Origin of the sequence: Streptomyces sp. NPDC001480, from assembly GCF_042894725.1 — a bacterium.
GTDB lineage: Bacteria > Actinomycetota > Actinomycetes > Streptomycetales > Streptomycetaceae > Streptomyces.
This window is the reverse complement of record NZ_JBIAVX010000017.1, coordinates 1-56,275: the sequence shown is the minus strand read 5'-3', so window position 1 is coordinate 56,275 and position 56,275 is coordinate 1. Positions and strand designations below refer to the sequence as shown.

At 71.2% G+C, this 56,275-nt stretch carries 52 protein-coding genes (1 of these 52 cut by a window edge); 30 read left to right on the top strand and 22 right to left on the bottom strand.

The window, feature by feature from the left end:
* Positions 1-1,203: the 5' portion of an oligopeptide:H+ symporter gene (locus ACFY01_RS35095; RefSeq protein WP_390739797.1), read on the bottom strand. The gene continues 294 nt to the left of window position 1, outside the view; 1,203 of the gene's 1,497 nt are visible here — the first part of the coding sequence; it begins with the start codon at positions 1,201-1,203; the stop codon falls past the left edge of the window.
* A gap of 494 nt (positions 1,204-1,697) precedes the next feature.
* Between ACFY01_RS35095 and ACFY01_RS35090 the strand changes: the two genes are divergently transcribed.
* Both ACFY01_RS35090 and ACFY01_RS35085 read left to right on the top strand, forming a co-directional pair.
* Positions 1,698-2,375, top strand: a complete 678-nt coding sequence (locus ACFY01_RS35090; RefSeq protein WP_361443697.1) for a response regulator transcription factor — start codon at positions 1,698-1,700, stop codon at positions 2,373-2,375.
* A 36-nt stretch (positions 2,376-2,411) separates the two neighbouring features.
* The gene (locus tag ACFY01_RS35085) at positions 2,412-3,683 is read left to right on the top strand and encodes an ATP-binding protein (RefSeq protein ID WP_390739796.1); all 1,272 of its coding nucleotides are present in this window, start codon (positions 2,412-2,414) and stop codon (positions 3,681-3,683) included.
* A gap of 543 nt (positions 3,684-4,226) precedes the next feature.
* Here the strand turns inward: ACFY01_RS35085 and ACFY01_RS35080 are convergent.
* Positions 4,227-4,730 (bottom strand): GtrA family protein, encoded by a 504-nt coding sequence (locus ACFY01_RS35080; RefSeq protein WP_390739795.1) that lies wholly within the window; start codon positions 4,728-4,730, stop codon positions 4,227-4,229.
* Positions 4,731-4,914: 184 nt separating this feature from the next.
* On the opposite strand from ACFY01_RS35080, the gene ACFY01_RS35075 reads away from it, so the two are divergent.
* Genes ACFY01_RS35075 through ACFY01_RS35065 form a run of 3 tightly spaced genes read left to right on the top strand, consistent with a single transcriptional unit; the run spans position 4,915 to position 7,762 of the window.
* The gene (locus ACFY01_RS35075) at positions 4,915-6,054 is read left to right on the top strand and encodes a 5-(carboxyamino)imidazole ribonucleotide synthase (protein ID WP_390739794.1); all 1,140 of its coding nucleotides are present in this window, start codon (positions 4,915-4,917) and stop codon (positions 6,052-6,054) included.
* Positions 6,051-6,578: a 5-(carboxyamino)imidazole ribonucleotide mutase gene (gene purE, locus ACFY01_RS35070; RefSeq protein ID WP_390739793.1), complete on the top strand. Its 528-nt coding sequence runs from the start codon at positions 6,051-6,053 to the stop codon at positions 6,576-6,578. Before ACFY01_RS35075 ends, purE begins: the two co-directional genes overlap by 4 nt.
* 5 nt (positions 6,579-6,583) lie before the next feature.
* Positions 6,584-7,762 (top strand): dipeptidase, encoded by a 1,179-nt coding sequence (locus ACFY01_RS35065; RefSeq protein ID WP_390739953.1) that lies wholly within the window; start codon positions 6,584-6,586, stop codon positions 7,760-7,762.
* Positions 7,763-7,775: 13 nt separating this feature from the next.
* On the opposite strand, the gene ACFY01_RS35060 is transcribed toward ACFY01_RS35065, so the two are convergent.
* Positions 7,776-8,180: a VOC family protein gene (locus tag ACFY01_RS35060; RefSeq protein ID WP_390739792.1), complete on the bottom strand. Its 405-nt coding sequence runs from the start codon at positions 8,178-8,180 to the stop codon at positions 7,776-7,778.
* 14 nt (positions 8,181-8,194) lie between these two features.
* Positions 8,195-8,554 carry a VOC family protein gene (locus ACFY01_RS35055; protein WP_390739791.1) on the bottom strand — a complete coding sequence of 120 codons (360 nt, stop codon included), beginning with the start codon at positions 8,552-8,554 and terminating at the stop codon, positions 8,195-8,197.
* 94 nt (positions 8,555-8,648) lie between these two features.
* Between ACFY01_RS35055 and ACFY01_RS35050 the strand changes: the two genes are divergently transcribed.
* Positions 8,649-9,149, top strand: coding sequence for a CGNR zinc finger domain-containing protein (locus ACFY01_RS35050; protein ID WP_390739790.1), 501 nt, complete (start codon positions 8,649-8,651; stop codon positions 9,147-9,149).
* A 95-nt stretch (positions 9,150-9,244) separates the two neighbouring features.
* Here ACFY01_RS35050 and ACFY01_RS35045 read toward each other — a convergent pair whose 3' ends face one another.
* The gene (locus ACFY01_RS35045) at positions 9,245-10,588 is read right to left on the bottom strand and encodes a UDP-glucose dehydrogenase family protein (protein ID WP_390739789.1); all 1,344 of its coding nucleotides are present in this window, start codon (positions 10,586-10,588) and stop codon (positions 9,245-9,247) included.
* Positions 10,589-10,770: 182 nt separating this feature from the next.
* Here ACFY01_RS35045 and ACFY01_RS35040 point away from each other — a divergent pair, with 182 nt between their 5' ends.
* Entirely contained in the window at positions 10,771-11,928 is a 1,158-nt protein-coding gene (locus ACFY01_RS35040) for an acyl-CoA dehydrogenase (protein ID WP_390739788.1), read from the top strand.
* Between the two features lie 111 nt (positions 11,929-12,039).
* Here ACFY01_RS35040 and ACFY01_RS35035 read toward each other — a convergent pair whose 3' ends face one another.
* Together ACFY01_RS35035 and ACFY01_RS35030 are read right to left on the bottom strand one after the other, a co-directional pair.
* Positions 12,040-12,579: a TlpA family protein disulfide reductase gene (locus ACFY01_RS35035; protein ID WP_390739787.1), complete on the bottom strand. Its 540-nt coding sequence runs from the start codon at positions 12,577-12,579 to the stop codon at positions 12,040-12,042.
* Between the two features lie 128 nt (positions 12,580-12,707).
* Positions 12,708-13,268: a MauE/DoxX family redox-associated membrane protein gene (locus ACFY01_RS35030; RefSeq protein ID WP_390739786.1), complete on the bottom strand. Its 561-nt coding sequence runs from the start codon at positions 13,266-13,268 to the stop codon at positions 12,708-12,710.
* A gap of 221 nt (positions 13,269-13,489) precedes the next feature.
* Here ACFY01_RS35030 and ACFY01_RS35025 point away from each other — a divergent pair, with 221 nt between their 5' ends.
* The 6 genes from ACFY01_RS35025 to ACFY01_RS35000 all read left to right on the top strand — a co-directional run bounded on the left by ACFY01_RS35025 (position 13,490) and on the right by ACFY01_RS35000 (position 17,570).
* Positions 13,490-13,657, top strand: a complete 168-nt coding sequence (locus tag ACFY01_RS35025; RefSeq protein WP_390739785.1) for a hypothetical protein — start codon at positions 13,490-13,492, stop codon at positions 13,655-13,657.
* Between the two features lie 42 nt (positions 13,658-13,699).
* Positions 13,700-13,870, top strand: a complete 171-nt coding sequence (locus tag ACFY01_RS35020; protein WP_390739784.1) for a hypothetical protein — start codon at positions 13,700-13,702, stop codon at positions 13,868-13,870.
* Positions 13,870-15,756 carry an ABC transporter ATP-binding protein gene (locus tag ACFY01_RS35015; RefSeq protein WP_390739783.1) on the top strand — a complete coding sequence of 629 codons (1,887 nt, stop codon included), beginning with the start codon at positions 13,870-13,872 and terminating at the stop codon, positions 15,754-15,756. Before ACFY01_RS35020 ends, ACFY01_RS35015 begins: the two co-directional genes overlap by 1 nt.
* A gap of 25 nt (positions 15,757-15,781) precedes the next feature.
* Positions 15,782-16,231, top strand: a complete 450-nt coding sequence (locus ACFY01_RS35010; protein ID WP_390739782.1) for a S26 family signal peptidase — start codon at positions 15,782-15,784, stop codon at positions 16,229-16,231.
* A 101-nt stretch (positions 16,232-16,332) separates the two neighbouring features.
* A complete protein-coding gene (locus ACFY01_RS35005) occupies positions 16,333-17,112 on the top strand; it encodes an SAM-dependent methyltransferase (RefSeq protein ID WP_390739952.1) in 780 nt (259 codons plus the stop codon).
* An 86-nt stretch (positions 17,113-17,198) separates the two neighbouring features.
* The gene (locus tag ACFY01_RS35000; RefSeq protein ID WP_390739781.1) at positions 17,199-17,570 is read left to right on the top strand and encodes a four-helix bundle copper-binding protein; all 372 of its coding nucleotides are present in this window, start codon (positions 17,199-17,201) and stop codon (positions 17,568-17,570) included.
* Positions 17,571-17,638: 68 nt separating this feature from the next.
* Here ACFY01_RS35000 and ACFY01_RS34995 read toward each other — a convergent pair whose 3' ends face one another.
* On the bottom strand, positions 17,639-18,004 hold the full coding sequence (locus tag ACFY01_RS34995) for a hypothetical protein (RefSeq protein ID WP_390739780.1): 366 nt from the start codon (positions 18,002-18,004) through the stop codon (positions 17,639-17,641).
* A 170-nt stretch (positions 18,005-18,174) separates the two neighbouring features.
* A complete protein-coding gene (locus ACFY01_RS34990) occupies positions 18,175-19,482 on the bottom strand; it encodes an LCP family protein (RefSeq protein WP_390739779.1) in 1,308 nt (435 codons plus the stop codon).
* A 119-nt stretch (positions 19,483-19,601) separates the two neighbouring features.
* On the opposite strand from ACFY01_RS34990, the gene ACFY01_RS34985 reads away from it, so the two are divergent.
* Positions 19,602-20,159, top strand: coding sequence for an acyl-CoA thioesterase (locus ACFY01_RS34985; RefSeq protein ID WP_390739778.1), 558 nt, complete (start codon positions 19,602-19,604; stop codon positions 20,157-20,159).
* A gap of 59 nt (positions 20,160-20,218) precedes the next feature.
* Here ACFY01_RS34985 and ACFY01_RS34980 read toward each other — a convergent pair whose 3' ends face one another.
* Positions 20,219-21,586: an LCP family protein gene (locus ACFY01_RS34980; RefSeq protein WP_390739777.1), complete on the bottom strand. Its 1,368-nt coding sequence runs from the start codon at positions 21,584-21,586 to the stop codon at positions 20,219-20,221.
* 294 nt (positions 21,587-21,880) lie between these two features.
* On the opposite strand from ACFY01_RS34980, the gene ACFY01_RS34975 reads away from it, so the two are divergent.
* Positions 21,881-22,909 carry a glycosyltransferase family 2 protein gene (locus ACFY01_RS34975; RefSeq protein WP_390739776.1) on the top strand — a complete coding sequence of 343 codons (1,029 nt, stop codon included), beginning with the start codon at positions 21,881-21,883 and terminating at the stop codon, positions 22,907-22,909.
* Between the two features lie 30 nt (positions 22,910-22,939).
* On the opposite strand, the gene ACFY01_RS34970 is transcribed toward ACFY01_RS34975, so the two are convergent.
* From ACFY01_RS34970 to ACFY01_RS34950, 5 genes are all read right to left on the bottom strand, one after another.
* Positions 22,940-24,586 carry an LCP family protein gene (locus ACFY01_RS34970; RefSeq protein WP_390739775.1) on the bottom strand — a complete coding sequence of 549 codons (1,647 nt, stop codon included), beginning with the start codon at positions 24,584-24,586 and terminating at the stop codon, positions 22,940-22,942.
* A gap of 237 nt (positions 24,587-24,823) precedes the next feature.
* Positions 24,824-26,410 carry an LCP family protein gene (locus ACFY01_RS34965; protein WP_390739774.1) on the bottom strand — a complete coding sequence of 529 codons (1,587 nt, stop codon included), beginning with the start codon at positions 26,408-26,410 and terminating at the stop codon, positions 24,824-24,826.
* A gap of 114 nt (positions 26,411-26,524) precedes the next feature.
* Positions 26,525-28,288: an LCP family protein gene (locus ACFY01_RS34960; protein ID WP_390739773.1), complete on the bottom strand. Its 1,764-nt coding sequence runs from the start codon at positions 28,286-28,288 to the stop codon at positions 26,525-26,527.
* A gap of 230 nt (positions 28,289-28,518) precedes the next feature.
* Entirely contained in the window at positions 28,519-29,703 is a 1,185-nt protein-coding gene (locus tag ACFY01_RS34955; protein WP_390739772.1) for an LCP family protein, read from the bottom strand.
* 119 nt (positions 29,704-29,822) lie between these two features.
* On the bottom strand, positions 29,823-30,578 hold the full coding sequence (locus ACFY01_RS34950; RefSeq protein ID WP_390739771.1) for a TIGR03089 family protein: 756 nt from the start codon (positions 30,576-30,578) through the stop codon (positions 29,823-29,825).
* 111 nt (positions 30,579-30,689) lie between these two features.
* Between ACFY01_RS34950 and ACFY01_RS34945 the strand changes: the two genes are divergently transcribed.
* The 3 genes from ACFY01_RS34945 (at position 30,690) to ACFY01_RS34935 (ending at position 33,929) form a co-directional block, all read left to right on the top strand.
* A complete protein-coding gene (locus ACFY01_RS34945) occupies positions 30,690-32,111 on the top strand; it encodes a peptidoglycan recognition protein (RefSeq protein ID WP_390739951.1) in 1,422 nt (473 codons plus the stop codon).
* Positions 32,112-32,227: 116 nt separating this feature from the next.
* Positions 32,228-33,310 carry a sugar phosphate nucleotidyltransferase gene (locus tag ACFY01_RS34940; RefSeq protein ID WP_390739770.1) on the top strand — a complete coding sequence of 361 codons (1,083 nt, stop codon included), beginning with the start codon at positions 32,228-32,230 and terminating at the stop codon, positions 33,308-33,310.
* Between the two features lie 67 nt (positions 33,311-33,377).
* Positions 33,378-33,929 (top strand): cupin domain-containing protein, encoded by a 552-nt coding sequence (locus ACFY01_RS34935; RefSeq protein ID WP_390739769.1) that lies wholly within the window; start codon positions 33,378-33,380, stop codon positions 33,927-33,929.
* 47 nt (positions 33,930-33,976) lie between these two features.
* Here ACFY01_RS34935 and ACFY01_RS34930 read toward each other — a convergent pair whose 3' ends face one another.
* From ACFY01_RS34930 to ACFY01_RS34915, 4 genes are all read right to left on the bottom strand, one after another.
* Positions 33,977-34,984, bottom strand: coding sequence for a DNA-3-methyladenine glycosylase family protein (locus tag ACFY01_RS34930; protein ID WP_390739768.1), 1,008 nt, complete (start codon positions 34,982-34,984; stop codon positions 33,977-33,979).
* Between the two features lie 80 nt (positions 34,985-35,064).
* The gene (locus tag ACFY01_RS34925) at positions 35,065-36,399 is read right to left on the bottom strand and encodes a coenzyme F420-0:L-glutamate ligase (protein ID WP_390739767.1); all 1,335 of its coding nucleotides are present in this window, start codon (positions 36,397-36,399) and stop codon (positions 35,065-35,067) included.
* Complete coding sequence (gene cofD, locus ACFY01_RS34920) at positions 36,396-37,355, bottom strand: 2-phospho-L-lactate transferase (RefSeq protein WP_390739766.1); 960 nt, start codon at positions 37,353-37,355, stop codon at positions 36,396-36,398. The genes ACFY01_RS34925 and cofD overlap by 4 nt, the downstream gene beginning before the upstream one ends.
* A gap of 33 nt (positions 37,356-37,388) precedes the next feature.
* Positions 37,389-37,895: a cysteine dioxygenase gene (locus tag ACFY01_RS34915; protein ID WP_390739765.1), complete on the bottom strand. Its 507-nt coding sequence runs from the start codon at positions 37,893-37,895 to the stop codon at positions 37,389-37,391.
* A 617-nt stretch (positions 37,896-38,512) separates the two neighbouring features.
* Between ACFY01_RS34915 and ACFY01_RS34910 the strand changes: the two genes are divergently transcribed.
* The 3 genes from ACFY01_RS34910 (at position 38,513) to ACFY01_RS34900 (ending at position 44,189) form a co-directional block, all read left to right on the top strand.
* Positions 38,513-38,776 carry a WhiB family transcriptional regulator gene (locus ACFY01_RS34910; protein ID WP_132852983.1) on the top strand — a complete coding sequence of 88 codons (264 nt, stop codon included), beginning with the start codon at positions 38,513-38,515 and terminating at the stop codon, positions 38,774-38,776.
* A gap of 215 nt (positions 38,777-38,991) precedes the next feature.
* Positions 38,992-42,666, top strand: coding sequence for a glycosyltransferase (locus ACFY01_RS34905; RefSeq protein WP_390739950.1), 3,675 nt, complete (start codon positions 38,992-38,994; stop codon positions 42,664-42,666).
* On the top strand, positions 42,663-44,189 hold the full coding sequence (locus ACFY01_RS34900; protein ID WP_390739764.1) for a DUF5719 family protein: 1,527 nt from the start codon (positions 42,663-42,665) through the stop codon (positions 44,187-44,189). Before ACFY01_RS34905 ends, ACFY01_RS34900 begins: the two co-directional genes overlap by 4 nt.
* Before the next feature lie 195 nt (positions 44,190-44,384).
* Here the strand turns inward: ACFY01_RS34900 and ACFY01_RS34895 are convergent, their stop codons facing one another.
* On the bottom strand, positions 44,385-44,837 hold the full coding sequence (locus ACFY01_RS34895; RefSeq protein WP_390739949.1) for a metallopeptidase family protein: 453 nt from the start codon (positions 44,835-44,837) through the stop codon (positions 44,385-44,387).
* 333 nt (positions 44,838-45,170) lie between these two features.
* Here ACFY01_RS34895 and ACFY01_RS34890 point away from each other — a divergent pair, with 333 nt between their 5' ends.
* The 6 genes from ACFY01_RS34890 (at position 45,171) to ACFY01_RS34865 (ending at position 50,864) form a co-directional block, all read left to right on the top strand.
* Positions 45,171-45,548 carry a DUF3499 domain-containing protein gene (locus tag ACFY01_RS34890; protein ID WP_390739763.1) on the top strand — a complete coding sequence of 126 codons (378 nt, stop codon included), beginning with the start codon at positions 45,171-45,173 and terminating at the stop codon, positions 45,546-45,548.
* A gap of 119 nt (positions 45,549-45,667) precedes the next feature.
* Positions 45,668-47,032, top strand: a complete 1,365-nt coding sequence (locus ACFY01_RS34885; RefSeq protein WP_390739762.1) for a phosphomannomutase/phosphoglucomutase — start codon at positions 45,668-45,670, stop codon at positions 47,030-47,032.
* A gap of 131 nt (positions 47,033-47,163) precedes the next feature.
* Entirely contained in the window at positions 47,164-47,334 is a 171-nt protein-coding gene (locus ACFY01_RS34880) for a Trm112 family protein (protein ID WP_390739761.1), read from the top strand.
* A gap of 54 nt (positions 47,335-47,388) precedes the next feature.
* Positions 47,389-48,516 carry an SIS domain-containing protein gene (locus ACFY01_RS34875; protein WP_390739760.1) on the top strand — a complete coding sequence of 376 codons (1,128 nt, stop codon included), beginning with the start codon at positions 47,389-47,391 and terminating at the stop codon, positions 48,514-48,516.
* Positions 48,517-48,597: 81 nt separating this feature from the next.
* Positions 48,598-49,749 carry a mannose-6-phosphate isomerase, class I gene (manA, locus tag ACFY01_RS34870; protein WP_390739759.1) on the top strand — a complete coding sequence of 384 codons (1,152 nt, stop codon included), beginning with the start codon at positions 48,598-48,600 and terminating at the stop codon, positions 49,747-49,749.
* Between the two features lie 134 nt (positions 49,750-49,883).
* Positions 49,884-50,864, top strand: coding sequence for a cation diffusion facilitator family transporter (locus tag ACFY01_RS34865; protein WP_390739758.1), 981 nt, complete (start codon positions 49,884-49,886; stop codon positions 50,862-50,864).
* Here the strand turns inward: ACFY01_RS34865 and ACFY01_RS34860 are convergent.
* Positions 50,861-51,058 carry a S26 family signal peptidase gene (locus ACFY01_RS34860; protein WP_390739757.1) on the bottom strand — a complete coding sequence of 66 codons (198 nt, stop codon included), beginning with the start codon at positions 51,056-51,058 and terminating at the stop codon, positions 50,861-50,863. The two genes, ACFY01_RS34865 and ACFY01_RS34860, sit on opposite strands and share 4 nt — an antisense overlap.
* 514 nt (positions 51,059-51,572) lie before the next feature.
* On the opposite strand from ACFY01_RS34860, the gene ahcY reads away from it, so the two are divergent.
* Entirely contained in the window at positions 51,573-53,030 is a 1,458-nt protein-coding gene (ahcY, locus tag ACFY01_RS34855) for an adenosylhomocysteinase (RefSeq protein WP_390739756.1), read from the top strand.
* Between the two features lie 130 nt (positions 53,031-53,160).
* Positions 53,161-53,775 carry a hypothetical protein gene (locus ACFY01_RS34850; RefSeq protein WP_390739755.1) on the top strand — a complete coding sequence of 205 codons (615 nt, stop codon included), beginning with the start codon at positions 53,161-53,163 and terminating at the stop codon, positions 53,773-53,775.
* A 16-nt stretch (positions 53,776-53,791) separates the two neighbouring features.
* Here ACFY01_RS34850 and ACFY01_RS34845 read toward each other — a convergent pair whose 3' ends face one another.
* Positions 53,792-54,796, bottom strand: coding sequence for an RDD family protein (locus ACFY01_RS34845; RefSeq protein ID WP_390739754.1), 1,005 nt, complete (start codon positions 54,794-54,796; stop codon positions 53,792-53,794).
* Between the two features lie 152 nt (positions 54,797-54,948).
* Here ACFY01_RS34845 and ACFY01_RS34840 point away from each other — a divergent pair, with 152 nt between their 5' ends.
* Positions 54,949-55,956, top strand: coding sequence for a stage II sporulation protein M (locus ACFY01_RS34840; RefSeq protein WP_390739753.1), 1,008 nt, complete (start codon positions 54,949-54,951; stop codon positions 55,954-55,956).
* Positions 55,957-56,275: the final 319 nt, after the last annotated feature.

The following is a 56,275-nucleotide window of genomic DNA, read 5'->3' as shown; positions in this document are numbered from 1 at the left end:
CGCGGCCGCCTTGTGACCGCCGTCGGCGATCCCCAGCGGGGCGAGGAACAGGAAGAAGGACGCGCCGATCAGGACCAGGCCCATCGCGAACTTCACCGCGGTGCTCGGCTCCTTGCCGCGGCGGGCGAGCGCCAGCCAGGCCCAGGCGAACACCGGCGCGAACGCCATGATCATGACCGGGTTGACCGACTGGTACCAGGAGACCGGGAACTTCCAGCCGAAGACGGTGTTCTTCGCGGAGGCGTCGGCGAACAGGGACACCGTCGAGCCACCCTGGTCGTAGATCATCCAGAACACGGCGGCGGCGACGAAGAACCAGATGTACGCGGTCATCTTCGACTGCTCGGAGCGGTCGAGCTCCTTGTCCCGCTTGATGCGGGCGATGACCAGCACCGGGATGACCAGACCGGCGATCGTGATCGGGACCAGCAGCCAGTTCAGCGTGTACACGCCGGAGAAGCCGACGATCGCGTAGAAGACGACCGCGATGCCCGCCCACACGGCGGACTTGGTCAGGGTGGCCTTCTTCTCCTCGGCCGACAGCGGGGTCGGCACGATGTCCGAGCGCGAGCTCAGGTGGCGGGTGCCCAGCAGGAACTGGGCGAGGCCGAGCGCCATGCCGAGCGCGGCCAGCGCGAAGCCCAGGTGCCAGTTGTAGCTCTCACCGACGGTGCCGATGGCCAGCGGCGCGGCGAACGCGCCCAGGTTGATGCCGATGTAGAAGAGCGTGAAGCCACCGTCGCGGCGCGGGTCGTCCGGGCCGTCGTACAGGTGGCCGACCATGGTGGAGATGTTGGCCTTCAGCAGGCCGGAGCCGATGGCGACCAGGCCCAGACCGGCGAAGAAGGTGCCGGCGCTCGGCAGGGCCAGCGTGAGGTGACCCAGCATGATGACCACACCGGCCACGGCGACGGTCTTGCGGGGACCGAGGACACGGTCGGCGAACCAGCCGCCCGGCAGGGCGAGCAGGTACACCAGGGACAGGTACACCGAGTAGATCGCGGTCGCGGTGGCCGCGTTCATGTGCAGGCCGCCCGGTGCCACCAGGTACAGCGGGAGCAGGGCCTTCATGCCGTAGTAGGAGAAACGCTCCCACATCTCGGTCATGAAGAGGGTGGCCAGTCCGCGGGGGTGGCCGAAGAAGGTCTTCTCGGAACCGGGGGTGCCCGGGCGGACCGAGTCCTTCGTCAGGCTGGACGCCATGGTCGTTCCTTGCTGGTCGGGACGCGCTCGCAGGAGCGTGGCGCGCCCGGTGGGGGAGTCGGCCGGCACCGGCGGGGTCGGTCGTCCGCCCCCACGCCCGAGGGGAGTCCGCCCCGGATCACGGAGCGGGGGACGGCGACCACCGGGATCCACGCCCCCGACGCGACGACGCGTCCGGAGCCCGGCCAGAGGTCATTCCTTTCAAGGCCGGTGGGGGACCGGCCCGCACGCAAAAGAGACCTTCAGCGTCAAGTGCTCGCGAAGGTCCCCTGTGTGCTACAGGCGTTCCAGGTCACTGTACGTCACGACACCGCCTGATATGGAAGGACTTGAGACACGGATCACAGGTGTCGGCGGAACCAGGGCAGCGATTTCGAAGGTCTCTCCTACGATCGCACCTTTCGGCCATAGGTTCGTACCACTGTGCCCGAAGGTAAGAATCCCTGCCCGCGATCACACCCCAGCGGAACGCGCAACCGGACTACCATCAGCTCATGACCCGTGTACTGCTCGCCGAGGACGACGCGTCCATTTCGGAACCGCTGGCCCGCGCCCTACGCCGGGAAGGTTACGAGGTCGAGGTGCGCGAGGACGGACCCACCGCGCTCGACGCCGGATTGCAGGGCGGCATCGACCTGCTCGTGCTCGACCTGGGCCTGCCCGGCATGGACGGCCTGGAGGTCGCCCGTCGGCTGCGTGCCGAGGGGCACACCGTGCCGGTCCTCATCCTGACCGCGCGTGCCGACGAGGTGGACACCGTCGTCGGCCTCGACGCGGGCGCCGACGACTACGTCACCAAGCCCTTCCGGCTCGCCGAACTGCTGGCCCGGGTCCGGGCCCTGCTCCGGCGCGGCGCCGCCGAGCCGCAGCAGCCGCCCGCGACGCACGGGGTGCGCATCGACGTCGAGTCGCACCGGGCGTGGATGGGTGACGAGGAGCTCCAGCTCACCGCGAAGGAGTTCGACCTGCTGCGGGTGCTCGTGCGGGACGCGGGCCGGGTCGTCACCCGGGACCAGCTGATGCGCGAGGTGTGGGACACGACGTGGTGGTCGTCGACCAAGACGCTGGACATGCACATCTCGTGGCTGCGGAAGAAACTCGGCGACGACGCCGCGAACCCCCGGTACATCGCCACCGTGCGGGGCGTCGGCTTCCGGTTCGAGAAGAGCTGAGCGGGGCTGTTCTAGAGCCACCGCCCGGAGGGCCCTGTGCGTCGTCGTCTCATTCAGTCCACCCTTGCCGTCGTCCTGGTCGTGATCGCCGTCTTCGGTGTGTCGCTCGTCATCGTCGAGACCCGGACGATCAGCAACAGCGCTCAGGAACGGGTGGACTCGGAGGCGGTCCGGCTGGCCAGCATCGTGGACAGCCGGATCCTCGGCGCGCAGGACGTCACCACCGACGTCCTGCGCAAGCAGGTCACCAAGGACCAGTACGCGGTCATCCGCATGCCCGGCCATCCGCCGATCGAGGTCGGCACCAGGCCGCAGGGCGACGTGATCCACTCGACCGAGGACGGTGAGGAGGGCGAGACGGTCACCGTCCAGGAGCCCCGCTCGACCGTGACCCGGGAGGTCGGCCGGACGCTGCTGATCATCGGGCTGGTGGCGCTGCTCGCGGTGGTCGCCGCGGTGCTGCTCGCCGTGCGTCAGGCCAACAGGCTCGCGTCCCCGCTGACCGACCTGGCGGAGACCGCCGAACGCCTCGGCTCCGGCGACCCGCGCCCCCGGCACAAGCGGTACGGGGTCCCCGAGCTGGACCGGGTCGCCGATGTACTGGACTCCTCCGCCGAGCGCATCGCCCGGATGCTCACCGCCGAACGCCGGCTCGCCGCCGACGCCTCCCACCAGCTGCGCACGCCGCTGACCGCGCTGTCGATGCGGCTGGAGGAGATCACCCTCACCGACGACCCGGACACGGTGAAGGAAGAGGCGAACGTCGCGCTGACCCAGGTGGAACGCCTGACGGACGTCGTGCAGCGGCTGCTGACGAACTCCCGCGACCCGCGCACCGGCTCCGCCGTGACGTTCGACCTCGACGAGGTCATCCAGCAGCAGCTCGCCGAGTGGCGCCCCGCCTACCGCAGCGTGGGGCGGGCGATCGTCAGCTCGGGCAAGCGGCACCTCCAGGCGGTCGGCACCCCGGGGGCGGTGGCGCAGATGCTGGCGGCGCTGATCGAGAACTCCCTCATGCACGGCGGCGGCACGGTCGCCCTGCGCACCCGCGTCACCGGCAACCAGGCCGTCGTGGAGGTCACCGACGAGGGACCCGGCGTCCCCGCCGACCTCGGGGCCCGCATCTTCGAGCGCACCATCAGCGGGCGGAACTCGACGGGGATCGGCCTGGCCGTCGCCCGTGACCTCGCGGAGGCCGACGGCGGCCGCCTCGAACTGCTCCAGGCCCAGCCCCCGGTCTTCGGCCTGTTCCTGTCCCGCACGCCGCCGTCCCGGAAACCGGCGGACGACAGCCCGACGGTCAGGTAGGGCGGGGCTGGGCAGGGAATCCGCCCGGTCAGGACGGAACTCGACGGGAACGGGCCCGGCCGTGGCCCGCGATTTGGCGGAGGCGGACGGTCGGCGGCCCTGAGGGTTTCGCCCCCGCCGCCCCTACCCTTCCCGTCCCCAGGGGCTCCGCCCCTTCGACCCCGGCGGGGCTGCGCCCCTGCACCCCGTCAGTGGCTCCGCCCCGGGACCCCGGGCTGTGCCGATGGGCCCCGGCGGGACTGTGCCTATGGGCCCCGACGGGGCTGCGCCCCTGCACTCCGGCGGGGCTGCGCCCCTGCACCCCGCAGTGGCTTCGCCCCAGGACCTCGCCGGGGCTGCGCCCCTGCACCCCGCAGTGGCTCCGCCCCAGGACCTCGCCGGGGCTGCGCCCCTGCACCCCGCAGTGGCTTCGCCCCTGCGACCCCGGCGGGGCTGCGCCCCCGTTCCCAGGGCGGCCCCATGGGGCTGTGGCCGTCTGGAGTTGCTGCGGGCCCAGCCGTTGGCGGAGGGCAGCCCGACGGTCCGGTCAGGGGAAGCGGCGGGCTACGGGACGCGCTGAGTGGGGCGGGGTTTCTTCGACTCCGCGACGAGGATCGATTCCGCGCCGGTCACGGCCTCGCGGGCCGGGAGGGCCTTGAAGACCCAGCTGCGGTAGGACCAGAAGCGGAAGAGGGTCGCGACCCCGATGCCGACGAACTTGAAGACGTTGCTCTGGAGCGGGCTGTCCCAGCCGAAGCCGTACGTGGCCAGGTACAGAAGGCCGTTCTCGATCACCAGGCCCACCGCGCTGAACAGCAGGAACAGCGTGAGTTCCCTGGTGCGGCCGCTCTTGTCGCGGTCGCGGTAGGCGAAGTAGCGGAAGCCGACGTAGTTGAAGGCGATCGCCACCACCGTGGCGATCACGCTCGCCCGGACGACCTGGAGGTCGGTGACGTGCCGTACGAGGTTGAAGACGCCGAGATTGACAAGGATGCCCGCGCCGCCGACGGCGCCGAATTTGGCGACCTCGCGTACGAGCCGGTGCAGCCCCGAGGAACCACGTTCCATGGTCGTGCAGGCTCCCGTCCGTAGGTTTGACCAACCCCGCCATGCTATCCGGCCCCCCGCGAGGTTTCCTGTGGACGGGCTCAGAGGTCGGAAAGAACCCGGAAAGTGCCGGGTAAGAGGCCCGGAATCGGCGTCCGGCAGGCGCGGAATCCGGCCGACCTGGCGCGCCCGATACCCTGGGGGCGTGACATTCCCGGTAGTCGGCATGGTCGGCGGGGGCCAGCTCGCGCGTATGACACACGAAGCGGGCATCCCGTTGGGCATCAGGTTCAAGCTCCTCAGTGACACCCCTCAGGATTCCGCGGCACAGGTCGTGAACGATGTCGTCGTCGGCGACTATCGCGACCTGGAGACGCTGCGCGCCTTCGCACGGGGCTGCGACGTGATCACCTTCGATCACGAACACGTACCCACCGAGCACCTCAGGGCCCTGGAGGCGGACGGCATCCCCGTGCGCCCCGGCCCCGACGCGCTCGTGCACGCCCAGGACAAGGGTGTGATGCGCGCGAAGCTCACCGAGATCGGCGTCGCGTGCCCGCGGCACCGCATCGTGGCCGACCCGCACGACGTGGTCGCCTTCGCCGCGGAGGGCGACGGCTTCCCGGTCGTCCTCAAGACCGTCCGCGGCGGCTACGACGGCAAGGGCGTGTGGGTGGTCGAGTCCGCCGAGGAGGCGGCCGAGCCCTTCCGCGCCGGCGTACCGGTCCTCGCCGAGGAGAAGGTCGACTACGTCCGCGAGCTGGCCGCCAACGTCGTACGCTCCCCGCACGGCCAGGCCGTCGCCTACCCGGTGGTGGAGTCGCAGCAGGTGAAGGGGGTCTGCGACACCGTGATCGCGCCCGCCCCCGGCCTCGACGAGGACCTCGCGCTGAACGCCGAGCGGATGGCCCTGACCATCGCCAAGGAACTCGGCGTCGTCGGCCACCTCGCCGTCGAGCTGTTCCAGACCCGCGACGGCCGCATACTCGTCAACGAGCTGGCGATGCGCCCGCACAACTCGGGCCACTGGACCCAGGACGGCGCGATCACCAGCCAGTTCGCCAACCACGTACGGGCCGTACTGGACCTCCCGCTCGGCGACCCGCGCCCGCGCGCGAAGTGGACGGTCATGGTCAACGTCCTCGGCGGGGACTACCCGGACATGTACTCCGCGTACCTGCACTGCATGGCCCGCGACCCCAAGCTGAAGATCCACATGTATGGCAAGGACGTGAAGCCCGGCCGCAAGGTGGGCCATGTCAACACCTACGGCGACGACCTGGACGACGTCCTCGAGCGCGCACGTCACGCTGCCGGTTACCTGAGAGGCACGATCACCGAATGAGCCCCGTTGTAGGCATCGTCATGGGGTCGGACTCCGACTGGCCCGTCATGGAGGCCGCCGCCAAGGCGCTCGACGAGTTCGAGATCGCCTACGAGGTCGACGTCGTCTCCGCGCACCGCATGCCCCGCGAGATGATCACGTACGGCGAGCAGGCCGCCGACCGCGGGCTGAAGGTGATCATCGCGGGCGCGGGCGGCGCCGCCCACCTGCCCGGCATGCTGGCCTCGGTCACCCCGCTGCCGGTCATCGGCGTGCCCGTGCCGCTGAAGTACCTCGACGGCATGGACTCCCTGCTGTCCATCGTGCAGATGCCGGCCGGTGTCCCGGTCGCCACCGTCTCCGTCGCCGGCGCCCGCAACGCCGGCCTGCTCGCCGCCCGCATCCTCGCCTCGCACGACGAGGACCTGCTGGCGCGGATGCGCGACTTCCAGCAAGACCTGAACGACCAGGCCACCGAGAAGGGCAAGCGCCTGCGTTCGAAGGTCGAGGGACCCGGCGGCAGCGGCTTCGGCTTCGGGAAGTGACCGCGGTGAGCTCCGTGGAGGCAGCCCGGGAGCTCCTCGGCGAGTTCCCGGTCGTCGACGGGCACAACGACCTGCCCTGGGCGCTGCGCGAGCAGGTCCGCTACGACCTCGGCGCCCGTGACATCGGCCGGCCCCAGAACGCCCACCTGCACACAGACATCCCGCGACTGCGCGAGGGCGGCGTCGGCGCGCAGTACTGGTCGGTGTACGTCCGCTCCGACCTGCCCGACCCGGTCCCGGCGACGCTGGAGCAGATCGACTGCGTACGGCAGCTGCTGGCCCACTACCCGGCCGACCTGGCCCCCGCGCTGACCGCCGCCGACATGGATACGGCCCGCCGGGACGGCCGTATCGCCTCCCTCATGGGCGCGGAGGGCGGCCACTCGATCGGCGGCTCCCTGGGCACCCTGCGCGGCCTGTACGCGCTCGGGGTCCGGTACATGACCCTCACCCACAACGACAACGTGGAGTGGGCCGACTCCGCGACGGACGAGCCGAACGTCGGCGGTCTGTCGGCCTTCGGCCGCGAGGTCGTGCGGGAGATGAACCGGCTCGGCATGCTGGTCGACCTCTCGCACGTCGCGGCGACGACGATGCGGGACGCGCTGGACACCTCGTCCGCGCCGGTGATCTTCTCGCACTCCTCCTCCCGGGCCGTGTGCGACCACCCGCGCAACATCCCGGACGACGTCCTGGAGCGGCTGCCCGCGAACGGCGGAATGGCGATGGTGACGTTCGTGCCCAAGTTCGTGCTCCAGGCGGCCGTGGACTGGACGGCGGCGGCCGACGACAACATGCGCGCCCACGGCTTCCACCACCTCGACACCACCGCCGAGGCGATGAAGGTGCACCGCGCCTTCGAGGAGCGCAACCCGCGCCCGGTCGCCACGGCGGCCACGGTGGCCGACCACCTCGACCACATGCGCGAGGTCGCCGGCGTCGACCACCTGGGCATCGGCGGCGACTACGACGGCACCGCCTTCACCCCGGACGGCCTGAACGACGTCTCCGGCTACCCGAACCTCATCGCCGAGCTCCTGGACCGCGGCTGGTCGAGGTCCGACCTGGCCAAGCTGACCTGGAAGAACGCGGTACGGGTACTGGACGCGGCGGAGGACGTGGCCCGCGGTCAGCAGGCCGCGCGGGGACCGTCCAACGCGACCATCGCGGAACTCGACGGGTAGGTCCCCGCAGGCCTCAGGTGTGCTCGATCCGGCACAGGCAGAACGGGTGCCCGGCCGGATCGGCGTACACCTGGAAGTCCTTCTTCTCCCGGTCCTCCAGGTCCAGCGGGCGCGCGCCCAGCGCCAGCACTTTCTCGTGGGCCGCGTCGATCTCCTCCCAGGTGGATCCGGCGTCGAGGTCGATGTGGAACTGCTGGGAGTTCCGGTCGGCCCGGGGCCACTCCGGCGGCGCGTAGTCCTCCGCCCGCTGGAAGGCGAGCCGGAGGCCGCCCGGGACATCCAGGACGAGCCAGTCGGCCTCGTCGTCCCCCTCGTCGGTGTGCACGGTGCCGCCCACGAGCTTCGCGTAGAAGGCGGCGAGCGCCTGCGGGTCGGGACAGTCGATCACGACAGAACGGAAACGCGCGACGCCAGGCATGAGCCCTCCCTGTTTCAGCAGGCGCAGAGGCAGAACGGGTGCCCGGCCGGGTCCGCGTAAACCCGGAAGGTGCGCGAGCGGTCACCGGCGTCCAGCGGCTTCGCGCCGAGCGCCAGCACGGTGTCCTCGGCCGCGTCCAGGTCGTCGACGGTCAGGTCCAGGTGGAACTGCTGCGAGTGATCGGGCGCGGGCCACGCGGGCGGTACGAAGCCGGGCGCGGCCTGAAAGGCCAGCGACTGCCCGCCCGGCACCTTCAGGTCCACCCAGTCACCCTCCCCTTCGACGGCGCCACCCAGCACCTCGGCGTAGAAACCTGCCAGCGCGCGCGGGTCGGGACAGTCCAGAACGACGGCACCCAGCTCGGCGAGAGCCATGACTTCCTCCTGTTGACACCTCTGCGTTACCCCCGGATGGGTTCAACCGGTAACGGTTACTGCATGCTCCCGCATTGGGGGTAACCTCGCAAGCGTGAGTGAGAGATCGGCCGCGCCGGGCGGCCTGGCTCTGGTCGAGTCCCTGGTCAACACCCTGGACATCGAGTCCGGCGCCGACACGCTCGACACCGCGGACGGCCGTGCCCGCTTCGGACTCGCCGAGGACGACGTCCCCGGGGCCCGCGAGCTGCGCGAGTCACTGCGCGCGGCGCTCCTCGCCCACGCCGGCCACCCCCCGCACACCCGGGTCACCCCCCTGGACGACCTGCTCGCCTCGGCCCCCCTGCGCGTGACCGTAGACCCGGCGGACGGCGCGGCGGCCCTCACCCCCGCCGACGCACGCCCGCTGCACTCCCGTATCGCCGTCGCCGTGGCCGAGGCCCTCGTCGCCGGCACCTGGCTGCGCCTGAAGGCCTGCGAGGCCGACACCTGCCTCTGGGCGTACTACGACCGCAGCCCCGCCGGACGCGGCCGCTGGTGCTCGATGCAGGTGTGCGGGGCGCGCGCGAAGATGCGGCGGTACCGGGCGAAGTAGTTCGGCGGTCGGGACACAGGTTGGTGGTGCAGAATGCGTGAAGACGCCGGTTCGGCCGACTGAGCCTCGGCCGAACCGGCGTCACCCGTGGTCCGTCAGGCGGTGGGGCGCCCCATCGCGCGGTAGGTCCAGCCGGCCCGCCGCCACAGCTCCGGGTCGAGGGTGTTGCGGCCGTCGAGGATGACCCGGGCCGTCGCGGCCTCGCCCAGCGCGGCCGGGTCCAGCTCCCGGAACTCCCGCCACTCGGTGAGGTGCAGGACGACGTCGGCGCCCCGGACCGCCTCCAGCGCGGAGTCGGCGTAGCCGAGCGTCGGGAAGACCCGGCGGGCGTTGTCCATGCCCTTCGGGTCGTACACGGTGACCTGGCCGCCCTGGAGGTGGATCTGGCCCGCCACGTTCAACGCGGGGGAGTCCCGGACGTCGTCCGAGTCGGGCTTGAAGGTCGCGCCGAGCACCGCGACCCGGCGGCCCAGGAACGAGCCGCCGCCGAGGATCTCGCGGGTCAGCTCGACCATCTGGCCGCGGCGGCGCATGTTGATGGAGTCGATCTCGCGCAGGAAGGTCAGTGCCTGGTCGACGCCCAGCTCACCGGCGCGCGCCATGAAGGCCCTGATGTCCTTCGGGAGGCAGCCGCCGCCGAAGCCGATGCCGGCGCGCAGGAACTTCTTCCCGATCCGGTCGTCGTACCCGATGGCCTCCGCCAGCCTGGCGACGTCACCGCCCGCGGCCTCGCACACCTCGGCCATGGCGTTGATGAAGGAGATCTTGGTCGCCAGGAAGGAGTTCGCGGCGGTCTTCACCAGCTCCGCCGTCGGGAAGTCGGTGACGACGAACGGCGTGCCCTGGGCGACGGGGGTGGAGTACACCTCGCGCAGCAGCTTCTCCGCCCGCTCGCTGCGCACACCGACCACGATCCGGTCGGGGCGCAGCGTGTCCTCGACGGCGAAGCCCTCCCGCAGGAACTCCGGGTTCCAGGCCAGCTCCGCGTCGGCGCCGGCCGGCGAGTGCTCGGCCAGGTAGGCGGCGAGGCGGTCGGCGGAGCCGACGGGCACGGTGGACTTGCCGACGACGAGCGCGGGACCGGTCAGGTGCGGGGCGAGGGAGGCGAGGGCCGCGTCCACGTACGACATGTCGGCCGCGTACTCCCCGTGCCGCTGCGGGGTGTTCACGCACAGGAAGTGGACGTCGCCGAACGCGCCGACCTCCGCCCAGTCCTGGGTGAACCGCAGCCGGCCCGAGGAACCCTCGATTCCCGCGACATGCTTCCTCAGCAACTCCTCGAGCCCCGGCTCGAACATCGGGGTCTCGCCGCGCTCCAGCTTGGCGATCTTCTCCGGTACGACGTCCAGGCCCAGCACCTCGAAACCGAGCTCGGCCATGGCCGCGGCGTGCGTGGCGCCGAGATAGCCGGTGCCGATCACGGTGATCTTGAGGCTCATGGGTGCTCCAGGGGGTACGCGTCAGGTGCGGGCCCGAGCATAGCCAAGGCATGCCCCGTGGCTTCGGTGGGCGCTTGAGTGGGCAACTTCCCTGCTGTCGCCAAGCTCACGTATGCGGGCCGCTGGTGGACCCCTAAACTTTGTGTTACTTAACGGTAATTAGCGTTGGAGCGTGAGACACCTTGGCCGGATCGGCTGACTTCGACCTGTACCGCCCGTCCGAGGAGCACGACATGCTCCGTGACGCCGTCCGCTCGCTGGTCGAGGCGAAGATCGCGCCGTACGCCGCGGCGGTGGACGAGGAGGCCCGCTTCCCGCAGGAGGCGCTCGACGCCCTCGTGGCGAACGACCTGCACGCCGTGCACGTCCCCGAGGAGTACGGCGGCTCGGGCGCCGACGCCCTCGCCACGGTGATCGTGATCGAGGAGGTGGCGCGGGCCTGCGTGTCCTCCTCCCTGATCCCGGCCGTGAACAAGCTGGGCTCCCTCCCCGTGATCCTCTCCGGCTCCGAGGACCTGAAGAAGAGGTACCTCTCGCCGCTGGCCAAGGGCGACGGGATGTTCTCGTACTGCCTCTCCGAGCCGGAGGCGGGCTCCGACGCGGCCGGCATGAAGACCAAGGCGGTCCGCGACGGCGACCACTGGGTCCTCGACGGCGTGAAGCGCTGGATCACCAACGCGGGCGTGTCGGAGTACTACACGGTGATGGCCGTGACCGACCCCACGAAGCGCTCGAAGGGCATCTCGGCCTTCGTCGTCGAGAAGTCCGACGAGGGCGTCTCCTTCGGCGCCCCGGAGAAGAAGCTCGGCATCAAGGGCTCCCCGACCCGCGAGGTCTACTTCGACAACGTACGCATCCCCGCCGACCGCATGATCGGCGAGGAGGGTACCGGCTTCGCCACCGCCATGAAGACCCTGGACCACACCCGCATCACCATCGCCGCCCAGGCGCTCGGTGTCGCCCAGGGCGCCCTCGACTACGCCAAGGGCTACGTCCAGGAGCGCAAGCAGTTCGGCAAGCCGATCGCCGACTTCCAGGGCATCCAGTTCATGCTCGCCGACATGGCCATGAAGATCGCCGCCGCCCGCGCCCTCACCTACCAGGCCGCGGCCGCCTCCGAACGCGGCGACAGCGACCTCACCTTCCAGGGCGCCGCGGCGAAGTGCTTCGCCTCCGACGTCGCGATGGAGGTCACCACGGACGCGGTCCAGCTGCTGGGCGGTTACGGCTACACCCGTGACTACCCGGTGGAGCGGATGATGCGCGACGCGAAGATCACGCAGATATACGAGGGCACGAACCAGGTCCAGCGGATCGTGATGGCAAGGAACCTTCCCTGACCCGGTTCTGAACCGGTCGGTCCTACAGGGGCGGACGCGGCGTCTGTGCGCGGTGCGCACGGCCGGTCCGCCCCTTGTCGGTGTACCACCGCCAAGGGGCGGGGCCCGGTGTCAGACCGCGGCCTTCGAGGGCGCCGGCAGGCGGGCGGGATCGAAGGTGGTGGCGCCGAGGGTGCCGTCGGCGGTGATCAGGCCGAAGACCGGGTAGCCGGTGATGTCGAAGGCCTCGCCGAGCGGGCCGTCGCCCGGCTCGACCACGACGTGTGCGACATCGGCCAGGGCCGCCACCTGCTCGCGGGCCTCCTCCTCGGTGCCGTGCACGACGGCGAGGACGCTGCGGCCGGACCCACGGGTGACGGCGCGGGCCTGCTCCACGAAGAGCGGCAGCCGCTCCTTGCAGGCCCGGCAGTCGGGTGAGAAGAAGCCGAGCATGGTCTCCCCGAGGCTTTCGCGGGTGATCCGCTCGCCGGCGGTGGTGACCGCGGAGAAGGCGGGGGCGGCGGAACCGGCCGGGATGATCAGTCCGTCCACCGCCTTGTCGGCCTTCTCCTCGCCCTGGGCGCGGAGTTTGCGTATGACGCCGAAGGTGAGCAGCAGGTTCAGCAGACAGAGCAGGGCGATGAGGACGACGGCGGTGACCAGAAAGGGCATGGGTGACTCCGGGGTCTCGTGTCATCGTGGGGCGGGGTGTCCGCCCGTCGGACTCGGGATGCGGGCGCGCTGTGGCCGCCCGGTGATCCAGGGACAGCAGCCGTCCGGGACGTCGGGACGGGTGTCGCCTACGGGGCGGATCTGCGGACCCGTCCCGTGGTGTGCGGGGCGCTGTCGCCGAACAGGGTGCCCAGCTCGTCCGTGAAGATCACGAGCAGGGCGCCCACCAGTGCGCCGAACGCCGCGATCAGCACTCCCGCAGCCTGGGTCGGCGCTGGTGCCCCCGAGAGTCCGGCGGCCAGGCCGAACGCCGCGAGAGTGAACAGCGCGGCGTTCCGGACCACGTGGCGGCGGCCGATCGGCGCGGTCGAGGCGCCGAAGCACGCGCAGGACGTCTTGGTCCCGCTGCGGAGCGTACGGATGATCCCGACGGTGAACGCGGCGAGCAGCAGCAGGGTCAGGACGAAGCCGGGCGCGCCGCCGGGGCTCAGGGCGAGCAGCACCACCGCGCCGCACTCCGCGACGACCACGGCCACCGCCACGAGGCGGCTCAGACGGGCCGGTACGCCCATGGCCCGGGCTGAGTCCTGGAAGTCCCGGAAGGACGCGGCGCCTCGCAGCTTTCCGGTCGCGGATGCGGCGAACACGATGCCGACGAGGAGTCGGACGGCAAGCAGGGCGTATGCCACGGGCAGCTCTCATCCCCCATGAGACGACTGGGCCTGAGAAATGTACCCCCGAGTCAACAAGAGCAACAGTGGTCATTTTCCGACTCAGCTTTCCATCCAGCAACTGGAGCCGATGCCTCAACTTCATTGCCCTTGCGCCCAGTTGGTGTCGCCACGTAACTTCTGCCCCTGCCGGGCCTCACCCATGGTCCGGTCTTTCGCTCCCACAACGGAGGTTCGCGATGACGCGTCTGATCGGCACGATGGGCGACAAGCTGCTGGGCATGCTGCTGAAGGAGGACCGGGCCGGCGCCTGCGTCCCCGAGCACGGCAGCTTCTGCAAGTGCCAGAACCACCACCGGTACGTCTTCAGCTGCGCCGGCCCCTGTGTCCGGGACGGCAGCTGCTGAGTCACGCCCATCCCCTGCTCACGTCCTGACCAGGAGGTAGTCATGAAGCGAATGATCGGCGCGATGGGTGACCGGCTGCTACAGCTGGCGCTCGGCGAGCAGCGCGCGGGTGCCTGCGTCCCCGAGGTGGGACAGCTCTGCTATTGCAGGAGTGGGCACCAGTACCGGTATTCGTGTAACGGCGTGTGCACCAAGCGCGTCGAAACCTGCTGATGACGCACCCCGACCCAGCGGCCGGTTCCCCGGAGGCGGTCTCGCCTTCGGGGAACCGGCTGCGGGCCCGCGCCGCATGGGCGGCCGTGGCCCTCCAGTTCCGTGCCACGCCCGTCGGCGCCTCCTCGCTGTTCGCGGTGACCGTGGGAGTCGGAGTGACACCGGCTGTCACCGCCTGGCTCGCCAAGCTGCTCTTCGACGAACTCGGGCGCGGCGCGCAGGCCGACACGCGGCATGCCGTGAGCCTCGGCATCGCCACTGCCGCGCTGGGCGCGCTCTCCGCTGTTCTCCTCCAACTAACCGCCTATCTGGACGAGTTGGTGCGCAGACGTCTGGTCGTCGAAGTCGAACGCACCCTGTTCGCCAAGGTGGACGAGTTCCACGGACTGCGGCGGTTCGAGGATCCCGCGTTCCACGACCGACTGCGGCTCGCCCAGCGGGCCTCGGAGGACGCACCGCACAACGTCACCATGTTCACCCAGGAGGCCGTGCGATCGGTGGCCGCCGTCAGCGGCTTCGCCGGCGCCCTCCTCGCTGTCTGGCCCCCGATGGTGGGCCTGCTGTTCCTCGTCGGTGCCGCCGCGCTGCTGGCCAGGCTCTCGCTGGCCCGCCGTCAGGTGGTGGTCTGGGAGCTGACCTCGGCCAGGCTGCGCCGGCATCTGTTCTACCGCTCGCTGCTGATCGATCCCCGAGCCGCCAAGGAGATACGGCTGTTCGGCCTCGGCGGCTTCCTGCACGGCCGGCTGGTCCGCGCGCTGAGCGACGCCACCGAGGCCGAGCTCGCGGTGACCAGGCGCGGAACCCTGGTGCAGTCGGGCTTTACCGCTCTCAACGCCCTGGTGGCCGGACTCGGCACGGTCGTCGTGGTCGCGGGCGCGGCCCGCGGCAGGTTCACGGTCGGCGACGTGACGCTGTTCATCGCCGCCGCCGCGGGGGTACAGGGCGCGTTCACCGGCATCGTGTTGCAGGCCGGAGCGGCCGCGGAAGGCGTACGGCTCTTCGGCCACTATCTCGACCTGCTCGACACCCCCGACGACCTGTCCCGGGGCACGACGCCCGCACCGGAACTCACCGGACGCATAGAACTGCGCGACGTCTGGTTCCGCTACGACCCGTCGGGCCCCTGGGTGCTGCGCGGGGTGGACCTCACCATTCCGGCCGGCAGCGCCATGGGTCTGGTGGGCCGCAACGGCGCCGGCAAGAGCACCCTCATCAAGCTGCTCTGCCGGTTCTACGACCCCGAGCGCGGTTCGATCCTCTGGGACGGCACCGACATCCGGACCATGGACGTGGCCGACCTGCGCCGCCGGATCGGCGTCACGTTCCAGGACTACATGACGTACGACCTCTCGGCGGCCGAGAACATCGGCATCGGTGATCTGGCCCACCGGGAGGACCTGGGGCGGATCCGCGACAGCGCGACGCTCGTCGGCATCGACGAGACCCTGCGGAACCTGCCCGACGGGTACGAGACCCAGCTCAGCCGGACCCACCTCAACGAGGAGGACGGCGCCCCCGGGGTCACCCTCTCCGGCGGTCAGTGGCAACGGGTCGCGCTGGCCCGCTCGTTGATGCGCGGCGAGGCCGATCTGCTGATCCTGGACGAACCCAGCTCGGGCCTGGACCCGGAGGCCGAGCACGAGGTGCACCGCACGCTCGGTCTGCACCGCCGGGGACGAACCGCGCTGCTGGTCTCGCACCGGCTCGGCGCCCTGCGCGAGGCGGACACCATTGCCGTGCTGGTGGACGGCAGGATCGCCGAACTCGGCTCCCACGACGAGCTGATGGCCCTCGACGGCGGGCACTACGCCCGGCTGTTCGCCCTGCAGGCGGCGGGTTACGCCGAGCGCGGCGATCGGGCCATGACCACGGAGGCGGCCCCATGAGCCGTCCGGAACGGAAGGCGTTCGGATGACGGGTGCGGGGCGGGCGACGGTGGGACTGGCCGTGGGCGCGGGCGCGCTGCTGCTCTCCGTCCGCGTACTGCGTTCACGCATCGCCCTCATCAGGGTCACCGGGTCGAGCATGGCCCCGGCGTTCGCGGACGGCGACCGGCTGCTCGTCCGCCGCACCACTCGCGTGCGGCGCGGCGACGCGGTGGTCTTCCGCAACCCCTTGCCGTCGGCCGAGGGTGACGAACCTCTGCCCTGGCTGGTCAAACGGGTCTGCGCCCTGCCCGGCGATCCGGTGCCGCCCGATGTACGCCATGCCGTCGGCGCCCCGGACGGCGGGACCGTGCCGGCCGGTTCCCTGGTCGTGCGTGGTGACGCCGCTCGCACCCAGGATTCCCGCCACTTCGGCTACGTCGCCGAGTCCACTGTGCTCGGCGTGGTGCTCACCCGCCCAACTACCACCGGCTAGTTTGGAGTTCGGTCTGGTGTTCATCGCGAGAGATGACGGTCCGAAGGAGAGACGAGGCTATGTCCCACACACCCGCCGCCGGTGACGAAGGCGTCGCGCGCATGACCCGGCTGCGGACCGACGTGTCCCACTCGGCCCGCATCTGGAACTACTGGCTGGGCGGCAAGGACCACTACCCGGTGGACGAGGAGGTCGGGGAGCAGATCCTCGGCTTCGTGCCGGCACTGCCCCGTTCGGCCGTGGCCGACCGGGCCTTCCTCGCCCGGGCGGTGCGGTACTTGGCCGGTCAGGCGGGGATCCGGCAGTTCCTGGACATCGGCACCGGCCTGCCGACCGCCGACAACACCCACGAGGTCGCCCAGCGGGTCGACCCGGCGGCCCGGATCGTGTACGTCGACAACGACCCCCTCGTCCTGACCCACGCCCACGCGCTGCTGACCAGCACGCCGGAGGGGGTCACCGACTACATCGAGGCGGACGTGCACGACCCGGAGAAGATCCTGCGGGAGGCGGCCCGGACGCTGGACTTCGACCGGCCGGTCGCGATCACCATGCTGGGCATCCTGAACTTCGTCATGGACACGGACGAGGCGGTCTCCATCGTCCACCGGCTCCTGGACGCCGTACCCTCCGGCAGCCACCTGGTGATCTCCCACCCCACCACCGAGGTGGACGGCGAGGCGATGACCCAGGCGGTGGAGTACTGGAACAGCCAGGGCTCGGCCCCCATGACCCTGCGCAGCGGCGCCGACCTGGTCCGCCTGTTCGACCGGGTGGAGGTCCTCGAACCGGGCATCGTCTCCTGCTCCCGCTGGCGCCCCGAGGAAGGCCCGGAGCCCGTCGCGGTCACCCACTTCGGCGGGGTCGGCAGAAAGCCGTAGCAGGAATGGCAGTACCCGCGGGTCGGGCGTAGGACGGAAGCACACGGAGCCCACTTCCTGGGCACCCCTGCCTCCGAGGAGGAACCATGACCGCACCTGGAACCCAGCCCGCCATGGGAGCGATGAGCAAGGAGATGCAGGAGTGCGTCGAGGCCTGCATGGCGGCGCACACCATGTGCGAGCAGGCCATGAGCTCCTGCATGCACATGGGCGGCCAGGCCCAGATGCAGATCATGCGCGCGCTCATGGACTGCTCCGAGATGACCCGCATGTGCGCCGACATGATGATGCGGCGCTCGCCCATGTCCCAGGAGATGTGCGCGATGTGCGCCAAGGCCTGTGACATGTGCGCCGAGGCGTGTATGTCCATGCCGGACGACCAGCAGATGATGCGCTGCGCGGAGGCGTGTCGCCGCTGCGCGGAGATGTGCCGGGCGATGGCGGGCGTCAGGATGTGAACCGGACCTGAGCCGACGGCGGAGGGCACTCACGCTGTGTGAGTGCCCTCCGCCGTGCTGTGTCGTCGCTACGCGATACCGGGCCGCGCCTCGATGCAGTCCCAGTACTTGCCGGTCGAGTACGTGCCGACGCAGGCATCGATGTGGACGGTGGTGCACTCCGGCATTTTCGTGCCGTAGGCCACGGAGATCGTGGTGCCGGCGCCCTGCCGGTCCCACACGATGTCGTAGAGCCCGCCGCCGCCGTTCGGGTACTCCACCGAGACGACGGCGACGGCCGAGTGGCCGTCGGCCACCGCGTCGTGCACGAACACCTTGTCGCCGTCGTTCTTGAACCAGGCCGAAGAGTTCCCGTACGCGCTGTACGCCACGCTGGAGTCCTCGCTGCAGTAGGCAGCCGAAGCCGAGTGCGCTCCGATGACCGACAGACCCATGGCGGCCAGGGAAACCGCCGTCAGTCTGCAGAGAGCGCGGGAAGAGATATCGAGCGGACGCATGTGTTCCCCCGTTGATCCGTGCCGGACGAGTGAAGCGGATCATGACATGCTCATGTAGGCGTCGTAAAGACTTCTCCAAGGGGAGGTCGGGACGGCGGCACGGCGCCTCAGTTTCCGCTCACCGTCACCCGCTCGTCGTTGTTCAGCTCGTCCACCAGCGTCTTGACCTTCGCCTTGTCCCAGACGAGGTTGCCGCCCGAAGAACCGGAGATCGGCATGTTCATGGACGTGCCGTCACCCCCGCTGACGCCCTTCATGGCCCAGAACATCGACGCCAGGTCCCACAGGCTCATGTCCTTGTCGACGGTGAGGGAGTCCAGACCGGCGCCCATGGTCGGGTAGAACTTGAACGGGTTCAGCACCGTCGACGGGGTGGCCACCTGGTGGGCGAGCGCCGACAGGAACTTCTGCTGGTTCTTGGTGCGCTGGAGGTCGGACGCGGCGAACGCGTGCCGTGTGCGGACGAAGGCCAGGGCCTGCTCACCGTTCAGCGTCTGCTTGCCGGCCTTGAAGTCGGCGCCCGAGTACTTGTCCTTGAAGCCCTTGTCGATGTCGATCTCGACACCGCCGACCGCGTCCACGATCTTCGCGAAACCGGCGAAGCCGATCTCCACGTAGTGGTCGATGTGCAGGCCGGTGTTGTACTCGATGGTGCGGACGAGCAGCGTCGGGCCGTCGTACGCGTACGCCGCGTTCAGCTTGTTCGTACCGAGCGGACCCTTGATCTTGCCGGACTCCGAACCCTGGAACTTCGGAATCATGACGTTCGAGTCACGCGGCAGCGAGACCAGGGTGTCGCCGTTGTCGCCGACGTGCAGGATCATCATCGAGTCGGTGCGCTGGCCCTGGGCGGATCCGGTGTGCAGCTTCTTCTTGTCCTCGGCCGTCATGCCCTTGCGGCTGTCGGAGCCGACGATCAGGTAGTTGGTGCCCTTGCCCGCCTCCGGCCGGTCGATGACCTTCGACAGGTCGACGTCGCGGTGGAGCTTGGAGTCGGCCCAGAAGTAGGTCGCCACCGACGTGACGATCAGCACGGTGGCCAGCGTGATCGCGGTCCACTTGATGCGGCGCCGCCAGTTCGGCGCGGGACGCGGGCCGCGGGTGGGCGCGCCCGCCGGGCCGCCGGGGCCGCCGCCGGGCGATCCGTAGACCTGGCCCGTGTTGTAGCCGCTGTCGTACTCGCCGTAACCGTCGTGTCCCTGTCCGTCGACGTACGACGGCTGCTGCGGGACCGCGGCGCCGTACGGCGGCGCCGCCTGGCCGGGCGCGCCGTACCCGCCCTGGCCGGGCGGGGCCGCCGGGCCACGCCGTACCTGCCGCATCACACGGGCGCCCTCAGGCTGCGCGCCGGCACTCCCGCGTCCGTAGCGCGGGCCGCGGTTCTCGTCGGACCATCCCTCGGGCCAGTCATTCATGCGCCCCAGTGTGCCGGGCCCGACCAGGTGACTTACAAGGCTTGTCGGAAAATCAGGGCGCCGCTGTTGCGAACCCGACACAAATTCCGCGAATGTCACCCCGGCATAAGGTGGGGGCCATGACAGACCAGGCCACCCCAGTGGAGTCGGGCACGCCGGACATCCCCGGCAAGCCCACGTCCGCGTCCCGGACCACGCTCAGCCACATCATGACCCACAACGACACGAACCTGCTCGGCACGGTGCACGGTGGTGTGATCATGAAGCTCGTCGACGACGCCGCCGGTGCGGTGGCCGGCCGGCACAGCGGGGGCCCCGCCGTCACCGCGTCCATGGACGAGATGGTCTTCCTCGAGCCGGTCCGCGTGGGCGACCTGGTCCATGTGAAGGCCCAGGTCAACTGGACCGGCCGGTCCTCGATGGAGATAGGCGTCCGGGTCCTGGCCGAGCGCTGGAACGAGTCCACCCCGGCCACCCAGGTCGGCTCCGCCTACCTGGTCTTCGCCGCCGTCGACGCCGACGGCAGGCCCCGCCGGGTCCCACCGGTCCTCCCGGAGACCGAACGCGACAAGCGCCGCTACCAGGAGGCCGAGATCCGCCGCACCCACCGCCTCGCCCGCCGCCGTGAGATCCGGGAACTCCGCGAGAGGCGCGCCGCGGAGGGCTACGAGGACTAGGCCTCGTGTGACATTCCCCGCCCTCGCGGGTCCGGGGAATCGTCAGACGCGTGCCGACGTCAGCACCGCGCCTCGTCGCCGCGTACCACCGTCGCCTCCGCCTGGCCGTTCGCCGACTCACCCCTCACCTTGCGTACGCCCTTGAAGTCGGACCCGGCGATCACCTTCAGCATCGGGCCCTGCCCGTTCGCGGGCCGTAGCTCGCTGCCGGGGAGGGCGGCGGCCAGGGACCTGGCGGAGCGGTCCCAGCGGGGGTCGTAGAGGACGACCGTGCGGCCCACGTTGTGGTCGGGGGCGTCGAGCGGCAGGTGCGTGGTGGCGAAGCCGGTCGACGCCAGGGCCGTGTCCACCCGCCGGCCGAGGCCCACCGTGCCGGTGCCGTTCAGCACCTGGACGCGGATCTGCTGCGGGGCCACCTCCACCGGGACCACCGTCTCGCCCTGCGGTCGGCGCGCGGGCGCCAGCGGCTTGTCGTCGCGCAGGGCCTGGAACAGCTGCTCCGCCTTGGGCCCGTCCCACTTCAGCGTCGAGCCGATGCCCTTCACGGGATAGGACAACTGCCCGATGGGGACGGTCGTGAACTCCGACGAGGAGGGGGAGAAGTTCCGCATCGCCCGGCCCAGCTCCAGCAGCTCGTCCGTGCCGAAGCCCTCGTCCGCCCGCACCGAGCCCAGTACCGCCCGGGTCACGTCCCGGAACCGCATCGGGTTCAGCAGCACCCCCGACGAGGTCGCCCGCTCGACCAGCGACGCCAGGAAGCGCTGCTGGCGCCGCATCCGGCCCAGGTCACTGGCCCCGTCGACGTGCCGGGCGCGGACGTACTGGAGGGCCTGCCCGCCGGCCAGGGTGTGGGTGCCGGCCGGGAGGTCGAGGCCGGTGTAGCTGTCCTTCAGCGGCAGCGGGGTGCAGACCTGGACGCCGCCCAGCACGTCGACGGTCTTCATGAAGCTGGTGAAGTCGACCTCCAGGTAGTGGTCGATCTTGACGTGGGTCATGTTCTCGACCGTGCGGACGGTCAGCTGCGGGCCGCCCTCCGCGTACGCCGCGTTGAGCTTGAGGGGATGCGGCCCGTGTCGCTGCCCGGTGGCCTCGTCGACGTGCGCGGGCGCCTCGGCGTAGGAGTCGCGCGGCAGGCTGACCACGCTCGCCCGCTCCCGGTCGTCCGAGATGTGCACGATCATGATCGTGTCGGTGCAGTGGCAGGGCGCACCGCCCAGCCGGTACTTCCGCCGCTCCCGCTCGCCGATCTTGTCCCGGCCGTCGGTGCCGACCAGCAGGATGTTCGTGCCGTGACCGGCCCGCGGGCGGTTCTTCATGTCCTTGAAGGCGTCCACCCGCGCGATGCCCGCGTCCAGGCTGCTGACCACCGCGTGCCCGATCCCGGCGGAGGCGAGCACCACCACCGACAGCGTGGTCACCGCCCGCATGGCCCACCGCGGCCGTTTCCGTCCGGCGGGGGGCCGCGGCACCCGCTGCGGCTGCCGGGGCGGTCGCGGGTGCTGCTGGGGCCGTGCCGGAGAGCTCGGCGGCGTGACGGGCATGGGGACACCTCCGCTGGGGCTTCGGGCCCCCCGGGTCCCAGGGCCTGTCAGGACAGACCGCTGCGTCCCGGGGCCGTACGGGGGAACGTGAGCACCGTAGGCCCATACGATCTGCGGCCCGCGGCAGCGACCCGGCGGCGCGCACGGGTGTTCCCCCGTTCGCGGTAACGTGAGCCCCCTATGAACGCCAACCCCGACGTGCGGCTCCCCGCCGTTTCTGTGATCATGCCCGTCCTCAACGAGGAGCGGCATCTGCGCGGGGCCGTCAAAGCGATCCTCGCGCAGGAGTACGCCGGCGAGATGGAGGTGGTGATCGCCCTCGGCCCGTCCGCGGACCGTACGGACGAGATCGCCGCCGAGCTGGTCGCCGAAGACCCTCGTGTGCACACCGTCCCGAACCCGACCGGCCGTACCCCCGCCGCGCTCAACGCCGCGATCAAGGCTTCCCGCCATCCGATCGTGGTCCGCGTCGACGGGCACGGCATGCTCTCGCCGAACTACATCGCCACGGCCGTACGGCTGCTGGAGGAGACCGGCGCGCAGAACGTCGGCGGCATCATGCACGCCGAGGGTGAGAACGACTGGGAGCACGCGGTCGCCGCCGCGATGACCTCGAAGATCGGCGTCGGCAACGCCGCCTTCCACACCGGCGGCGAGGCGGCCCCGGCCGAGACCGTCTACCTCGGTGTCTTCCGGCGCGAGGCGCTGGAGCGGCAGGGCGGTTACAACGAGGAGTTCATCCGCGCCCAGGACTGGGAGCTGAACTTCCGTATCCGCGAGGCGGGCGGGCTGATCTGGTTCTCGCCGGAGCTGAAGGTGTCGTACCGGCCGCGGCCCAGCGTGAAGGCGCTCGCCAAGCAGTACAAGGACTACGGCCGTTGGCGGCACGTCGTCGCCCGCTACCACGAGGGCTCCATCAACCTGCGCTACCTCGCCCCGCCGACGGCGGTGTGCGCGATGGCGGCGGGGATCGTGGTGGGCGCGGCCCTGACCCCCTGGGGCTTCGTGATCCCCGGCGGCTACCTCGCGGCGATCGCCGCCGGGTCGGTGCCCGCCGGCAAGGGCCTGCCCCTCAAGGCGCGGCTTCAGATCCCCGTGGCCCTGGCCACCATGCACATGTCCTGGGGCTGGGGCTTCCTGACCAGCCCCCGTTCCCTCGCGAAGAAGGTCATCGCCTCGCGCCGTCCCGCGGTGCTCGCCACCGACTGAGTCCGCGCGCGAGGCGCCCGCCGGCCCGGGCTACCAGGTGTAGCTCGGGTTGACGTGCATGCACTGCTTCTTGTCCGCGCCGTTGATCACCTGCGCCGAGTCCGGCGTCGAGTCGTCCTCCTTGGGCGCGGTGTACTTGGTGCCCGTGCGCCAGTCGGCGCCGACGACCAGGGTGACCCCGGAGACGTCCGTCGACTTCTTCACCGCGGACGTCGGGATGCCGAGCGCCTTGGCCACCCGCTGGGCGTCCCCCTCCAGGTCCGCGCTGGGATAGCGGATCACCGTCGTGGCCTCGCTCGGGGCCGCCGAGCGGTCCGACACCGCCTGCGTGAAGCCCTCGCCGGCGAGGAGCTGGGCGATCGTGTTCGCCCGCCCGGAGACCGCGGCCTCGGTGTCGGACCCGGTGCCGTTCTGCACCTGTACGGCGATCTTGTCGTCGGCCGCGGCCGGGTCCGAGCTCGTCTTCGGCGCGGCGGCCTTCTCCTTGCCCTTGCCGTCCAGGGCGATGTCGTCGCGGACCAGCCGGAAAAGCTTCTCCGCGTCACCCGGCTTGGGCACCACCCGGCCACTGGTGGGCGACTCGTACTGCCACGGCATCGTCGTCATGGTGATGCGCTTGGTGGGGACCTTCTTGAGCTCCTTGCTCAGGTCGTACAGCTTCTTGACCGTGCCGAGCCCGTTGTCGACCGTGAGCGCCGTGGTGGCCGTCTCGGCGAGGTCCTTCAGCTTGCCGGGGTTGCTGAGCGTGGCGTTCTCGCGCAGCTGGCGGACCATCGCGTTCATGTACTGGTGCTGGGCCTTGGCGCGGGCGATGTCGGTGTTGTCCTCGAAGCCGTACCGCGTGCGCAGCCACTGGAGGGCCTGGACGCCCTTGACGTACGTGGTGCCCCTCTTCAGCTTCAGGCCCGAGCCGTGGCCGTTGCTGTCCTTGGAGTACACGTTGGCGTCCACGCACACCGGTACGCCGCCGATGGCGTCGGCCATCGACACCACACCGGAGAAGTCGATCATCATGAAGTGGTCGATGTGGATGTCGGTGAGCTTCTCCCACGTCGCCACCGTGCAGCCGGGGCCGCCGCGGCCCAGCGAGTCGTTGGTGATGTGCATCGTGAGCTCGTCGTAGACCTTGCCGCTCTTGGGGTCCGTGCACTTGGGGATCTTCACGAGCGTGTCGCGCGGCATGCTGACCACCGACATGTTGCTGCGGTCCGCCGAGACGTGCAGCAGCATCTGGACGTCGGCGCGGGGCGCGGTGTTGAAGGTGTCCTTCGCGCCGCCGAGTTCCTGGTCCTTCTTGTTGTTCCGCCCGTCCGAGCCGATCAGCAGGATGTTCAGCGGCGTCTGCCCGGCCGCGTTCGCCTTGGACTCGGCCGCCCTGTCCTTGGCGTCGCCGATGTTCAGGGGGTCTTTCTTGATGTTGGCGTTGAGGTGCTCGTAGTAGAGGTATCCGGCGCCGGCCGTGCCGAGTATCACCACCGCCAGCACCGTCGCCGACCAGCGCAGGGCACGCCGTCTGCGGTGCGGCGCGTTCTCCCCCGTACCGCTCTTGCCGCCGCCCGCACCGCCCCCGCCGCCACGGCGTCTCCCGCCGCCGCGCCGGCCGTGCCCGGCCGGCGCCTCGCCTCCCTGCGGTGTGAGGGACATCGTGTCCCCGACCGCGGGAACCTCCCCGCTCATGCTGCTCCGCGTCAACTCCCTGCCCCTCCCACCCTGCGCCCTCACCGGGCACGCCCTTGCCCCTAGTCAGACGCACGAGAGGCCCAATGGGTTACCCCGCAAAGGGCACCCACGTTGTCCGCAGCGGACCGCGCGCCCGAATTCGCCCGTCCCCTTCGGACTTGAGCGCGCCACATCATTCTGTAGCCAGTTAGGAGTTCGCTGTGCGGTCCCGGCGGGAAGTGCGAGCCCCTTGTTCTAGAAGCGATACGGCGCGTACACGTCCATGCACTTACCGCTTTCCGAGGCGTTGATGGCGTCGGAATTGCCGGGCAGCTCCCCGGACTTCGGCTTGGACTGCTTCGGATAGGACGTGCCGGTCCGCCAGTCGGCGCCGACGACCACCGTGATGCCGGAGACGTCGGCCGACTTCCTCACCGAGGACAGCGGAATGCCGAGCGACCGCGCGACACGCTGTGCGTCGCCCTCCAGACCGGCGCTCGGGTAGCGCACGACGGTCCTGTTCTCCGACAGCCCGGCCGTGCCGTCCATGGCGGCCTTCGTGAAGCCCTTCCGCACGAGTTCCTGGGTGATCGCGCCGGCGCGGCCGCCGACGGGGCCGAGGGTCGCGGACCGGGTGGCGTTCCGCACCGTGACACCGATCCTGTCGTCCGAGGTGGAGGGGTCCTTGGTGGCCTGCTCGTCGCCCGTGGTCCGCTTCGCGGCCGCGGCCCTGCCCTTGTCGTCGAAGGGCACGTCTTCGCGGAGCATCTGCCACATCTTGTCGGCGTTGGCCGTGTCCGGCAGGACGTGCTCGCTGTTCCGCGGGTCCTCGACGTGAGGCATCGTCATCGACGTGATGCGATTCGTCGGCACCGACTTCAGCTCCGTGCCCAGGTCGTACAGCTTCTTCACCGTGCCGATCTCCTCGGAGACCTTCAGGGACTTCGTGGCCGCCTCGGCCAGGTCCATCAGCCGGCCGCTGTCGGTGAACACGTTCTGCTGCTTCAGTGTGCGGATCATCGAGTTCAGGTACATGTGCTGGGCGCGGCTCCGCATCAGGTCGCTGCCCCAGGCGTGCCGCGTGCGCAGCCACTGGAGGGCCTGCTCGTGGTAGATCTTGTGCGTCCCGGCCTTCATCCTCAGCCCGGAGCCGCCGCGCTGGGCCGGCGTCGAGTGGTCCCAGACGTTCTGCTTCACACAGACCTCGACGCCCCCGATGGCGTCCGCCATCCTCACCACGCCCGCGAAGTCGATCATCATCCAGTGGTCGATGTAGACCCCGGTGAGGTTCTCCCAGGTGGCCAGCGTGCAGCCGGCTCCGCCCCGGGCCAGGGTGGTGTTGATGATGTCGTTGGTCGCCGGATACTCGTGATGGGTCTTGGGGTCCTTGCACCTGGGGATGTCGACGCGTGTGTCGCGCGGGATGCTCACCATGGCGGCGCTCTTGCGGTCCGCCGACAGGTGGATGAGCATCTGCACGTCGGCCAGCGGGGGGCTGCCGACGCTCTCCCGGTGCCCGCCGAGCTTCAGATCCTCCGCGGTGTTACGGCTGTCGGAGCCGATGAGCAGGATGTTGAGCGGCGTCTGCCCGTCGGCGTTCGGCGCGGTCTTCCTGGCCTTGGAGTCGCCGCTGCTGCGCTCACCCTTCTGGATATTGCCGTTGAGATGCTCGTAGTACAGATATCCGGCGCAGGCCGTGCCGAGTATCAGGAGCGTCAGCGTCGTCGCGGACCATCTCAGAACGCGGTGCCCGCGCCGGGACCGCTGTCTGCCGTGGCGGCTGCCGCCGCCCTCACTGCTGTTCGGTGTCCGCTTCTCCCCCTGCACGCGGTTCTGCGTCACTTCCCCGTCCTCCCCACCCTGGCGCCATGAAAAGGGCCTGTCCTACGCCCTGTCAGACGTAGAACAGGCCCCTTCGGTCACCTCGTGGGTCGACCGGCCCCCGAATTCAGTGGCTCACGAGGCGCACTGCACCTTGTCCGCCGTGGACTTGTCGACCTTCGGCGCCTTCGTCGGAGTGGTGAGGGAGACGCCCGCACCCTTGAAGTCCTTGCCCAGGGTGAGCGTCATCGCGGGCAGGCCCTGGGAGTTGGTCACGCTCTTCCCTGGCTTCATGGCGGATCCGGAAAGCCCCAGGATGGCGGCCAGCCTGCGGGCCTGGGCCGCCTGGTCGGGCGCGTACTCCAGGGTGGTCCTGCTCAGTGCGGCGGGGGCGTTGCCCGCGTTCTCCGACTTCGTCACGCCCTCGTCGTTCTGGAGCCAGTTGAGGGCCGCCTGCGCGCTGCCGGAGCGCGCTCCGCCGTTGAGGATGCGCACCCGCACCTCCGAGGCGGCGGACTTGGTGCCCTTGAGGCGGGCGGCCTGCGCGTCCTTGGCCGCCTTCTGCTTCTTCTTCACGTCGCTGAAGGACACGTCGCTCTTGATCGCGTCGAAGACCGCGGGAGCCGTCGAGTTGTTGAGGACGACGGTCGTCTTGACCTTCTCGGCCGGGTTGTCCACGACCGGCACCGTGGTGAAGGTCAGGTTCTTCGGGTTGAGCTTGCCCAGTTCCAGACCCAGGTCCTTCAGCTTGCCGATGCTGTCCAGCTTGTCGTCCACGGTCAGCGCCTTGGTGCCGGCCTCGGCCAGCTTCAGCATCTTCGTCGGGCTGGTGAGCGTCGAGTTGGAACTCAGCTTGCGCATCAGCGCGCTGAGGAACTGCTGCTGGAGCCCGATCCGGCTCAGGTCGCCGCCGAACCCGACCGAGTGCCGGGTGCGCACGAACGCCAGCGCCTGCTCGCCCGAGATGTTGTGCGTGCCCTTCGACAGCTTCAGGTGCGAGTCCTTGTCGTCGATGTCCTTGCCCAGGCAGACGTCGACACCGCCGACCGCCGTGGTCAGCGTCTTGACCGCGTTGAAGTCGGCGACCATGAAGTCGTCCGGGGTGATCCCGGTCAGCTCGGTGACCGTGCGCATGGTGCAGCTCGGGGTGCGCCCGTCCTGGCCGAGGCTGGTGTTGAAGCGGACGTTGTCCGTGCCCGGGATGACCTTCTTGGAGCCGTCGGCCTGGGTCGTCGGGCAGTCGGGGACGTTCACGATCAGGTCGCGCGGAATGCTCAGCGCCGTGGCGTTCGTCCGGTCCTTGGAGACGTGCAGCAGGATGTTGGTGTCGGCGTGACCGACGCTGCCCGCGTCACCGTAGCCCTCGTTGCCCTTGCCGGTGCGCTTGTCGGTGCCGATCAGCAGGATGTTGATCGCCTCGTCCTTGCTGAAGCCACCTGTGCTCGCGCCGTCGTCGGAGACGGACGTGATGTTGTCGTTCAGGTGCTTGATGTAGAGGTAGCCCGCGGCCGACACGGCGACCAGCACGAAGGCCATGGACCCACCGGTCCACAGCAGTATCTTCTTCGCCTTCGACTTCTTCTTCACCGGCCGCCGGTTGCGGCGTCCCGGCGGCGGCTCGGGGGGAGCCCCCCGGCGCCGGCGCGGACCGGGAACCTCCGACACGAGGGTGTCCCGGGTACCACCGTCCGGGCCGCCACGCCCCGGCGCCGCGGTCCGGCCGCGCGCCGCGGCTCTGCCTCCACCGCCCTGGGGGGACGCGGATCTACGCGGCCCCGGTACCGTCGACTGCGCTGCGGAATGACTCAGTCGCAGTTCGTATTCGCCGGTGTTCGGATTGAGCACCCACTGGTCTGCGGGATCGATGTTGTCCGCCCGCCCACGGCCTTGCGCGTCCACGGTTGTCCGAATCCTCCGTCGGGGCCACGCGGCGCCTACCCCCCACAAGGCGCTCGGGTCTCGGTCAGTCAGTGCACGACCCCAGGACGGACCTCGCGGCCGGGTGCACCGGATCGCTCACACTATCCGCCCAGTTCAGCGTCAGGCGACGCTCGTGACAAATTCCACCTCCCTACAACAGGGCAATACACCCCATTCCCATGAGCAGATGTTCGGTCTTGGCGCTCGTTTTACTCGCAGGTGTCCTCGGCGGCGGTGTTGCCGCGGAAGGTGGGGGTGGGGGAGGGGGCGCTTCGCCGGTCGTCGGGGCGGCGGTCGTTGTGAGAATCCGGTGTGACTTCCCGTGCGACCTCCACCGGCCGGTCGGCCCGCAACAGCGCGAAGAGTTTCTCGGCTTCGGGTTCCACCAACTGGTCACGATTGGCGTTGTAAACGTACGACTCCCTGGGAACAGTCAGAAAACGTACTTCCTTGGTAGGGATGTCCCTCAAACCGCGCACCAGTCGGTAAAGGCCGCGCAGACTCGCCAGTTCCGGATCGGTGGTGAGTGAGGAAGTGGCCGCGTCCAGCACCGGGTAGAGCTTGACCGGGTTCAGCAGGACGTCGTCGCTGCGCACCTTGTGCACGAGCGCCCCGAGGAAACGCTGCTGCCGGTCCATCCGGTCGGTGTCGCTGCCGTCACCCAGGGACTTGCGGGCCCGCACGTAGCCGAGCGCCTGCTCGCCGTCGAGGGTCACCTTGCCCGCGGGCAGCCGCAGTCTGGCGGCCTTGTCGCGGATGGGCTCCTTCAGGCACACCTCCACGCCGTCCACGGCGTCGACCATGTCCTTGAAGCCGCTGAAGTCGACGACGACGTGGTGGTCGATCCGGATGCCCGTCAGCTTCTCCACGGTCCGGATGGTGCAGGCCGAACCGCCTATCTGGAAGGCGTAGTTGAGCATGGCGAACGTCGGCTCGCTGCGGCCGCCGTCCGCCCGCCGGCAGCCCGGCACGTCCACCATCAGGTCGCGGGGCAGGGACACGGCGGTGGCGCTGCGCCGGTCGGCGGCCAGGTGCAGCAGGATCGTGGTGTCGGACCGCTCGCTGCCCAGGTCCCGTCCGTACTCGTCGTTGCCGTCCCCCGCGCGCGTGTCCGACCCGATCAGCAGGATGTTCTGCGCGTCGCGCACCAGTGCGGTGGGCCGCTCCCGCTCGTACCGGGCGAGCTCGGCCGCGGCCGCCTCGTCGGGCGTGATGTTGGCGCTCAGCTTCGTGTACACCGCCCAGCCGCCCCCGGCCGCCGCCATCACGAGGATCCCGGCCCCCAGGGCCACCGCCTTCGCCCACCGCCGGCGCCGTCGTGCACGCCCCTCGCCGGTGGCGGCGGCGCCGGAAACCGTGGCCGGGCCGGAGGGCGTGCCTGCGGTGTCGGTCACGGCGGGGCCACCCCCTCATGGCTTACGGGCGTCATGTCCTGGTTCTTACGACCATGACGCGCGCGGCAGGCCAGGGGAGCTTCTTGTTACTCCGAACGAGTGAACCCCGTGCGGCCCCCTCAGTGGCGCGCGGCGGTCACCCGCTCACTCTCGATCCGCTTGGCCAGAGCCTCCTCGTCCAGCCGCTCCAGGTGCCGGCACAGCACCACGGAGCCGCCGGTGGCCAGCGGCGCGTACAGTCCCGCGCTCAGCCCCTCCCAGGTGTCGTACGGCAGCCCGGACAGCAGCCGGGACCCGGGCCCCGTGAGGTCCAGCGCCGGAGCCTCCCGGACCGCCCGCTCCACCACCTCGGCACCCGTCAGCTCCGCCCCCGCGACGATCAGCGCCGGCTCCTCGGGATCGACCGGCGAGAACGGTGCGAACCGGTCGCCCTGGCCCGGGACTTCCACGGCGTAGTCGGCGAAGCCCGCCGGGGGCTGCGGGAACCGTCCGCCGAGCGGCCGCAGCGCGAGCGCGACCCGCTCGCCGCGGCACGCCCGCGCGGCGTCCAGTGAGTCCGGTCCGCTGACGACGACGTCGGCCGCCGCCGGGTCGCCGGCCATGTCCGCGATCACGCCCACCGACGAGCAGGCCAGCAGCCACACGGCCGTCTGCCAGTGCGCGGGCAGCAGCAGCGCGACCCGGTCGCCGGGTCCGGCGGCGAGGTCGCCCTGGAGGAGGTTGGCGGTCTTGGCCACCCAATTGGCGAAGGTGGCCACGGACAGTTCGACGCGTTCGCCCGTGGCGTCGTCGTAGAAGGTCACCAGGGGGCGTCCGGGATCCGCGGCGAGCGCGGATCGCAGCAGGTCGGCAGGGGTGCGATCGGTGGCGTTCACCCGCGCAAGCGTACGCGGCGGACCGACCCGGCACCGCGCGGCGGGGCCACCGGTTCGGCGGAACCCCAGCCGACGGTCCGTCAGTTCCCCGATGGACAGATTTATATGACTATGTCCAAGATCATGGGCATGCGTGGATTCCTCACTTCTTCGATCGGCGTCTCCTCGGTCGGTGTCACCTGCGCCGCCGCCCTCGCCCTGCCGCTGACCGTGCCCGCGACAGCCGCTCCCGCGAGACCCGTCGGGGGGCGTGCCGTCGCATCCGCGGTCCCCGGCGCCACCCAGTCCCTGCCCCTGGTGCCCCTCACCCGGGACCGCGCCAGCGGTGCCGTCTCCGAACAGGGCCTGCACCGCGACCACGTACGGCCCTTCTCGCTCGTCGGCGTCGTCTGGGACGACCCCGGCACCGAACTGCACGGTCACGTCCAGGTCCGCACCCGGGCCGCCGGCACCGGCGGATGGTCCGGCTGGCAGGACGTCGAGACGCACAACGCCGACCACGGTGCCGACCCGGGCACCGCGGATGGCTCCTCCGGCCGGGTGCGCGGCGGCACCGCACCGCTGTGGGTGGGGGATTCGAATGGGGTCGACGTACGCGTACGGGCCGACGACGGGACCGACGGGACGGACGGGACGGACGGGGGCAAGGGGGCGGAGAGGCCCGGCGGCGGAGGCCGCGCACCCCTCCCCTCCGGTCTGCGCCTGGAACTCGTCGACCCCGGTGACGAGCCGCCACCCGCCGGGCCCCCGGCCGACGTCCCGAGCGCCGGCACCCTCCAGGAGGCCGAGGCCGCCGCCTCCGCCGTCAACACCGACCTCGCGCCCTTCGCCGCCACCGAGATCCCGGCCCTCGGCAGGGCGGAGACCGAGATGCAGCTACTGGCCCTGCGCGGCGACCAGCTGACCGAGGCCCAGCGCAGCAAGCCGCACATCGGGCCGCGCCCGCGCATCGTGACCAGGCGCGGCTGGCGCGCGGACGAGTCGCTGCGCGAGAAGGGGTTCGTCTACACGCAGAAGATCAAGGCGGCGTTCGTCCACCACACCGCATCCGGCAACAACTACCGCTGCTCACAGGCACCGTCGGTCATCCGCGGTATCTACCGGTACCACGTCCGCAGCATGGGCTGGCGCGACATCGGATACAACTTCCTCATCGACAAGTGCGGAACCATCTACGAGGGCCGCGCCGGGGGAGTGTCCAAGGCGGTCCGCGGCGCACACACACTCGGGTTCAACGCGGCCAGCATGGGCATCGCCGTGATCGGCAGCTACGGCAGGACCAAACCGTCCTCCGCCGCGGTGAAGGCCGTCGCCAAGCTCACCGCGTGGAAGCTCGGGCTCTACGGAGCCAATCCGCGCGGAAAGACATATCTGAGGTCGGGCGGTGGCAATCTCTACCCAAAGGGGAAGAACGTACGACTGAACGTGATCTCCGGCCATCGGGACGGATACGCCACCGATTGTCCGGGGAAGCGGCTCTACGCCAAGCTCGGCTCGGCCCGTTCCACCGCGGCCCGCTACCAGGGGCGCTGACGGGCGGGGCGCACGTTCACAGCCGTCGGGGGGAGGCGGGCGCTGTCGCACGGTCTGCATACACTGGCCGGCCGAAACACAGTTCGGCCGGTCCCGGCAGGAAGCAGAGACGACAGGTGACAGAAGCGATCCTCCTGGTCGGCGGCAAAGGCACCCGGCTGCGCCCGCTCACGGTGCACACCCCCAAGCCCATGGTCCCGGCGGCCGGGGTCCCGTTCCTCACCCACCAGCTGGCCCGGGCCAGAGCGGCGGGCGTGGAGCACATCGTGCTCGCGACGAGCTACCTGGCCGAGGTCTTCGAGCCGTACTTCGGCGACGGCGCCGCGCTCGGCCTCCACATCGAGTACGTCACCGAGCAGGAGCCCCTCGGCACGGGCGGAGCCATCCGCAACGTGGCCTCACGACTGCACTCCGGCCCCGACGAGCCGGTGCTGATCTTCAACGGCGACATCCTGACCGGGCTGGACATCAGGGCGCTGGTGCGCACCCACGAGGAGACGTCCGCGGACGTGTCCCTGCACCTCACCAAGGTCACCGACCCCCGCGCCTACGGCCTGGTCCCCACCGACGACACCGGCCGCGTGCTCGCCTTCCTGGAGAAGCCCCAGACCCCCGAGGAGATCGTCACCGACCAGATCAACGCCGGGGCGTACGTCTTCCGCCGCTCGGTCATCGACGCCATCCCGGCGGGCCGCCCGGTCTCCGTGGAGCGCGAGACGTTCCCCGGTCTGCTGGCCGCCGGCGCCCACCTCCAGGGCATGGTGGACTCGACGTACTGGCTCGACCTCGGCACGCCCGCGGCCTTCGTCCGCGGCTCCGCCGACCTGGTCCTGGGCCGGGCCCCTTCCCCCGCCGTCCCCGGCCGCTGCGGCGACCGCCTCGTCCTGCCGACGGCCACGGTCGCGCCCGACGCCAAGCTGACGGGCGGCACGGTGGTGGGCGAGGGCGCCTTCGTCGCCGAGGGGGCCCGGGTCTTCGGCAGCACGATCCTGCCGGGGGCCGTCATCGAGCCCGGTGCCGTCGTCACCGACTCCCTCATCGGCACCCGCGCCCGCGTCGGCGAGCGCTCCGTCCTCACCGGCGCGGTGATCGGCGACGGCGCGGTCGTCGGGGCCGACAACGAACTGCGGGAGGGCGTGCGGGTGTGGTGCGACGCGCGCATTCCGGCGGGGGCGGTGCGGTTCTCCTCGGACCAGTAGACGCCTGCTTGTGGAACTGAGCGTTGTGGCTATGGCCGTCGCCAATTCGTCTTGGTTGACTGATCACATGACCGACACACGGTACGAAGGCGACCGGTACGAAGCCGACGGGCACGGGGACGACCGGCACATGGACGTCCTGGCCGGTCTCCTTGAAGGCCTGAAGGCACGCGGCTCGTTCCTGCTCAGGTCCGTCTTCCGGCCACCGTGGTCCCTGCGCGTCGAGGACCGCGCCCCGGTGTCCCTCGTCACCATGGTCCGCGGCGGTGCCTGGGTGACGCCCGACGGCGGCACGCCGGTCCTGCTGAAGCCGGGCGACCTCGCGGTGCTGCGCGGCCCCGATCCGTACACCCTCGCCGACGACCGGAACACGCCCGTGCGGGTCGTCGTGGGCCCCGACCAGCGATGTGGCACCGTCGACGGCGCTGGGCGTGCGTACCTGGGGGACCGCCGACGGACCGGACACGTCCGTCATGCTCAGCGGCACCTGATCAGGGCGACCCCGCCAACGCCTCGGACCCCTCGCTCGTCGACCGGTTCGAGGGGGTCTGGTCGACCGCCGACATCGTGCGCACTGTGCTCACCACGGCCGCGGTGGCCGGCCTGGCCCAGGCGTTGAGGCTGCACGGCCGGGCCGGCACCGCGGCCGGGCGGCGCGGCTGACCCTCACAGCCGGCCGATGTCACCCACCGGCATCCGCGGAGCCCTCCGCGGCGGCACACGTCCGCTCAGCAGGATCAGCCGGGCCGCCCGGTGCCGCTGCCCCGCATAGGGCTCCAGCAACTCCAGCATCACGGCGTCGTCCGCGGCCCGGTCCCCGGCCAGCGCCCACCCGATGATCCCCGGCAGATGCAGATCCCCGACCGTCACCGCGTCCGCCGCCCCATGACTGCGCTGCACGGTCTCCGCCGACGTCCACGGCCCGATCCCCGGTACGACCTCCAGCCGCGCCTGCGCGGCCTCGGGAGGCATCCCGACCGCCTCCTCCAGCCGGGCGGCGAGCCGCACGGCCCGCAGGATCGTCGACGCCCGCTTGTTGTCGACCCCGGCCCGGTGCCACTCCCAGGAGGGGATCAGCGCCCACGCCCGCGGCTCCGGCATCACGTACATCCGCCCGGGCGCGGGGCCCGGCGCCGGCTCCCCGAACTTCCGCACCAGCAACCGCCACGCTCGGTACGCCTCGACGGTCGTGACCTTCTGCTCCAGGACCGACGGGATCAACGACTCCAGCACCAGCCCGGTGCGCGTCAGACGCAACCCCGGCCGCCGGTGCCGGGCCATCGCCACCACGCGGTGCCGGGGCGCGAACGCGGAGGGATCGTCGGCGGCGCCGAGCAGCTCCGGCAACCGCTCGAGGAGCCACTCGGCCCCCGGCCCCCACGCCTCGCCGCGCACCTCACCGCCGTACGCCGACACCCGCAGCGTCCCCGGCCCGGCGGGCGTCCGGCTGGCCCGCCACACGGAGCCGTCCGGCGCCGCGCGGAAGGTCGGATCCCCGGGTCCGCGCCTGAGCGGCCCGAGCACCAGCCCGAGATCGAGCGGCCCGTCCGGCGCCCACGTCCGCACCCGCCCCGGCCCGGCGGCCTGCCGGGGGACCCCGGTGCCGGCGGGCACGCCGACATGCCCACCGCGCACCGTCGTACGCGTGGGCCGCGGAGCGAAACGTCCTGCCACGACTGGGATCCCTGGGCTGCTGGAGCTGTGCTGTGAGAGCGGAGCTGCGATACGAGACTAGGCGGTCCGGAGGAGACCGATCAGCGCACCTCGATGAACGCCCCCGCCTCCCGCTCCGGCCGGGGCCGCGGGTCCTCGGCCGGATGGCCGACCGCCACCGCTCCCATCGGGTCCCAGTCCGCGGGCAGGTCCAGCACCTCGCGCACCACGTCCCGGCAGAACATCGTCGACGACACCCAGGCCGAGCCCAGTCGCTCCCCGGCCAGCGCGACCAGGAAGTTCTGCACCCCGGCTCCGGTGGCGACGACGAACATCTCCCGCTCGGCGCCGTCCCGCCGCGCGTCCCCGTAGGTGTGCGAGCCGTCCATGACGAGACAGGGCACCACGAGATACGGCGCGTGGCGCAGCACGTCACCGCGCCGCACCCGCTTGGCGATCGACTCCTCGGTCTTCCCGTCCCGCCGCAGGTCGGCGATCCAGGCATCGCGCATGGCGTCGAGCAGCCGCGTGCGCGAGGCCGCCGACTCCAGCAGCACGAACCGCCACGGCGTGGTGTGGTGCGGGGCCGGCGCGGTCACCGCCGCGGCCACCGCCCGCCGTACGGCCCCGGGGTCGACCGGCTCGTCGGTGAAGGCCCGTACCGTACGCCGCTGGGTCACCGCCTCCCGGACCGCCTCGGAGGTGCCCAGCCGGAACATGTCGTCGCGCGCCCCGCGCACCATGGCCCGCGCCCCCGCGCCGTGGTCGTCGGCCACGGTGTGCGGCAGCCCGCGCAGCACGGCGACGGGCAGTCCGGCGGCCTTGCCCTTGACCAGGTCACCGGCGGCGGCCAGTTCGTCCGCCGTGGCGACGATGGTGGCGGAGAGCGGATTGCCGTGCGCGTCCGTGTCCCCGCGCAGGTCGTCCAGCACGTGTACGCCCGCGGCGCCGATCGCGACGTCCGTGAGCCCCGCGCGCCAGGGCCGCCCGAAGGTGTCGGTGACGACGACCCCGACATTGACGCCGAGCGCCTCCCGCAGCCCGTGCCGGATGGCCCGCGCGGACGCGTCCGGGTCCTCGGGCAGCAGCAGCACCGTGCCGGACGGGGTGTTGGAGGCGTCGACCCCGGCGGCGGCCATGACCAGGCCCTGCCGGTTCTCGACGATCCGCAGCGGACCACGCCGCGCCACGACCCGCACGGTCTCGGCATCGATCGCGGCCTCCCGGTCGGCGGCCTCGACGATCCGGCCCTCCGCCTTGGACACGATCTTCGAGGTGACGAGCAGCACGTCCCCGTCGGTCAGGCCCGGCTCGGCACCGGCGATCACCTTGGCGAGGTCGTCGCCCCGCTGCACCTCCGGGATCCCGGCGACGGCCCAGACCCGGTACCCGGGCACGGCGCCGTCGTCCGGCCGCGGGGACACTCCGCCGCTCACGCCCGCCGCACCTCCTCCGCCAGCGTCAGCGCCTCCTGGGCCATCCGCGCGGCCGCGTCGACGTCGGTCATCATCAGCGGTACGGCCCGGCAGCGGATGCCGGCCGTCTCCACCCGGTCGACCGCGCCCGCGTCCACGGTGTCCACCAGCCAGCCGTCGAGCAGGCCGGAGCCGTAGTGCTCGGCCACCGCCGCGGCCGTGGACTCGACGCCGACCGCCGCGAGCACCTTGTCGGCCATGCCGCGCACGGGCGCGTCCCCGACGATGGGGGACAGGCCCACCACCGGCACGCCGGCGTCGGCGATCGCCTCCCGGATGCCGGGCACGGCGAGGATCGTGCCGATGGACACGACCGGGTTGGACGGCGGGAACAGCACGACGTCCGCTTCCGCGATGGCCTCCAGCACCCCCGGCGCCGGCTTGGACTGCTCGGCGCCGACCGGCACGACCGCCTCCGCCGGGACCGACGCCCGCAGCCGCACCCAGTACTCCTGGAAGTGGACCGCCTTGCGCTCGCCGTCCACCTCGACCGCCACATGCGTCTCCACGCGGTCGTCGGTCATCGGGATCAGCCGGACGCCCGGCTTCCAGCGGTCGCACAGCGCCTCGGTCACGGTGCTCAGCGGATATCCGGCGCTCAGCATCTGCGTACGAACGATGTGCGTGGCGAAGTCCCGGTCGCCGAGCCCGAACCACTCGGGTCCGACCCCGTACGCCGCGAGCTCCTCCTTGAGGTGGAACGTCTCGTCCGTCCGACCCCAGCCCTGCTCCTCGTTGATGCCGCCGCCGAGCGTGTACATCACCGTGTCGAGGTCCGGGCAGACCTTCAGCCCGAAGAGGTGGATGTCGTCCCCGGTGTTGCCGATGACCGTGATGTCCGCGTCCGGCACGGCCTGCCTCAGACCGCGCAGGAACCGGGCACCACCGATGCCGCCTGCCAGAACCACAATGCGCATGGAAGCAGTCTTGCAGGCGGGTACGACAACGCGTCAGGCAGTCACCGGACGCGGCTCGGTCCGGCCCTCGCAGTGCGGGGACGTGTGCATCGGCATCTCGGTCAGGCCCGGGTAGTAGACGTGCAGGCTCACCGCCGGCTCCAGCGTGTCGTTGACGACCCCGTGCGCGTACCCCGGCGCGAAGACCCGCTGCGCCCCCTCGCCCAGGGTGCGCGTGCCCCGGTCGGTCCGCTCGGTCAGTGTGCCCTCCAGGACGGTCAGCACACCGGAGGAGCGGCCGTGGTCGTGCAGACCGGTGCCCTGCCCCGGCACCCAGGACAGCAGCCACACCTCGTAGCCCGGGCCGGTGCGCAGCCGGTGGTACCAGCGGCTCGTCGCGTCGTACTGGACGAGGTGCGCCCACTGGGAGCGGTCGGCGGCGATGTCACGGGCCAGGCCGACGAACTCGGCCACGGTGGCCGGGTGCTCGCGCGGGGCCTGGAGCAGGTGCGGGACTTCGAGGATGTCGCCGGCGATCTGAAGGTCGTTGTCGCTGTTCATGGGGGTGCGGTGGGTCCTCGGCGGAAGAGTCGGGCCAGGGATGGAGACAACGCAGCCGAGTCCGGACGGACTCAGGAGCAGCTGGAGCGGTACGGAAGGCTCAACAGCTGGGACAACAGGAACAGCTACAGCGGGCACGGGCAGCACCGTGGGACCCGGCGGGGCGGGTCGAGGTGAGTGCCAAGTGCGCGAGCATGCCCACAAGGACAGCGGTTCACACCTCGCGTGTCAACTCGGCGCCCGGTATGTGGGACATGTTTCACCTCATCCGGTTCATTCCTCAGGTGAAAGGTTTGTTCACCGGGATGCCGGGACACATGGCGTCCATCCGGGCGCACGAGCCTCGTCGGAACGCGATCGAACTCCTGGGCGTCCTTCTCCGTACAGGTATCTGTGTGGGGTGGGAGGCCCTCCCGGGCCCCGTCTGCGTGTCAAGGTTTATGGCGATTTGAACACTTTCCGCTTGGCCTTGGTTCCGCAGAGTGAATAACGGGCTCAATAGCAGATCTCGGCTTGACTCTCCCGGAGCGGCACACTTGTAATTTCACTCGTGTCGTTCAGCCGAAATCGGTAACGGCCACGACCACGGGGACGCGAAAGACAGACGAGGGGCGCACATGACCGAGCTGGTGCAGCAACTGCTGGTCGACGACGCGGACGAGGAACTCGGCTGGCAGGAGCGCGCGCTGTGCGCCCAGACCGACCCCGAGTCCTTCTTCCCCGAGAAGGGCGGCTCCACCAGAGAGGCCAAGAAGGTCTGCCTCGCCTGCGAGGTGCGGTCCGAGTGCCTCGAGTACGCCCTCTCGAACGACGAGAGATTCGGCATCTGGGGTGGCCTGTCCGAGCGCGAGCGGCGCCGCCTGAAGAAGGCCGCGGTCTGACACGGACGGAGATCCGGCACGGGCACCGGGGCCAGGCCCGGCACAGGTACATACGACGGCAAACGGCGTGAACGGCCCGTCGCGGGTGGGTTGTCCACAGGCGGCGGGCCGCCGTCATGCCCAGCCGATAGTGTGGTCGCTCGTCCGAGACTCCTCGCCACCCACAGGGGGCGCGGGTGTCCACCGCAGTCCACCGAACCGGGGCCCGTACCTCGATGTCCGTGCACAGCCATACGGCAGCCCACCAAGCAACAGCTGCCATGCCTGAGTTCCCGCGTCATGTCGTCACAGCGGTGCTCGTCTCCCACGACGGCGCCCGCTGGCTGCCCGACGCGCTCGCCGGGCTGCTCGGCCAGGAGCGCCCCGTCCAGCACGCCGTGGCCGCCGACACCGGCAGCGCGGACGCCTCCGCCCAGCTGGTCACCGAGGCACTCGGCGCCGACCGCGTGCTGCACCTGGCCCGCCGTACCGGCTTCGGCCAGGCCGTCGAGGAGGCGGTCCGCTCCGCGCCCGTCCTCACCCCGGACGAGCTGCCGTACCTCAAGCGCCCCAGCGGCTGGGACCCGGTCACGCGCTCGTGGCGCGACGACGCCTACGACCTGCCCGACCTCCCGCACGGCGAGCCGATCCAGTGGCTGTGGCTGCTGCACGACGACAGCGCCCCCGAACCCGACGCCCTCGCCCAGCTGCTGCGCGTGGTCGACAACGAACTGGAGCTCGGCCGCGACGACGTGGCCGTCGTCGGCCCCAAGCTGCGCGGCTGGTACGACCGCCGCCAGCTGCTCGAGGTGGGCGTCAGCATCGCCAACTCCGGCCGCCGCTGGACCGGCCTGGACCGCAGGGAACAGGACCAGGGACAGCACGACCACGTCGGGCCCGTGCTGTCGGTGTCCACCGCCGGCATGCTCGTCCGGCGCGACGTCTTCGAGCAGCTCGGCGGCTTCGACAAGCGGCTGCCCCTGATGCGCGACGACGTCGACCTGTGCTGGCGGGCGCACGCCGCCGGCCACCGCGTCCTCATCGCCCCGGAAGCCGTCGTGCGGCACGCCGAGGCCGCCTCCCGCGAACGCCGCACCGTCGACTGCGTGGGCCGCACCGCCGCCTCCCCGCACAAGGTCGACAAGGCGGGCGCCGTCTACACCCTGCTCGTCAACGCCCGTACGGGCGTGTTGCCCTGGGTCCTGCTGCGGCTCGTGCTCGGCACCCTCCTCAGGACCGTCGCCTACCTCGTCGGCAAGGTCCCCGGACAGGCCGTCGACGAGATCCGTGGTCTGCTGGGCACCCTGCTGCGGCCCGAGCGGATCATCGCCGGGCGCCGCAGGCGCGGCCGCCCGCAGGTCGACAAGGGCGAACTGCGGCCCCTGTTCCCGCCGCCGGGCGCGACCGTGCGCGCCACCGTGGAACAGGTCGCCGGCAACCTCTTCGGCGGCTCCGACCCCGAGGTGTCCTCCGCCGGACGGCACGGCGGCGCCGTCGAGTCCGGACCCGGTGGCGACGACGCCGACTTCCTGGAGATCGAGCAGTTCGCCCGCCTCAAGCGCATCGCCCGCAAACCCGGCCCGGTGCTCTTCCTGGTGCTGCTGCTCGTGTCGTTCGCCGCCTGCCGGAACCTGCTCGGCGGTGGCGCGCTCTCGGGCGGCGCCCTGCTGCCCGCCCCGGCCGGCTCCGGCGAACTGTGGTCGCGCTACCTGGACGCCTGGCACCCCGTCGGCTCCGGCGGCACCCCGTCCGCCCCGCCCTACCTCGCCCTCGTGGCGATGCTGGCCTCCGCGTTCCTCGGCTCGACCGGCCTCGCCGTCACCGTCCTGATGGTCTTCTCGGTGCCGCTGGCCGGGTTCACCGCGTACTTCGCCTCCCGCCCGCTCGTCACCTCCCGCCTGCTGCGCGCGTGGGCGGCCGTCGCCTACGCCTTCCTGCCCGCCGCCACCGGCGCCCTCGCCGGAGGCCGCATCGGCACCGCCGTCCTCGCCGTGCTGCTGCCACTCATCGCGCGCGCGGGCATCGCGGCGAGCGGCCTCGCCCATGCCTCCGGAGCACGCGGCAGTTGGCGCGCCACCTGGGCGTACGCGCTGCTGCTGACCATCACCACCGCGTTCACCCCGATCGTGTGGCCCATCGCGCTGGTCCTGGGACTCGGCGTGCTGGCCGTGCGCCGCCGCGAGATCGTCGCCTACGGCCTGCGCTTCCTCGCCCAGCTGGGCACCCCCCTGCTGGTCCTCGCGCCCTGGTCGCTGACCCTGCTGCCGTTCGGCTTCTTCAAGGAAGCGGGACTGGAGTACGGCTCCTCGGCCGCCACCGCCCTGGACCTGCTCGGCGCCAGCCCCGGCGGACCCGGCACGGTGCACGGGCTGATGCTCATCGGCATCGTGCTGGCCGCGCTCGCCGCCCTGCTGCGCTCCGAACGTCAGCTGGGCATCCGCACGGCCTGGGCCGCCGCCCTGGTGGGCCTCGTCTTCGCGGTCCTGTCCAACAACTCCACCTGGGCCGGACCCGCCACCCTCGTCTACGGTCTCGCCCTCCTGGCCGCCGCAGCGCTCGGCGCCGACGGGGCACGCGCACGCGTGGCCGAGCAGAGCTTCGGCTGGCGCCAGCCGGTCGCCGCACTGATCGCCTTCGCCTCGGCAGCGGGCCCGCTGCTCGTCGCCGCCGGCTGGATGATCGGCGGTGCCGACGGGCCGGTGGAGCGACGCGATCCCGTGCAGGTGCCCGCGTTCGTCGCCGAGGACAGCGGCACCCGCGACCAGGCCCGCACCCTGGTCCTCGACAGCGACTCCACCGCCCGCGTGAGCTACAGCCTCGTGCGCGGCTCCGGTGCCCGCATGGGCGACGCCGAACTGGCCACCGCCGACGGTGAGAACGGCAAGCTCGACAAGGTCGTCGCCAACCTGGTCGCCGGCTCCGGCGCCGACCAGGCCGACCAGCTCGGCAAGTTCGCCGTCCGCTACGTCCTGGTCCACAAGGGCGCGCCCCGCGAGGTCAGCCGAGTCCTGGACGCCACGCCCGGCCTGTCCCGGCTCAGCCAGCAGGACGGCAGCGCCCTGTGGCGCATCGACCAGGAGGTGTCGCGCGCGGCCATCGTGACCGCCTCCGGCTCCGGCACCCCGCAGCCCGTCGCCGCCGGACCCGTCGAGATCCACACCACGGTCCCCTCCGGCGCCGACGGCCGCGTCCTGCGCCTGGCCGACTCCACCGCCGAGGGCTGGACGGCCACCCTGGACGGCAAGCCGCTGACCCGCACCACGGTCGACGGCTGGGCCCAGGGCTTCGAACTCCCCTCCTCCGGCGGGAAACTGGACGTCACCTACGACGCCCCGATCGGCCACACCGGCTGGCTGTGGGCGCAGGGCGCGCTCGCCGTCGTCCTGGTCGTGCTCGCCCTGCCCGGCCGTCGCCGCGACGTCGACGACGACCTCCCCGAGGAGGAGCCCGTCCCCGCGGAGGCCATCGCGGGCGAGGGCCGCCGCGCCCGCCGCCTGCGCGCCCAGGCGGAGGCGGAGGAGGCCGAGGGGATGGAAGGCACGGAGGGGACCGAGGAGACCGGCTCGGGAGACCCGCAGACCATGCCTTCTCCGCCCCAGGAGCCGGTCGCCGTACCTCACCAGCCGTCCTACGACGAGTGGGATCCGGCCACCTACGCGGGCGCCGAGTACGGCGGCTACGGCTCCGACCAGTACCAAGGCGCCGCGCAGTACCCGGGCGCGTACGACCAGCAGGCGTACCAGGCCGACCCGTATCAGAACGGCCAGTACGACCCCTACGCGTACGGCGGTACGGACCAGCAGGCGCCGTACGACCCGACGTACCAGCAGGGCTACGACCCGGCCTACGACCCGGCGCAGCACCACCCCCACGGCACCGGCAACGAGCGCCCCGACGGGAGCCAGCAGTGAACCGCACCACCCTGTCCCTGATCGCCGGCACGGCCGCGCTCGCCGCCGTCACCGGGTTCGCCGCGATCAACACACCGGACGCGTCCGGCGCCGCCCCCGCCGGCGCCGCGGCCCGGCTGCCGGTGGAGCGCACGAGCCTGCTGTGTCCGGCGCCCAGCATCTCCGACATCGCCGAGACGTCGTACACGTCCTTCACGCCGGTCACCAAGGGCGCGGTGAGCGGTGGCAAGGCCGAACTCCGGGCGGCCACCGAGCAGTCGGCGGACGCCACGAACGACTCGACGTCCGGCAAGACGGGCAAGACCGGCAAGAGCACGCAGAAGAAGACCGCCAAGCCCGTCCTGACGCCCAAGGATCCCGGCACGCCGGTGACCGGGGACACCTCCGGCGCGGACGCGCCCGCACTGGTCGGCACCGCCGAGGGGAAGGCCGCGCCCGGCTGGACCGTCCAGGAGACCACCGAGGTCGCCGCGGGCACCGGCCGTGGCCTGCAAGGCGTCAACTGCACCGCGCCGGACACGGAGTTCTGGTTCCCGGGCGCCAGCACGGGCGCCGACCGCACCGACTACCTGCACCTCACCAACCCCGACGACAGCGCCGCCGTCGTAGACATCGACCTCTACGGCAAGGACGGCTCCCTGAAGTCCACGCTGGCGGACGGCCTCACCGTCCAGCCGCACGCCGGTGAGCCGGTCCTGCTGTCCACGCTCACCGGCGAGAAGCAGGACAACCTCACCGTGCACGTCAACGTGCGCAGCGGACGGGTCGGGGCGGCCGTGCAGGCCCTGGACGACAAGCTGGGCGGCGACTGGCTCCCCGCCGCCACCGAGCCGGCGCCCGACCTGGTCCTGCCCGGCATCCCCAAGGACGCCACCTCCGTCCGCCTCATCGCCTTCACCCCCGGCGACGCCGACGCGGACCTGAAGCTTCGGCTCGCCTCCCCCGGCGGCCTGATCACCCCCGCCGGCCACGAGACGCTGCACGTGAAGTCGGGCATGACCACGGCGGTCGACCTCGGCGACGTCACCCGGGGCGAGGCCGGCTCCCTCGTCCTCACCCCCTCCGACCAGTCCGTCCCGGTGGTCGCCGCGCTGCGCGTCATACGGGGCACGGGCGCCAAGCAGGAAACGGCCTTCATCCCCGCCACCAGCCCCATCGGTACACGCGCGACCTCCGCGGACAACAGCGGCAAGAACAGCACCCTCTCCCTGACCGCCCCCACGGCCACCGCCCAGGTCAAGGTCACCGCCTCGGCCGGCAGCGAGGGCGGCACGGCGGTCTCGAAGACCTACACGATCAAGTCCGGCACCACCCAGAACATCGCCGCCCCCGTCCCGACCGGCCTCAAGGGCACCTACGCCCTCACGGTCGAGCGCCTCTCCGGCGGCCCCGTCTACGGCTCCCGCACCCTCGCGGCCACCGAGGAAGGCGTCCCGGGCTTCACCATCCAGACCCTCCCGGACGACCGGGGAACGGTATCGGTACCAAAGGCGGACGAGGACTTGGCGGTGCTGCAGAAGTAGGGAAGCGAACGCCGTAGCCGCCGCCGCTGCGGGCAGTTGTGCCGCGGGGGCGGCACGGGTGGCGATGGGGGTCCCCCCGCTCGAGCGAAGCCGAGAGTGGGGGAGGCACCCCGTGGCGCCGGGCTGCGCAACCCTCGCCCCAGCAGCAACCCCGGGCCACTTGAAAACACCGGCCCAGCAAACCCGGAACCCCGTTCAATCCTCCCCGTACCGAGGATCCACAGTCTCCGGAGTCAACCCCAGCAACTCCGCCACCTGTTCCACCACAACCTCATGCACGAGCGCGGCCCGCTCATCCCGCCCCTTGGTCCGGATCTCCACCGGCCGCCGATAGACGACGACCCGCGCCCGCCGCCCGTCCCGCGCCGGAACGATCCCGCCCAACGGCACCGCCTCGTCGCTCCACCCGTCCCCCGGCCGCCCATCCAGCCGCGGCACCTCGAGCACCATGAAGTCGATCTCCGCCAGCTGCGGCCACCGCCGTTCGAGCCGCTCCACGGAGTCCTGCACCAGGTCCGCGAACACATCGGCACGGCTGGCCGCCAGCGGCACCTGCGGCGGCGCGATCGGCCCGCGCATGCCCCGCCCGTGGCGATCACGACGACGGGGCCCGGGGCCGGCGGCACGGGGCGGTACACGGTTGTCCATCACTGCTGAAGCGTAGTCCCCGAGCGCTCCGCCCGCCCCGCTCCACGCGGCAACGCCGCCCCCCCGGCACACCAAGTCGCCGGATGTCCATTCCAGCCAAGGTTGGGCTCGTTTCCGTATCTCCACAAGACCGGCCGGCTCAAGGCAATTGACGGTGTTAGTACCGAATCGTGACCGTACACAGTACGGCCCGAGATCCCGCACGGCAGCGTTCACGCAGGTCAGGGAGGCGTGTTCCGGCAGGCGTGTGGGGCGTTTCACAGCACGACACGGTGGGGTGACCTGGGGGAGAGTCGTCGCGGCCCGCTCAAGAGTGCGGTACCGTCCATCGTCGTGAGCCCTGTACGTCGCTGTTCGCGCACCGCCTGCGGCCGACCCGCCGTCGCGACGCTGACGTACGTCTACGCCGACTCGACCGCGGTCCTCGGCCCGCTCGCCACCTACGCCGAGCCCCACTGCTACGACCTGTGCGCCGAGCACTCCGAGCGCCTCACCGCCCCGCGCGGCTGGGAGGTCGTACGCCTCCTCGACGGCTCGGCCCCGGCCAGGCCCACCGGCGACGACCTGGAAGCGTTGGCCAATGCCGTGCGCGAGGCGGCCCGCCCCCAGGAGCGGGCGGCCGAGGCGGGCGGCGGCGGTGGACGCGGCGCGGACCCGATGGAGGTCGCCCGCCGCGGCCACCTGCGCGTGCTGCGCTCCCCGGACAACTGAGCCGGACAGCTGGGCCGGGCGACTGGGCCGGACGGCTGAGGCCGTACCCCACCGCATCCTCGGGTTTCCCCATCTGGGTAGTTTGTGCGCACCGATAGGACTTCCAGGAAGGTTGGGCCGTGGCTGCTGATCTGTCGCAGATCGTGAAGGCGTACGACGTACGCGGTGTGGTCCCGGAGCAGTGGGACGAGCCGCTGGCCGAGCTCTTCGGGATCGCCTTCGCCCAGGTGACCGACGCGGCGGCGATCGTCGTTGGCCACGACATGCGACCGTCCTCGCCCGGCCTGTCCCGCGCCTTCGCGCGCGGAGCGGCGGCACACGGCGTCGACGTCACCGAGATCGGCCTGTGCTCCACGGACCAGCTGTACTACGCCTCGGGCGCGCTGAACCTGCCGGGCGCGATGTTCACGGCCTCGCACAACCCGGCCCAGTACAACGGCATCAAGATGTGCCGCGCGGGCGCCGCCCCGGTCGGCCAGGACACCGGCCTGGCGCAGATCCGCGAACTGGCCGAGCGTTGGCTGGAATCCGGCGCCCCCGAACCGGCCGCCATCCCGGGAACCCTCGCCTCGCGCGACACGTTGGAGGATTACGCGGCGCACCTCCGCTCCCTCGTCGACCTGACCGCCATCCGCCCCCTGAAGGTCGTCGTCGACGCGGGCAACGGCATGGGCGGACACACGGTCCCCACCGTGTTCGCCGGCCTGCCCCTCACCCTCGTCCCGATGTACTTCGAGCTGGACGGCACCTTCCCCAACCACGAGGCGAACCCGCTCGACCCCGCCAACCTGGTGGACCTCCAGCGGCGCGTCCGCGAGGAGGGCGCCGACCTCGGCATCGCCTTCGACGGCGACGCCGACCGCTGCTTCGTGATCGACGAGAACGGCGACCCGGTGTCCCCCTCGGCGATCACCGCCCTGGTGGCCGCGCGCGAGCTCGCCCGGCACGGCGGCAAGGGCGCGGTCATCCACAACCTGATCACGTCCTGGTCGGTCCCGGAAGTGGTGCGGGAGAACGGCGGCACGCCCGTGCGCACCCGCGTCGGCCACTCCTTCATCAAGGCCGAGATGGCCAGGACGGGCGCCATCTTCGGCGGCGAGCACTCCGCCCACTACTACTTCAAGGACTTCTGGAACGCCGACACCGGCATGCTGGCGGCCCTGCACGTCCTCGCGGCCCTCGGTGGCCAGGACGGCCCCCTGTCCGCCCTCGTCGCCCAGTACGACCGTTACGCCGGCTCCGGCGAGATCAACTCCACCGTCGACGACCAGAAGGCCCGGCTCGCCGCGATCCGCGCCGCGTACGAGGGCCGCGAGGACGTGACCCTGGACGATCTCGACGGCCTCACCGTCTCCTCGGCCGACTGGTGGTTCAACGTCCGCCCCTCCAACACGGAACCACTGCTGCGCCTGAACGCGGAGGCGCGGGACGAGGCGGTCATGGCGAAGGTCAGGGACGAGGCGCTGGCCATCATCCGCGGCTGACGAGCGGCCTTTCAGCCGACCGGGGCCGGTGGCGGGCGGGCACGGGCCGGGAGTCCGCCACGCCACGGTCACCGGCGGTACGCTGACCAGGCACATCCGCACAGGCACCATCGCCCCCGAAGGGAACCCCCATGCCGCTCGAAGCCGGCCTCCTGGAGATCCTCGCCTGCCCGGCCTGCCACGCCCCCCTCAAGGAGCAGGACACCGAGCTGATCTGCACCGGTCAGGGCTGCGGCCTGGCGTACCCCGTGCGCGACGGCATCCCGGTTCTCCTCGTCGACGAGGCCCGCCGCCCCGCGTAGGCACGAGGCGTCTTCCACATCCTCAACAGGACCCCGGTGACCGGAGGCTGCCCCATGCTCGACGAAACGCTGCTCGACTCCCCGGAGGGGCTCGCCGACGCCGACCGCCGGGGCCTCCTGCGCGGCGCCGCGGAAGCCGGCGCGCGCGTCCGCACCGCCGCCCGGCACGCCGTCGAGGCGGGCGTCGCCGACCTCAAGCCGGACGGGCGTCCCCGGTCCGTCCTGATCGCCGGCCCGGGCGCCGCCGCCACCCACGCCTCCGACCTCCTCGGCACGCTCGCCGGCGCCGGCAGCCCCGTCACCCGACTGGCCCCCATCGGCGTCGCCCCCGCGGCCGGCGCCCTCCGCTGGGAACTCCCCGGCTGGGCGGGCTCCGTCGACCTGCTGCTGATCGCCACCCCGGACGGCACCGAACCGAGCCTGTCCCTGCTCGCCGAACAGGCCTACCGCCGCGGCTGCACCGTCGCCGCCGTGGCCCCCGCCCGCACCCCGCTCGCCGAGGCCGTCACCGGCGCGCACGGGCTGTTCGTACCGATGGCCACGGCCCCCTACGACCAGGACGAGCCCCTCGCCGCGTCCTCCCCGGGCGTCCTGTGGGCACTGCTCACCCCGCTGCTCGCGCTCCTCGACCGCATCGGTCTGCTGACCGCCCCGCCCGACGCCCTGGAGAAGGTCGCCGACCGCCTCGACCAGGTCGCCGAAGGCTGCGGCCCGGCCATCGCGACCTACAGCAACCCCGCCAAGACCCTCGCCGCCGAACTCGCCGACGCGCTCCCCGTGATCTGGACCGAGGGCACCTCGGCAGGCCCGGCGGGCCGCCGCTTCGCCGCCGCGCTCGCCGAACTGGCCGGCCGCCCCGCCCTGGTCGCGGAACTCCCCGAGGCACTCGCCGCGCACAGCGCCCTGCTGGCCGGCCCGCTCGCCGCCAGCGCCGACCCCGAGGACTTCTTCCGCGACCGCGTCGAGGAACCGCCCGCGCTGCACGCGCGCGTGGTGCTGCTCCGCGACCGCCCGATCGGCGGCCTCACCGCCGCCCCCGCCGCACGCGATCTGGCCCTCAGCCACGACACGCCGATCAGCGAACTGGAGCCGGAGGAGGGCGCCGAACTGGAAACGCTCGCGGAACTGATCGCCGTCACGGATTTCGCCGCCGTTTACCTGGCGCTCGCTTCAGGGGCCTGATCTTGCCTCGACGGGCCAACTGACCCGCGCCCCGCTGCCGGCACCGGCCGGGCCGCGTACGTACGGAGACAGAGGAACGACATGGATCGCCTCGAGAACACCATCCGCCCCTACGCCTGGGGTTCCACCACGGCCATCCCCGAGCTGCTCGGCGTCAAGCCCACCGGTGAGCCGCAGGCGGAGATGTGGATGGGCGCCCACCCGGGCGCACCCTCGCGCACCGCGCGCGGCACGCTCGTCGAGGTCATCGAGGGCGACCCGGAGCGCGAGCTGGGTACGAAGACCGTCGCGAAGTTCGGCCCCCGCCTGCCCTTCCTCCTCAAGATCCTCGCCGCGGGCGCTCCGCTCTCCCTCCAGGTGCACCCCGACCGGGCGCAGGCGAAGGAGGGGTTCGCGGACGAGGAGCGCCGGGGCATCCCGATCGACGCCCCGTACCGCAACTACAAGGACGCCAACCACAAGCCCGAACTGATCTGCGCGCTCACCGAGTTCGACGGCCTGTGCGGCTTCCGCGACCCCGCCGAGGCCGCCGGCCTGCTCGACGGGCTCGGCGTCGACTCCCTCAAGCCGTACGTCGACCTCCTGCACGCGCACCCCGAGGACGCGGCCCTGCGCGAGGTCCTCACCGCCGTCCTGACGGCCGACCCCGAGGAGATGGCCCGCACGGTCGCCGCCGCCACGGCCGCCTGCACCCGCCTCGGCGGCGCCTACGTGCCCTACGCCGACCTCGCCCACCACTACCCGGGCGACCCCGGCGTGATCGCCGCCATGCTGCTCAACCACGTACGCCTCCAGCCCGGCGAGGCACTCTTCCTCGGCGCCGGCATCCCGCACGCCTACCTCAGCGGCCTCGGCGTCGAGATCATGGCCAACTCCGACAACGTCCTGCGCTGCGGCCTCACCCCGAAGCACGTCGACGTCCCCGAACTCCTGCGCGTCGTCCGCTTCGAGGCGGGCGACCCCGGGGTGCTGCGCCCCGAGGCGTCCCCGGACGGCGAGGAGGTCTACGAGACGCCTATCGACGAGTTCCGGCTGTCCCGGTACGTCCTCCCGGCGGACGGCGCCGGCCACGATCTCGGCCTTCCGGCCCCGCAGATACTGCTGTGCACGGCGGGATCCGTGCGGGCGGGGGAGTACGAGCTGACCCCGGGCGAGTCCGTCTTCGTACCGGGGGGCGAGAAGGCGGAGGTGTCCGGCGAGGGCACCGTATTCCGCGCCACTGTGATTGTCTGACCGCACCTGTGGATACCTGACGCGCCGCTGCCGCACGGGGCTGCAAGAATGGCCCACCGGCAAAGGACGGGCAAAGGCGACGGGCGCCAGGCCTGGACGGCTTACGTACGAAGGCGAAGGGACAACGCGGACACATGAGCGCGTCAGGCGGGACCAGGGCGATCGTGGCGGCACTCGGCGCCAACCTCGCGATCGCGGCATCCAAGTTCGTGGCGTTCGCGTTCAGCGGCTCGTCGTCGATGCTCGCCGAGGGCGTCCACTCGCTCGCCGACTCCGGCAACCAGTTCCTGCTGCTGATCGGCGGCAAGAAGGCCCAGCGCGAGGCGACCCCGCAGCACCCCTTCGGCTTCGGTCGCGAGCGCTACATCTACGCCTTCCTCGTCTCGATCGTCCTCTTCTCCGTCGGCGGCATGTTCGCCATCTACGAGGGCTACGAGAAGATCGTCCACCCGCACGAGGTCGAGCACTGGTACTGGCCGGTGGGTGTCCTGGCCTTCGCGATCATCGCCGAGGGCTTCTCCTTCCGCACGGCCATAAAGGAGTCGAACGAGCTGCGCGGCAAGCTCTCCTGGTCGCAGTTCATCCGCCGCGCCAAGGCGCCCGAACTGCCGGTCGTCCTGCTGGAGGACTTCGGCGCGCTCATCGGTCTCGTCCTCGCTCTCGGCGGCGTCGGCCTGGCCCTGCTCACCGGTGACGGCGTGTGGGACGGCATCGGCACCGTCTGCATCGGTGTCCTGCTCGTCCTCATCGCCCTGGTCCTGGCCGCCGAGACGAAGTCCCTGCTGCTCGGCGAGGCCGCGGGCCTCGAGGAGATCAAGAAGATCGAGGCCGCGACTGTCGACGGCGACACGGTCACCGGCATCATCCACATGCGCACGCTCCACCTCGGGCCCGAGGAACTGCTGATCGCCGCCAAGATCGCCGTCCAGCACGACGACACCGCCGCCGAGGTCGCCAAGGCCATTGACGCCGCCGAGGCCCGCATCCGCGCCGCCGTCCCCATAGCCCGCGTCATCTACCTCGAGCCCGACATCTACAGCGAGGCCGCGGCGGCCAAGGGCCCGGACCCCGAAGCGACCCCCGGCGGCCCCAACCCACACGCCGCCGAGCACTAGAACCGGCCCCGGCCCCGCCTCAGACCCGCCCCGCCCAGCGGCTTCCCGTTGACGGTGAGCCGCTCCTTCGCGCCCCCGGAGCTCGCACGGCACACGATGTGATCACCGCCCACACCGATGACCCACTGCACCGACAGCACACCAGGGCCATACCGGTCGGGCGCCGACAGCAGCACCACGTCGCCCCGCCGCACCCCGCTTCCCCTCGACCCGCTCACAGACGATCCGGTCACCCGGTTCGTACGTCGGCTGCATGCTCTCGCTCGACACGACGGAGCCGGCGTACGCGTTGCGTACACGAGACCCCCGACCTCCAGCAACACGCCCACCTGCCCCCCCCCGACGACGGCTGCGACCCCCAGCCCACGGCCCTTCCCGGCCATTCATCCCTCCGCGCGCCGAGAACGCGGGCGCGGCGGCCTCGATCGCCTCGCCCGGCGCCGTCACAGCGTGTAATCGGCGTGATCTCGTCGGATGCGGACTGGGGATGGCAGGGCCCTGCGGTGTAGCTTGGGACGGAGCCAGACGTCGCTGCTGATGGCGGTCGGGCGGTCCCTCCGCGGACCGACCGAGGGAGAGAGGGCCTCCGACGGACTGCGCTGCGCGCACGTGGGCATGCCTGTGTCCTCTTTTTCGGGCACCCCTGTGTCCGCCGCCGCGCAGACCAGCCGTACCCACCTCGAACCAACCCCCGAGGAGCAGCTCGCAATGACGACTGTCGACAACCGACAGGACTTCAAGGTCGCCGACCTCTCCCTGGCCGAGTTCGGCCGCAAGGAGATCACCCTCGCCGAGCACGAGATGCCGGGCCTGATGGCGATCCGCAAGGAGTACGCCGAGGCGCAGCCCCTGGCCGGCGCCCGTGTCACCGGTTCGCTGCACATGACCGTGCAGACCGCCGTGCTCATCGAGACCCTGGTCGCCCTGGGCGCCCGGGTCCGCTGGGCGTCCTGCAACATCTTCTCCACCCAGGACCACGCCGCCGCCGCCATCGCCGTCGGCCCGAACGGCACGCCCGACAACCCCCAGGGTGTCCCGGTCTTCGCCTGGAAGGGCGAGACGCTTCAGGAGTACTGGTGGTGCACGGAGCAGGCCCTGACCTGGCCCGACTCGCCCACCGGCGGCCCGAACATGATCCTGGACGACGGCGGTGACGCCACCCTCCTCGTCCACAAGGGCGTCGAGTATGAGAAGGACGGCAAGGTTCCCTCGGTCGACACCGCCGAGTCCGACGAACACCGCGTCATCCTCGAACTCCTGCACCGCACGATCACCAACGGCTCGCAGAAGTGGACCCAGCTCGCCTCCGAGATCCGCGGCGTGACCGAGGAGACCACGACCGGCGTGCACCGGCTGTACGAGATGCAGCGTGACGGTGTCCTCCTCTTCCCGGCGATCAACGTCAACGACGCGGTCACCAAGTCGAAGTTCGACAACAAGTACGGCTGCCGTCACTCGCTGGTGGACGGCATCAACCGCGCCACCGACGTCCTGATCGGCGGCAAGACCGCGGTCGTCTGCGGCTACGGCGATGTCGGCAAGGGCTGCGCGGAGTCCCTGCGCGGCCAGGGCGCCCGCGTCATCGTCACCGAGATCGACCCGATCTGCGCCCTCCAGGCGGCGATGGACGGCTACCAGGTCACGACCCTCGACGAGGTCATCGACAAGGCCGACATCTTCATCACCACGACCGGCAACAAGGACATCATCATGGCCGCCGACATGGCCAAGATGAAGCACCAGGCGATCGTGGGCAACATCGGCCACTTCGACAACGAGATCGACATGGCCGGTCTGGCGAAGGTGCCGGGCATCGTCAAGGACGAGGTCAAGCCGCAGGTCCACACCTGGACGTTCCCCGACGGCAAGGTGATCATCGTGCTGTCCGAGGGCCGCCTGCTGAACCTGGGCAACGCCACCGGCCACCCGTCGTTCGTGATGTCCAACTCCTTCGCGGACCAGACGCTGGCCCAGATCGAGCTGTTCACCAAGCAGGCCGAGTACCCCATCGGCGTGTACACGCTGCCCAAGCACCTCGACGAGAAGGTCGCCCGCCTTCACCTCGACGCACTCGGCGTCAAGCTGACCACGCTGCGCCCGGAGCAGGCCGCGTACATCGGTGTGGAGGTCGAGGGCCCGTACAAGGCGGACCACTACCGCTACTGAGCCGTACCCCTGGCGCGTCTCGCGCAGGTCCTCCGAGGCAGGCCCCCGCACCCCCGTGCCGGGGGCCTGCCCCTTTGGCCGGACCAGCAGCCCTGGCCGGACCCTCAGCCCGTCAAGACCCAGGACCCCCATGCCCCGCGGCCGTTATTCGCTCCACGATCCGCACGATCACACCCCCTTCGCAGAAGAGCACTTCCAGTGCGCCCCCGGCCCGTCCGGCTGGCGCTACGTCTCCCGGCTCACCGCCCCCTCGGGCGACCACACCGGCTCCGTCGACCTCACCCTCGACGAGCTGGGCCGCCCCATTCGACTCGAACTGCACGCCGGTAACTGGCAGGTGCGTGGCGCCGCCCTTGACGGCGTCACCTGGGTCCGCACCGACCCCACCGGCACTCATGCCACCGAAGGCAACGTGCGCGCCCACGCCTTCACCGGCACGTCCCCCGCGTTTCTGATCGCCACCGCCCGTCTCCTGCGCCTCACCCCTTCCGCCACCGCGACCCGAGTACGCCTCGTGGCCTTCACGGATCCGGTCCTCGCCCCGCGCACCGTGGACCAGTCCTGGGCCTTGGTGGAAAGAGAAGCACACGCCACTGACAACGGCCCGCTCACCGTGGACGAATACCAGGTCACAGCCCTGGACACGGGCGAACGGCACACCGTGCACATCGCCGGGGACGTGGTCCTCGCCGCGCCCGGGATCGAGCTGGAGGACCTCGAGTCACCGCCGTCGGCCTTCGACTGAGCCGGGCCGGTACCGGCTACGCCGGCGGCACGAATCCAGTGGCCGGCCGCCCGTCCGCGGTTCCGTCCTGCCCCCCGGCGGGGGCCGGGGGGCGAATCTGGAGATGATTCTGGAGCTGTGGCGCAGGCGGCTGAGGCTGCTGGAACGGTGAGGCGACCGGCTGCTGGACCGCCGGTACGACCGGCTGCGGGACCGGTGGAGCGTAGCCGCCGGGCACACCCGTCGAGGAGACGGACGCACCCCCGACGCCCGGCGCACCACTTCCGACGGGGCCACCGCCGAAGGCCCGCCTGGCCTCCCGGGCCTGCCGTTCGTGCAGCAGGGCCGCCAGATACGCGGCAGGCGGTACGCCCTGCGGAGCCGGAGCCCCCGTACGAGCCGCCACATCTGCCGCGAGCCGCTCCGCCATGGCCCAGCCGACCTGCGGATCAAGCTGCTGCATCCGCGTCAGATACTGACGGACGGCGAGCCACAGACCATCGGGGACCGCGGACAGGTCGAGCCCGGAGAAGCGCCCCGCCAGCCAGGGAGGCGGCGGAGGAACGAAATGGCCCTGCCCCGTCGGCACGCGTTCCCGCACCACCAACGTCCCCGCGAAGACGTCCCCGAGCCGCCGCCCCCGCGCCGACACCAGCGAGGCGATACAGGCGACGACACCGAACGTCATCAGGATCTCGACCACCCCGACCGCACCCCGTACCAGCGCGTGCCGGAACCGGATCGGCCCACCGTCGTCCCGCACCACCCGCAGCCCGCACGCCAGCTTCCCCAGCGAACGTCCATGACTGAGCGTCTCCACCGCGATCGGCCCGCCCACCAGCACCAGCAGAAAGCTGGCGATGGACAGCGCGACCCGCGCCGCCTCGTCCAGCGACGCCGTCGCCGCCACCATCGCCGTGACCACGACGATGTAGACGACCACGGCTACGACCAGGTCGAGCAACACCGCCAGCGCCCTGCTGGGCAGCCTCGCGGGACGCAACTCGAGCGCCACCGCCTCGCCCGTCACCAGCTCACTCACGCCTGCCGCCCTTCCCTGCTCTGCCCGGAGAATCGCAAGTCTGCCAAGCTGAGGGCGCATCGCGCCCCAGTACGACAAGCTGACAGCCATCACAAGCGGTCCGCGACCAGACACACGGCCACCGACGACCAGCCGAGGAGCAGACAGACCCGATGGACCTCGACGTCTTCGTCGCCGCCCACCGAGCCGAGTGGGACCGCCTCGACGCGCTGCTCCGCCGTCAGCGCCGCCTCACCGGCGCGGAAGCCGACGAACTCGTCGCCCTCTACCAGCGCACCGCCACCCACCTCTCCCTGATCCAGTCCAGCGCCCCCGACCCCCAGCTCACCGGTCGGCTCAGCCAACTCGTAGCCCGCGCGCGCAGCGCGGTGACCGGCACCCGCCGCGCCTCCTGGCGGGACGTGACACGCTTCCTGGGCCAGGGATTCCCCGCGGCGGTCTACCGCGCGCGCCACTGGTGGGTGCCCACCGCCCTGGTCTCCACCGCGATCGCGATCCTCCTGGGCTGGTGGATCGGTACGCACCCCGAGGTGCAGTCGTCCATTGCCGCCCCCAGCCAACTACGGGAGCTCACTCGCCCCGGCGGCGAGTACGAGACGTACTACTCCAGTCATCCCGCCGCCTCCTTCGCCGCCCAGGTGTGGACGAACAACGCCCAGGCCGCCGCGATGTGCCTGGTGCTCGGTGTCTTCCTGGGCCTTCCGGTGCTCTGGATCCTCTTCGAGAACATGCTCAACCTGGGCGTCGGCTTCGGCCTGATGTCCTCCGCCGGCCGGCTCGACACCTTCCTCGGCCTCGTCCTCCCGCACGGTCTGCTGGAACTCACCGCGGTCTTCGTCGCGGCCGGCACGGGACTGCGTCTCGGCTGGACCGTCATCGACCCCGGCCCGCGCACCCGCCGCACGGCACTCGCGGAAGAGGGCCGCGCCGCCGTGGGTATGGCGATCGGCCTCGCCCTCGTCCTCTTCGTCTCCGGTGCCATCGAGGGCTTCGTGACCCCGTCGGGCCTGCCCACCTGGGCGCGCATAGGCATCGGAATCGCCGCCGAGCTGGCCTTCCTCACGTACGTCTACGTCCTCGGCGGCCGGGCCGCCCGTGCCGGTGAAACGGGTGACGTCGAGGCAACCGAGCGCAGCGCCAGCGTGCCGACCGCCGCTTGATGTGCGGATGCGCCCCCTGAGCTGCTAGTCTCCTCTTCGCCCCGCAAAAGCTGTTGACACGGCTGGAGGGGGGAGGTAGATTTTATGAGTTGCCTAGAGCTGGACACGTCCAGCGGCGGCCGCTAGAATCTATCTGCTTCTTGAAGGAACCCTGTTCCACAGAAGCCTCCTTCGATTAGCTCAGAAATGAGTGGCTGGTCAGACCGGCCAAGAACTTCTGACAAAGTCGGAAACGCCGGAAAGGGAAACGCGAGAGCGGGAACCTGGAAAGCACCGAGGAAATCGGATCGAGAAAAGATCTGATAGAGTCGGAAACGCA

Excerpts from the sequence above, each read along its gene's own strand:
- ACFY01_RS35090 (WP_361443697.1), top strand. The coding sequence starts at position 1,698 with ATGACCCGTGTACTGCTCGCCGAGGACGACGCGTCCATTTCGGAACCG.
- ACFY01_RS35080 (WP_390739795.1), bottom strand. The coding sequence starts at position 4,730 with ATGGAACGTGGTTCCTCGGGGCTGCACCGGCTCGTACGCGAGGTCGCC.
- purE (WP_390739793.1), top strand. The coding sequence starts at position 6,051 with ATGAGCCCCGTTGTAGGCATCGTCATGGGGTCGGACTCCGACTGGCCC.
- ACFY01_RS35060 (WP_390739792.1), bottom strand. The coding sequence starts at position 8,180 with ATGCCTGGCGTCGCGCGTTTCCGTTCTGTCGTGATCGACTGTCCCGAC.
- ACFY01_RS35055 (WP_390739791.1), bottom strand. The coding sequence starts at position 8,554 with ATGGCTCTCGCCGAGCTGGGTGCCGTCGTTCTGGACTGTCCCGACCCG.
- ACFY01_RS35045 (WP_390739789.1), bottom strand. The coding sequence starts at position 10,588 with ATGAGCCTCAAGATCACCGTGATCGGCACCGGCTATCTCGGCGCCACG.
- ACFY01_RS35035 (WP_390739787.1), bottom strand. The coding sequence starts at position 12,579 with ATGCCCTTTCTGGTCACCGCCGTCGTCCTCATCGCCCTGCTCTGTCTG.
- ACFY01_RS35025 (WP_390739785.1), top strand. The coding sequence starts at position 13,490 with ATGACGCGTCTGATCGGCACGATGGGCGACAAGCTGCTGGGCATGCTG.
- ACFY01_RS35020 (WP_390739784.1), top strand. The coding sequence starts at position 13,700 with ATGAAGCGAATGATCGGCGCGATGGGTGACCGGCTGCTACAGCTGGCG.
- ACFY01_RS35015 (WP_390739783.1), top strand. The coding sequence starts at position 13,870 with ATGACGCACCCCGACCCAGCGGCCGGTTCCCCGGAGGCGGTCTCGCCT.
- ACFY01_RS35010 (WP_390739782.1), top strand. The coding sequence starts at position 15,782 with ATGACGGGTGCGGGGCGGGCGACGGTGGGACTGGCCGTGGGCGCGGGC.
- ACFY01_RS35005 (WP_390739952.1), top strand. The coding sequence starts at position 16,333 with ATGACCCGGCTGCGGACCGACGTGTCCCACTCGGCCCGCATCTGGAAC.
- ACFY01_RS35000 (WP_390739781.1), top strand. The coding sequence starts at position 17,199 with ATGACCGCACCTGGAACCCAGCCCGCCATGGGAGCGATGAGCAAGGAG.
- ACFY01_RS34995 (WP_390739780.1), bottom strand. The coding sequence starts at position 18,004 with ATGGGTCTGTCGGTCATCGGAGCGCACTCGGCTTCGGCTGCCTACTGC.
- ACFY01_RS34990 (WP_390739779.1), bottom strand. The coding sequence starts at position 19,482 with ATGAATGACTGGCCCGAGGGATGGTCCGACGAGAACCGCGGCCCGCGC.
- ACFY01_RS34985 (WP_390739778.1), top strand. The coding sequence starts at position 19,602 with ATGACAGACCAGGCCACCCCAGTGGAGTCGGGCACGCCGGACATCCCC.
- ACFY01_RS34980 (WP_390739777.1), bottom strand. The coding sequence starts at position 21,586 with ATGCGGGCGGTGACCACGCTGTCGGTGGTGGTGCTCGCCTCCGCCGGG.
- ACFY01_RS34975 (WP_390739776.1), top strand. The coding sequence starts at position 21,881 with ATGAACGCCAACCCCGACGTGCGGCTCCCCGCCGTTTCTGTGATCATG.
- ACFY01_RS34970 (WP_390739775.1), bottom strand. The coding sequence starts at position 24,586 with ATGAGCGGGGAGGTTCCCGCGGTCGGGGACACGATGTCCCTCACACCG.
- ACFY01_RS34945 (WP_390739951.1), top strand. The coding sequence starts at position 30,690 with ATGTCCAAGATCATGGGCATGCGTGGATTCCTCACTTCTTCGATCGGC.
- ACFY01_RS34935 (WP_390739769.1), top strand. The coding sequence starts at position 33,378 with ATGACCGACACACGGTACGAAGGCGACCGGTACGAAGCCGACGGGCAC.
- cofD (WP_390739766.1), bottom strand. The coding sequence starts at position 37,355 with ATGCGCATTGTGGTTCTGGCAGGCGGCATCGGTGGTGCCCGGTTCCTG.
- ACFY01_RS34915 (WP_390739765.1), bottom strand. The coding sequence starts at position 37,895 with ATGAACAGCGACAACGACCTTCAGATCGCCGGCGACATCCTCGAAGTC.
- ACFY01_RS34910 (WP_132852983.1), top strand. The coding sequence starts at position 38,513 with ATGACCGAGCTGGTGCAGCAACTGCTGGTCGACGACGCGGACGAGGAA.
- ACFY01_RS34905 (WP_390739950.1), top strand. The coding sequence starts at position 38,992 with ATGTCCGTGCACAGCCATACGGCAGCCCACCAAGCAACAGCTGCCATG.
- ACFY01_RS34895 (WP_390739949.1), bottom strand. The coding sequence starts at position 44,837 with ATGGACAACCGTGTACCGCCCCGTGCCGCCGGCCCCGGGCCCCGTCGT.
- ACFY01_RS34880 (WP_390739761.1), top strand. The coding sequence starts at position 47,164 with ATGCCGCTCGAAGCCGGCCTCCTGGAGATCCTCGCCTGCCCGGCCTGC.
- ACFY01_RS34875 (WP_390739760.1), top strand. The coding sequence starts at position 47,389 with ATGCTCGACGAAACGCTGCTCGACTCCCCGGAGGGGCTCGCCGACGCC.
- manA (WP_390739759.1), top strand. The coding sequence starts at position 48,598 with ATGGATCGCCTCGAGAACACCATCCGCCCCTACGCCTGGGGTTCCACC.
- ACFY01_RS34865 (WP_390739758.1), top strand. The coding sequence starts at position 49,884 with ATGAGCGCGTCAGGCGGGACCAGGGCGATCGTGGCGGCACTCGGCGCC.
- ahcY (WP_390739756.1), top strand. The coding sequence starts at position 51,573 with ATGACGACTGTCGACAACCGACAGGACTTCAAGGTCGCCGACCTCTCC.
- ACFY01_RS34850 (WP_390739755.1), top strand. The coding sequence starts at position 53,161 with ATGCCCCGCGGCCGTTATTCGCTCCACGATCCGCACGATCACACCCCC.
- ACFY01_RS34840 (WP_390739753.1), top strand. The coding sequence starts at position 54,949 with ATGGACCTCGACGTCTTCGTCGCCGCCCACCGAGCCGAGTGGGACCGC.